The following is a 48,807-nucleotide window of genomic DNA, read 5'->3' on the forward strand; positions in this document are numbered from 1 at the left end:
GGCTCGTGTTCACCGCGCTGGTCTTCGGTCTGGGACGGATCCAGGGCGGCCTCATCCAAGAGCTGCGCGCGACGGCGTACGGCGCGCTGGGCGGCGCCGCGGTGGGGTTCCTGCACAGCCTGACCGGTGACAGCGTCTTCAGCTCGTCGGTGCTCGGACTCATCGTCGGTGGGGCGATCGGAGCGGCGGCGTTCTACGTCTTCCACACCCACGAGCCCTGATGCAGCGCGGGGCCTGACACACCCGCGAGCCCCGACGGCGGCTTGAAAGCCGTGAATCTCGCACGGTCGCCAGATCCGATCTGGCGACCGCGCGAGAGTGTCTAGCGCCTCCTGGGTGAAGGGAGGCATGGACATGGACGTCGAGGGCACGACGCCGCTGCGGGTGGCCGTCGTCATCGGAAGCACGCGGGACGAGCGCGTCGGCGCGAAGGTAGGCGACTGGTTCACCGAGCGGGCTCGTGCGCGCACGGATCTGGAGCTGTCGGTCATCGACCTGATCGACTTCGACTTCCCGGCGCACTACCCCCAGCGCGCCAACGCCCCGATGCGAGCGTTCACCGACCGGATCGCCAGCGCCGAGGCGTTCGTGATCGTCACCCCGGAGTACAACCGCTCCTATCCCGCCTCGCTCAAGCAGGCCATCGACTACGCGTACGACGAGTGGCACGCCAAGCCTGTCGCTTTCGTAAGCTATGGGCACGGTTCGTGCGGGATACATGCGGTTGAGCACCTGCGCTCGGTCTTCACGGAGCTGCACACCGTGACCCTGCGCAACGGTGTGGCGCTCAACCTCCTCGACGAGCCCTGGGGCGACCGTGACAGTTCGGTCAGCCTGATGCTCGACCAGCTCGGCTGGTGGGGCGTCGCCCTTCGTGAGGCCCGGGCCCGCCGCCCGTACGTCTCGTAGCACCCCGCGGACGCGCCCTTGTGCCCACCGATGAGTTTCGGCGCTTGGCCGAGTCCACCCCCCACCGCACTGCCGAAGATGTTTTCGATTTCTGAGTATCAGAAGGACTAAGGACTGACGAATGAGTACAGAGCTGGCAATCGAGACCCAAGGTCTGGTGAAGGTCTTCGGTGAGAACCGTGCCGTGGACGGCGTCGACCTCAGCGTGCCCGCCGGCACGGTCTACGGCGTCCTCGGACCGAACGGCGCCGGGAAGACGACCACGGTCAAGATGCTCGCCACCCTGCTGCGCCCCGACGGCGGCGAGGCCCGCATCTTCGGCAAGGACGTCCTCACCCAGGCGAACGAGGTCCGCAGCCGGGTGAGCCTCACCGGACAGTACGCGTCCGTCGACGAGGACCTCACCGGCACGGAGAACCTGATCCTGCTGGGCCGGCTCCTCGGCCACTCCAAGGCCGCCGCCCGCATCCGCGCCGAGCAGCTGCTCGACGCCTTCGGCCTCACCGAGGCCGGTGACCGGCAGATCAAGAACTACTCGGGCGGCATGCGACGCCGCATCGACATCGCCGCCTCCATCCTCAACACCCCCGACCTGCTCTTCCTGGACGAGCCCACCACCGGGCTCGACCCCCGTAGCCGCAGCCAGGTCTGGGACATCGTGCGCGCCGTCGTGGCCCAGGGCACCACCGTGCTGCTGACCACGCAGTACCTGGACGAGGCCGACCAGCTGGCGTCCCGGATCGCCGTGATCGACCACGGCAAGGTCATCGCCGAGGGCACCAAGGGCGAGCTGAAGGCGTCGGTCGGCTCCGGCGCGGTCCACGTACGGCTGCGCGACGCGGCCCAGCGGCCCGACGCGGAGCGACTGCTCAACGCCGTGCTGGGCGGCGAGGTCCAGCTCGACGCGGACCCGGTCGCCCTGACCGCCCGCGCCAGCGGTCCGGACTCCGGACAGGACTCCGCCGAGCAGGCCGGTCGGGCGCTCGCCGAGCTGGCCCGCGCCGGCATCACGGTCGACAACTTCTCCCTGGGCCAGCCCAGCCTGGACGAGGTCTTCCTCGCCCTGACCGACAAGGGCGCCCAGCGCGCCGCGACCGACACCACCACCGCTACGACCGTGACGAAGGGGGCGGCAGCATGAGCACCGCGACGACCACCACGAAGGCGACCAAGGAACTCGACGAACTCGCCCTCGAAGCACCGAAGGCCGAGGACCTGGCCTCGGTACTGGTGGGCCAGGAGCGACCACCGAAGCCCAGCGCGCTCTCGGCGTCGATCACCTTCGGCTGGCGGGCGATGCTCAAGATCAAGCACGTCCCGGAGCAGCTGTTCGACGTGACGGCGTTCCCGATCATGATGGTGCTGATGTACACCTACCTCTTCGGAGGTGCGCTGGCCGGCTCCACGCAGGAGTACATCCAGTTCCTGCTCCCCGGCATCCTGACGATGAGCATCGTCATGGTCACCATGTACACGGGCATCGCGGTCAACACCGACATCGAGAAGGGCGTCTTCGACCGCTTCCGCACGTTGCCGATCTGGCGCCCGGCCCCGATGGTGGGCTACCTCCTCGGCGACCTCGTCCGCTACGTCATCGCCTCGATCGTGATGCTGGGCGTCGGCATGATCATCGGCTACCGGCCGGACGGCGGGTTCGTCGGCGTGGTGCTCGGCATCCTGCTGCTGTTGGCCTTCGCCTTCGGCTTCTCCTGGCTCTGGACGATGTTCGGCCTGATGCTGCGCAACGAGAAGTCCGTGATGGGCGTCAGCATGATGGTCCTCTTCCCGCTGACCTTCATGAGCAACATCTTCGTCGACCCCAAGACGATGCCCGGCTGGCTCCAGGCGTTCGTCAACAACAGCCCGGTCACGCACGTCTCCACGGCGGTCCGCGAGCTGATGGCCGGCGAGTGGCCCGCGGCGGACATAGCGTGGTCGCTGGGGTGGGCCGGGGCGCTGACGGTCGTCTTCGGCACGATCACCATGCGGCTGTACAACCGCAAGTAGGGTCCCTGCCGCGCTCGTGGCAGGGCGCTCAGGAGCCCGTGCCCGATGTCGGTGGCGTCGTCGACTGGCTGGACGGCGCCGCTTGGACTGCCGGGGGCGGCTGGATCCCCGTCGGCAGGGCGAAACGGCCGCGGGGACGCGGGCGCCCGCGCAAGCCGTGGCGGCGGAGTGCCGGCCATGCCTTGCGCATGACGAAGGCCCCCTCCGGAGAGGGGGCCTTCGCGTATGGAGCGCCCGGCAGGCCTTGCACCTACATTTCCCATCGGCAGATGGGCGTCTTTCCTTGGACCACAGACGCGTGACGTCCAGTCGTCGAACCGGGGTTCGGTGAACCGGAGTTACAAGAAGATCATACATGCGATCGGGGGTGGTTGTCGCGGCGCGCAGAGGCGGGCCGAGGCGGCCCCGCGCGGGTCAGAGCCGCCAGTCCACCGACCGGGCCGGACGGTAGGAGCAGTACGCGCCGGTGGTCACCGATTCCTTGAGGTGGGCGGCCAGTTCGGGGTGGAGTCGGTGCATGCGGCGCAGGGCGTCGCGGATGCGGGCCGTGACCGTCTTGCGGGCGCGTTCGGCCTCGTCGCCCAGTCGACGCGTTCGGCCGCCGAGGCCGGCGGCGGCGCGCAGTTCGTCGAGCAGCGCGTCCCGTTCGCGGCCGTACTCGGCGGCGCGGCGCCCGTCGCCCGATTCGGCCGCGCGGTCGATCTCCTCGTCCAACCGTTCAAGATGGCGGCGATAGTTGGCCTTGGCCTCCTCGTCGAGGACGGGGTCGCCGCCTAGGCCGCGGGCGGCGATCACCTCCGCGCCGCCCTCGGGGGAGAGGAGTTGGACGGCGGACAGGTCGTCACCGGGGTGCGTCAGCAGGGCGTGCAGGTCCCGTAGGCCCTTGGCGTCCGGCATGTGCGCCACCCGGCCCTCGAAGACCAACGCCCATACGGCGCCCTCCCGATGGAACTGCGCCGCCGGCCCGTCCGCAGCCTCCGCAGCCGGCTGCTCCTCCGGTACCAGCGCCGGCGCGGGCTTCGGGGTCGGGGCGGGGGAGCGGCGGCGGGGTTGGAGGAGGTGCGTCATCCGTAGCTCTTCGGCGTCCCGCCGCACCGTTGCGACCAGGTCGGCGGGGGCATCCTCGCCGAGGACGTCGACGAGGGCGGCGCGGGAGCGCAGCGCCCAGGGCCGGGCCCGCATCCGGTCGGCGGACTCCGCGGCGGACGTCAGCGCGGCGACGGCCGCGGCCCGGTCGCCCCGGGCGGCCTCCAGCAGTCCCCGCCACAGGTCCACCGGCCCGCTCAGGTCGCAGCCGTAGAGGGAGACGATCCACTCGCCGGCGCGCGGCGCGAGGGCCGCCCGGACCTCCTCCAGCCGGGCCGGGTCCCCGGTGGCCGCCGCGACCTGGGCGCGCAGCCGCATCTGGAGCGGTGCGAAGAGCCGCGGCACCGGCTCGGTCAGCGCCGCCAGTTCGTCGCTCATCCGCAGCGCGAGGGCGGTGTCCCCGGTCTCGGCGGCGGTGATGCCGACGCTGAGCTGCGGGTAGGGGTGGCCCAGGTCGTTCATCTCCGCCAGCAGGATCCGGGCTTCGTCGTACCGCCCCTGGAGCAGGAAGAGCGACCACTGCATGTGGACGTTGACGTAGCCGAAGGCGGGGTGCTCCCGCCGGAGCGCGTCGGCTTCCGACAGCAGGTCCACGGCGTCGGTGAACCGGCCGGTGAAGGCGGAGATCAGGGAGTTGTCGATGGCGCGGGCCAGTTCGAAGCGGCGCTGCCCGAGGCGGCCCACCAGACCGTTGAAGAAGCGCAGTTGCTCGAAGTACCTCGGGTCGCCCAGCTCCAGCATGGTGACCCAGCGCATCGAGGTGGCGTGCATCTCCATCTCGCGGTGGTGCGTGCGCCGTGCGACGGCCGCCATCTCGTCGGTGAGGGCCAGCCGCTCCTGGGCGGTGCCCAGGCCCCAGATCGAGTCGTGGCGGGCCCAGAGGGAGAAGGCGAGGGTGTCGTCGTCCTCCGCGCTGCGGGCCAGGGCCGTGATCCGTACGGCCAGGTCCTGGGCGACCTCCTCGACGGAGAGGCGGGCGACCGGCTCCCCGCCGTCGCCGATCAGGGCCCGGTGCGCCTCGCGCAGCAGCTCGACGCTGCGCGAGCCCGCGCCGAACCCGCCGCCCGAGGTGAAGTCGTGCTGGTGGATCGTGATCGCGACCCGGGCCAGCAGCTCCGGATCGCGTTCGCGGCGGGCGTGCGCTATGGCTTCCTCGAAGACGTGCCACGCCTCCTCGTCGCCGTAGTGGCGCATTTCGGTGGCGATGCTGAGCCGGATCAGGGTGGCCCGGTGGACGTCGTCGACCGTCACCTCCAGGGCGCGCCGGTAGTGCGCCACGGCCTCCTCCGACGCCAGCCGGCCCGAGGCTTCCTCGCCGGCCTCCATCAGCAGGTCGATCCGGGCGTCCCGGGGCAGCTCGGGACCGGCGAGGTACGCGTGGCGCGCGACGTCGGCGGGGAGCAGCTTGGCCCGCAGCGCGGAGGAGCCTTCCACGGCCCGTACGACCGAGGCGTGGCGGGCGTGGCGCTGCGGCTCGTCCAACTCGTCGTAGAGCGTCTCCCGCACGAGGTCGTGGACGAAGGAGAACCGGCCGGCCTGGCCGACGGTGACCAGCCGGGCGGCGGTCGCCCGCTCCAGCAGCCGGTCCGCGTGGGCCGCGGGCACCCCGGACGCGGCGGCCAGCACCTGGCGATGGAACTCCCGCCCCAGCACGGCCGCGACGTCCAGCAGCTCGGCGACGGCCGCCGGCAGCAGCGCGAGCCGTCGCCGCACGGCTTCGCGCACACCGGGCGCGACGGTGCCGAAGGGGCTGCCGCCGGCCCAGTTCCGTACGGTCTGCTCGATGAAGAAGGGATTGCCCCCGGAACGGCGGTGGACCTCGTCCACCAGGGCGGCTGCCGGCTCGCTGCCGGCGAACAGCGCTATCAGCGCGCCGACATCCGCCCGGTCGAGACCGGAGAGCGTGACGGTGGCGGTGGCGCGGGCGACGAGCGGCAGGATCAGCGGACGCAGCGGGTGGTCGGCGGCCTCCACTTCGGCGTCCCGGTAGGTCCCGATGAGCAGGACCCGCTCGAACCAGGCGTGGCGCGCGATGAATTCGAGCAGCTTGAGCGTGGCCGGGTCGGCCCAGTGCAGATCGTCCAGGACGATCACCAGCGGGCGGCGCTGGGCTGCGGTGACCAGGGCGGTCGTCACGGCGTCGTACAGCGGGAAGGCGTCCACTGCCTCACCGGGCGGGACGCGGGCGACCTCCTCGCCGAGGAGCGCGGCCAGGCGTCCGTCCGCGGCCTTCTCGATGCGGGGCCAGTCCTCGCCGACGGCGCGCCGGAGTCCGCGCATGACCTGGACCCACGGCCAGTAGCCGGGGGCGCTGTCGGAGTCCCAGCAGGAGCCGCCGAGCACCAGCGCACCGCGCCGTCTCGCCTCGTCGGCGGCGTCCGTGACGAGGGACGTCTTGCCGATGCCCGCCTCGCCCGTGACCAGCACGAGGCCCCCGTGGCTGTCGGTGACCCGGCCGATTTCGGTTCGCAGGACGCGGATGGGGAGTGCGCGCCCGACCAGTGCAGGGGTCATGCCCCAAACGATAGGAGGACCCACTGACAATCGCCCCGGGAAAAATGCCCGGCCCGTTGCCCGGCCCGTGCCGACCGCTTGCTCCGGCGCGCTGTCGCGTGCGCCCTGTGCACGCCGCGTGCGCTGTGTGTAATGGGCACATGGGGTCAGGCGATCGGGGAGGGGCCGCGTGGACCGGAAAACGTGGATCGTCATCGGAGTCGCCGTCCTTGCGTTCGGCTGGCTGAACCCCGCGGACGGGGACGACGACGGCGATACCGGCGAGCCGGTGGCGAAGCAGTCCGGGGCGCCGGCGAAGCCCGGCAGCGGCGTGCCGACGCCGAGCGCCCAGCAGCGCAAGGACTTGCTCCGTGCGCTGAAGGCGGTGGACGCGGGCCTGGTCGCCAAGGAGGACCGGGCGGTGAGCCGGGCGCGCAAGGTGTGCAACGACATCAAGCACGGCAAGAGCAAGAAGGCGGTGCAGCCCAACACGAAGGCCCGGTTCGAGGGCAGCGCGGTGCCGAAGCTCACCGATGAGCAGGCCGCGGCGATCGTGGCGGCGGTGAAGAAGTCGTTCTGTCCCTGAGACGACGGCGCGCGCCACAGCGGTGCCGTTCGGACCGACCGGGCCCGCCCGCAGGGCATGCGGTGTACCCCATGGCTCTGACGGATGGCGGGCAGCCGGTCGCGGCCCGGGGCTTCACGCGACGGGCGCGGGCGTGTGCCGTCCGGTGGCGCCCCCGACGAGCGCCTGCCGTGTGCGGGCGAGTCCGCGCACCGCGCGCGTGAGTTGCTCCGCGGGGAGCGTGTACGGGAGACGTACGTGACGTTCGAAGGCGCCGCCGACGCCGAAGCGCGGGCCGGCCGCGATCGTCACCCCGTGGTCGGGTGCGAGGGCCGCCAGCCGTGAGCTGACGGGCTCGGGGAACGCGGCCCAGACCGTCAGCCCGCCGGGCGGTTCCGGCGCGTCGACGTCGGGCAGGTGCGCGGCGAGCGCCTGACGCAGCGCGTCCCGTTGCGCCCTCAACCGGTCGAGCGCGTCGGGCCGGCGGGTCTGCCGTTGGTTCAGCAGGACGGCGGTGGCGAGCTGTTCGACGACGGGGGTGCCGAGGTCCGTCGCGGAACGGGCCCGTTCGACGCGTTCCAAGACGGCGGGCGCGGCGCGGATCCAACCGATGCGCAGACCGCCCCAGATGCTCTTGGAGACCGAGCCGACGCTGATGGCGGCGGGTGCGTGCAGCGCGAAGGGCTCCGGCTCCGTCCCGTCCAGCGCCAGGTCGGTCATCGTCTCGTCGACGACGGTGGGGCACGCCAGTTTGAGGCTGCGGCGCATGCTCGCGGACATGCACAGCCCGGTCGGGTTGTGGAAGTCGGGGATCAGATACGCGAGGTGCGCGGCCCGCCCCGCGGCGCGCAGCTGTGCGGCGTCCCAGCCGGACGGCGTGACGGCGACCGGCAGGAGCCGGGCCCGTACGTCGGTGAACGTCGTGATGGCGTGCGGATAGGTCGGGTGGTCGATCAGGACCTTGTCGCGCGGCGCCAGGAGCGTGCGTGCCAGTAGGGCCAGCGCGTGTTGGGCACCGTTGGTGATCAGGACGTGGTCGGGCCGGGTGGGCAGCCCCCGGCGCCGGTACCAGTCGGCGACCGCTTCGCGCAGCTCGACGGTGCCGTACCGGTCGTAGCCGTGCCGTGCGAAGTGCCGGGGCAGCTGTTCGAGCGCCGTCGCGAACGCGGCGTGGAGGATTTCGTGCGGCGCGGGAGGTGCGGCGAAGGACAGGTCGATCGTGGACGGGTCCGCGCCGGTCCGGCGCTCCGGCGGTGCGTCGTCGGGCAGCCGTACGGTCGCCCTGGCCCGCGCCCGGGTAGCGAGGTAGCCGTGGTCGACCAGGGTGCGGTACGCGGCGCCGACGGTCGTCCTGCTGGTGCCGAGCGCCGCGGCCAGGTCGCGCTCGGCGGGGACGGCCGCGCCGAGGGGGAGGCGGCCGTCCAGGATCAGCAGCCGGAGCCGGTCGGAGAGGCGCTGGTGCGCCGGTCCGGGCCCTTCCTGCCAGCTCCCCAGCATGCGTGCCACCGCGTGCGAACCGATCTTCACCGGACCAGGGTAGGCGATCTGGCTATGGAATCAGTGACCAGATCGTCCGCAGGGTTGCCCCATGACACCTCCCGCGTCCCTTGGACGCCCTTGCTCCCCGTCTCCCGTCGACCGGCCCGTGCTGCTGCGCATGACCGCGTCGGCGCAGGTCCGGGCGGGGCGGAAGGCCCGCCGGGTCCCTCAGCTGCTGGTCGGTCTGGTGGGGTACGGGGCCGCGGTGATGACGCTCGTCCAGTCCGGGCTCGGAGCCGGGGGCTGGAACGTGCTCACGGAGGGGACCGCCCGCACCCTGGACATCTCGTTCGGCTGGGCGACGAACCTGATCTCCGTGCTGGTGCTCCTCGTGTGGATCCCGCTGCGGGAGTTGCCGGGGGTCGGCACGCTGCTCAACGTCGCCGTCGTCGGCTTCGCCGCGGACGCCGCCGCCGCCGTGCTCCCCGTCCCCCAGGGCGTGCCGGCGCAGCTCGGCTACCTGCTGTTCGGCCTCGTCGCCCTGGCGTTCTTCGATGCGCTCTACCTCGGCGCACAGTTCGGTTCGGGCCCGCGCGACGGCATCATGACCGGCCTCGTACGCCTCACCAGGCGCCCCGTCGCCGCGGTCCGCACGGCCGTCGAGGTGTCCGTCGCCGCCGCCGGCTGGCTGCTGGGCGGCACCGTCGGGTTCGGAACCGTGCTCGTCGTCCTGGGCACGGGGCCCCTCGTCGGGTTCTTCCTCCCGCGCGTGACGGTCCGCCTGCCGGCCCCCGGGCCGGTCCCGCAGGCCTTCGACACGGAACTCGACCGGTCCGACGGCTGACGGGCCCGCGACGGCTGATGGACCTGCGACGGCTGACGGGCCCGAGCCGAGCGGGTCCGCGGTGGCGCGTACGCGATCAGGACCGGGCCGCGTGCACTTCGTCCTTGGTGAGGGGCGGGACCGTCAGGAGGCTCTTCTTGCGGCCGAACAGCATGGGCCAGAGCATGTCCGGCGCGAACAGGCGGCTGGGTGGCTTCTCCAGGCTCATGACGTCCAGGAGGGCGCCGAGGGCGCGCGGGTTGACGGCGCTGGTGTTGACGCAGCGGTCGAGGTAGCGGGCGAGGAACCGGTCCAGCGGCTTGGGCGGGACGTCGGTCGCGCCGGGGTAGAGCGCGTCCTGTCCGATGGCCAGGTTCCACGCCGCGGCGACGGGGCGGGCCGCGGCGTGTTGGAGGCGTCGGGCGGTGCCCGGGGAGTGGAAGTTCGCGGAGCGCAGGGTGGAGCGGACCGCGAGGGCGCACTGTGCGGCGACGCTGAGGCCGTGTCCGTAGGTGGGGTTGTACCGGGCGACGGCGTCGCCCAGGACGACGAACCCCTGCGGCCACCGCCGGAGCTTCTCGTAGTGGCGGCGCCGGTTGGCGGTGCTGCGGCTGGTGCGCACGGGACCCTTCGGCGTCGCGGACCGGAGGAGTTCGCCGATGACGGGGTCGCTCAGACCGAGGGCGAACTCCACGAAGGCGTCGGGGTCGTCGGTGGGTTCGCCGCCGCGGGTTCCCGACAGCGTGACGATCCAGCGGCCGTCTTCTATCGGCAGGATGATGCCGCCCTGGCCCGGCGGTTTCGCCGGGTTCGCCTGCACGTTGACGACGGGGAACTCGATGTCCGCCGCCCGGCCGGGAGCCTCGAACAGACGGGTGGCGTAGCGCACTCCGGCGTTCACCACCGACTCCCCGACCTGGGGGAGCCCCAGGTCCCGGAGCCATCGGGGGGCTTGGGATCCACGACCGGAGGCGTCCACGACCAGGGCGGCGTGCAGCGTCTGCTCGGCACCGTCGGACTGGATGCGCACGCCCCGCACCGTGGTGGAGTTCCCCTCCAGGCCGAGGGCGACGGCGTTCTGGCGCAGCGTGATCCGCTCGTCCTTCAGTACGCGTCGACGCAGCACGTGGTCGAAGAGGTGACGGGAGCACACGAGATTGGCGTGGTGGGTGGAGGTGAAGCGCCTGAACCAGGTCTCGTTGGGCGCGCGGGAGACCATTCCGCCCATGATTTGCGTCAGTCGGGCACCTTCTGCGACGAGTTCTTCGACGAGGCCGGGGATGAGCTCGTCGAGGGCCGAGACGCCGCCGCTCCACACGAGGTGGGCGTGGTCGCCCTGCGGAAGTCCGCGGCGTCGCTCGGGTGCTTCGGGCAGCTCGTCGCGTTCGACGATGACGACGTCGAAGAATTCCACGAGCGCGGCTGCCGCGAAGAGTCCGGTGGCGCTCCCGCCGATGACGACCGCGGTCGGCTGTCTCACTCTGTTCCTATGGGGCATGTGGCGTCGCCTTTACTGAGTTGAACAGGCTCTGGCGGAAGTTCCTGAGCCTATGGGGGGTGTTCAACATGCGGGATATCGATTCCATGTGGTCGGTGACTTCCGACCCGATCTTGATCGACTGTTCGCTTCCGTTCCGATTGCCGTAGGACTCGATGGCTGAGCAGATCGCCAGGGCTCCTGCGAGGCCGCGGGCGGTGCTTTCCTTCTCCCGCGCGCGAGCGGCCTCGTACGCCTTTTGGTAAAGGGACCTGTCGTAGTGGGGTGCGAGTTGCAGCAGGCCGTCCAGTATCTGCGTCTGGCGTTGCAGGAGGCGCAGGTCCAGTGGGGCGAAGCGGCCGACGGGGGCCGTCGCCGCCGGCGGGGTCACCCGCCGGATGGCGCGGGCGAGCGGTTTGAGGGTCCAGTAGGTGAGCTGGTCCCGCGGCCACTGCTGGAGGAAGGGGCCGACGACGGGGAGGATGAAGCCGAGGGCCACCAGGGTGCCGCCGAGGATCGCGAACGGCGGTGCGACCAGGACGTTCAGATCGTCCCAGTCCGCATCGGCCCACCGGGCGCCGATGGCGAGGAATTTCGCGGTGACGAAGACGATTCCGCAGGCGTGGCCGAGTTGGAGGCAGACGAGTCCCGCTCTGAGCCAGCCCTCGCGCACTTTCGAGATCCACGTCCAGATCATCCAGGCGGAGACGACCGTGGATATCAGATAGCCGAGGAGGTAGAGGGCGATGTGTTCGCGCATCCAGGGCGTGTTGGCGTAGAAGGTGTCCAGGTCGCGGGTGCGGGTGTGGGGCACGTCGGCCATGAGGAACGTCCCCCACAGCCCGGCCACGACCGCGCCGTAGGTGATCCAGACCTTGCGGATTCTGGACTCCCGCCGCTTGGAGGGCTCCTCGCGCCAGGTGATGAGCATGGTGAGGCACGCGCCGCAGAACGCGTTGATCATGGTGTACGTCCAGGGCGCCGCGATGTTCGGCACCCCGGTGAACGCGTTGATCTTCTGGATGTTCGGGGGCGTCACGGAGACGAAGACGGCCGATGCGAACAGCAGGACGAGCCAGGTGGCCCTGGAGTTCGGATCCTTCCAAGAACGGATGATCGTCGGCGACTTGAGGGAGAGGCCGGCGACGAGGAGGATGGTCGGCAGGATGTACGGGTGGTAAATGGGTGCGCTACTCATGGCGCGCGAACGTCGCTGAGCGACGGGATTATTCGACCTTCGGCCGTGTGCCTATTCTTTGGATTCTTCGGCTTCTTCGGCGATTCGAGTAATAAGGATTGCCCGGCCGGGCCCTGCGCCACGTACCGCGGCAATGCCTTGGACCCGTAGAAGGCGCTGGTGGCGCCGTGGGGTTCGGGTCGTGCTGCGCGGTCGTACGCTGCCGGATTCATTGGTCGTGGGCCCCCCCGGAAAATTCATGAATCACATGTGCGAAGCACCTTACGGGGCCGCTTGTTGTGTCCGCAACGATCGATTCCGGTCCGGAATCGATCGTTGCGGCGGTATTTCGGTACGAAAGGCTCCCTCCGCGCTGCCCCCGCTCCCCGACCCGCTGCCGTCACGCGGACGGCAGCGGGTCCAGCGGTGCGCCGTCGGTGCCGGGCGCGCTGCGGGGGGACACCGAACTCAGGAGCGCGCTCAGGTCCGGTTCCGCGGATGCAGCCGCGGTAGGGGACTGCGCGGCGTCCAGCATCGCCCGCGCCAACTGGCGGCCGGCGCGGGTGATGCGGGTGGGGAGCGTGTCCGTCAGGGGGTCGCCGTTGCCGCCCCAGTCCTCCGACGCCGCGTACACGGCCGTCGGGACGACCTCCGCCCGCAGGTAGGCGAAGAGCGGTCGCAACGCGTGCTCCAGCACCAGCGAGTGGCGGGGCGTGCCACCCGTCGCTCCCACCAGCACGGGCTTGCCGGTGAGCGCGTCGGGGTCGATCAGGTCGAAGAAGGACTTGAAGAGACCGCTGTACGACGCGGAGAACACGGGCGTCACGGCGATCAGGCCGTCCGCCTCCGTGACCGCCTCGATCGCCTCCTCCAGGTCCGCCGACGGGAAGCCGGTGACCAGGTGGTTCGCGATCGCCACGGCCAGTTCGCGCAGTTCGACGACGCGGACCTCGACGTCCGATGCGTCCACGGCCCCGTCCACGGCCCCCGCAGGGCCCGTCGCGCCCGCGCCGCCCGGGAGCTCGCCCAGGAAGCCGCGTACGGACTCGGTCAACCGGTCGGCGAGCAGCCGCGTCGAGGACGGCACGCTCAGACCGGCCGATACGGCCACCAGCTTCAGGGTCATGACTCTCTACTCTCCTCGGTCCTTCTCGGGTCTTCTCGGTTGTTCTCGGTTCTTCTCGTACGGGACGGGGGCGCCGTCACGCCTTCGCGGGCTCGGCCGCGCCCCGCACCGCCGGGTGCAGCGGCGCCGTCTCCGGCACGCCTTCCGGCCGCAGGCTCGCGAACTCCTTGCGCAGCACCGGAACGACCTCCTCGCCGAGGATGTCCAACTGCTCCAGCACCGTCTTCAGCGGCAGTCCGGCGTGGTCCATCAGGAACAGCTGGCGCTGGTAGTCCCCGACGGCGTCACGGAAGGACAGCGTCCGCTCGATCACCTGCTGCGGGGAGCCGACGGTCAGCGGCGTCTGCTCGCTGAAGTCCTCCAGCGAGGGGCCGTGCCCGTACACCGGCGCGTTGTCGAAGTACGGACGGAACTCCTTCACCGCGTCCTGGGAGTTCTTCCGCATGAACACCTGCCCGCCGAGCCCGACGATCGCCTGCTCCGGCGTGCCGTGCCCGTAGTGGGCGTACCGCTTCCGGTACAGCTCCACCATCTTCTTGGTGTGGCTCATGGGCCAGAAGATGTTGTTGTGGAAGAAGCCGTCGCCGTAGTAGGCGGCCTGCTCGGCGATCTCCGGGGAGCGGATGGAGCCGTGCCAGACGAACGGCGGGACGCCGTCCAGCGGGCGCGGGGTCGACGTGAAGGACTGGAGCGGAGTGCGGAACTTGCCCTCCCAGTCGACCACGTCCTCCCTCCACAGCCTGTGGAGGAGCGCGTAGTTCTCGATGGCGAGCGGGATGCCCTGGCGGATGTCCTGGCCGAACCACGGGTAGACGGGGCCGGTGTTGCCGCGGCCCATCATCAGGTCCACGCGCCCGTCCGCCAGGTGCTGGAGGTACGCGTAGTCCTCGGCGATCTTCACCGGGTCGTTGGTGGTGATCAGGGTGGTCGAGGTGGACAGGATCAGGTTCTCGGTCCGGGCCGCGATGTAGCCGAGCAGGGTCGTGGGGGACGAGGGCACGAACGGCGGGTTGTGGTGCTCGCCGGTCGCGAAGACGTCCAGGCCGACCTCCTCGACCTTCTGCGCGATGGCGAGGGTCGCCTTGATCCGCTCGTGCTCGCTCGGCGTGTGGCCGTTGGTCGGGTCGGTCGTGACGTCGCCGACGGTGAAGATGCCGAACTGCATGGGGCTCACCTCTCGCGTGCGGCCTCCGGGCTGCCCCGGAACCGTTAGTTGAACTTTGAACTAACCCTACAACGGGGACCCCCTCGCGTCTATTCCAGGGTGTGCCCGGGGGCGTTCCGGCGCCTGTCGGCCGGCCCTCAAGGCCATCGTTTCCGCAGGTCAGGAGGGGGGCTGCGAGATCGAGGCGATACCGGGCCGGTACGTCACACAGCGCGACCGCCGTCAACCGACGGTGCCGGCGTCCGTGTTCCCTGCGTTCTCTGGGGTCTCTGCGCCCTCTGCGTTCTCTGTGGTGTCGGTGATCAGCAGCCGAGCAAGGTCCAGCAGCGCGCGCGCCGTCTCCGGCCGCAGCTCCGCGAGCGCGTATCCGGCGCGGTTCAGCGCCGGATCGGACGGCACCCGCACCACCGAGGTGACCGGGATCCCCGCTGCGCGCGCCAAGGGAGCCGATTTGTATGACCGCTCCCTGGGGTCCTCTCCGAGCGCCACGACCGCCCGGTCCGCCAGCCTCTCGTGGCCCGCCGTGCGCAGCTTGTCCAGCTTCTCCACGGCGTGCCGGTGCGAGTAGTGGCCGCTGCGGCACCACAGCACCAGCCGGTCCGTGTGGTTCAGCACCACGTCCGCCGTCTGGTCCAGGGCTGGTGGGGCCCAGTCCGTGAGGACGGACGCGTAGTGCGGTGCGACGAGCGTGAGGACGCGCATGTACTCCTGAGCGTGGCCCGGGTTCACGCCGAAGTAGCCGGAGCGGCGGTGGGCCACCACCTCCAGACCGGACGGCAGGACCGTGGCGTAGCCGCGGACGGCCTCGTACGGTGCGCTCGGCGGCAGCGCCGCCAGGTTCTTCCACGACGCCTCGTTGCGCCCGTGTAGGAAGCGCTCCAACGCGCCTTTGGTGGGGGAGCCGTCCAGCGCCAGCACGGGCTCGCCCCGCACTGCTGCGATCAGGGAGCCCAGCGCGACCGTCAGCGCCGCCCGGCCGGTGTCTGACGTGCTGACGAGCGTCACGCGCGGGCCGTACTCCAGGGGCGTGCGCAGCGCCGTCAGCCGCGCCCGGTCCTCCTCGCCGCGCCGGCCGCGCTGTTGGACCCCGCGCAGACCGAAGCGCCGCAGCGACAGGAGGTGCTCGCGCGGCTCGGCGTACGGCGGGGAGAACGGCGGCCGGCCCGCTGCGTCTCCTCGGCCCGCGCCCTTCGGCGGCGCCGTCGCGCCCACCCCGCCGACGCCCTGCACCCGCGCCGCCGTCAGGTACTGCGAGATCAGCCCTGCCACCTCGCCCGCCGTCGGCCGCTCGGCCGGGTCCGGGTCGAGACAGCGCAGCACCATCAGCCGCAGCCCGTCCCAGGTGGGGCCCTGCCACACGTGCATCCCCTCGGGCAGCCCCCGCACCTCGGCACCGGCCCGACTGCTGATCAGCCGCAGCAGGTCGCCCAGGGCGAGCATGTTGTCCTGCGGGGTGGGCACCGGGCCGCTGCCCGCGTACTCCCCGTCGATCACGCAGTCCGACAGGTCGCCGAGGACGATCGTGCGGCGCAGCACGAACACGCTCTCCGGGCCCAGCGCGGCCGGCACCAGACCGTTGACGTGGCACACGTCCAGCGCGGTGGCCAGCTGCCAGGCCGCGTACAGCCCGGCGAGCTTGTCGAAGGGCGCGGTGGCGGCGGGCGTCGCCCGGTCCACCAGGTCGCTGAGCCGGGTCAGTTGGCCGCCGCTCCCGGACTCGTCCTCGATGACGGTCGTCGCCAGCCACGGCGGGGAGTCGCCCGGGGAGGCGCCCTTCAGCTCCGGCGCGTACCGCCCGTCGAGCCGGTGCAGCGCCTCCGCCTCCGTCTCGATCAACCGGGCGGCGGCGGGCAGGTCGGGGCGGGGGGTGCGCACGACCACCGCCGTGCCGTCCTCGTCGAACCCCCGGTACACGATCGTGCGCCGACCGCGCCGCCGGCCGGTGAGGCGGAAGGTGCCCAACCGGGTCGGGTCGTCGGGCAGCAGAGGGTCCCACTCCGACGCGCCGCCGGCGTCCGGCGGGGCCGACCCGAGACGGGGCAGGGCCGGTCCCTCCCCGGAACGGTCCACCGCGACGCCGAAGCGACTCAGCAACCTCCGCTCCACATTCGTGAACGGCCGCTGGGCGCCGCCGACTTCGGCGCTGCCGGCGGGATGCGCCAGCCAAGCCGGGAAGTCCGGCGAGCGGCCCGCCAACTGCTCCAGCTGCCGGCCGATGGCGCGGCCCGTGCGCAACAGCTCCGCCTGCGGCACCGCGTCCAGCAGCGCGGACTTCGACTCGGCCGTGAAGTCGAACACCCGGTGCTTGGCGGGCACCGGCTCCGGCACCGGCGCCGGGTGCGGACGCAGCAGACCGCCGAGGAACACCTCCGCCAGGTGCGACGTCCGCGCCGGCCAGGGCACGGCGCCCTGCACCAGCCGCATCACCGGGACGGACAGCGGGGCGACCGCCGCCAGGTGCGCCGCGAGCCGGTACGCCTCCGGGGTCGCCGCGTCCCTGAAGTGCTGGGGGCCCTGCGCCGCCCGGTCGGGGGCGAGCGCGGCCCGTCGGCTGGGGCGGGCCAGCAGCGGCAGCTCGACCGTGGCGCCGGGGGAGACCAGCAGGCGCGTCCACCGGCCCAGCGCCTCCACCGTGGGCTCCAGCACCGGGACCGGCACGGCGTCGAAGTCGGCGAGGCCGAGCGGCAGGACCGGGTCGGCGATCCGCCAGGAGGTGTTGGCGCCGCCGGTGCGCAGGGTCGTCGCCTGCCAGCGGTCGGCGGTGATGCCCGACGACTCCCACATCTCCGGCGGCAGGGTGTGCAGCACCGACACCGGGCCGCGGGCCGCCCAAAGCTCCAGCAGCCGGTGCATGTCGCCGCGGCGCCAGGCCGCGCCCGTGCCGTCGCTGACGACCAGGACCAGGGTGCGGCCCGACGGGTCCTTGACGCTGCTCGTCGGCAGCTCGGGGCTGTCCTGCCGGAAGGGGCGGGCGCGCAGCCGGGGGCCGTCCGGGGCGCGGGTGTCCAGGCCGTGCACCCGGAGCGACGCGAAGGCGCCCAGCCGCTCCAGCAGGGTGCGCAGCTCCGCGCCGAGCCGGTGCCACAGCAGCATCGACAGGCCGTCGTCGACGAGCAGGACGAGATGCAGCCAGCGTTCCCGGACGGGGCGCTGCACCACGTCGGGCACCCGGGTCTCGGCGAGCGCGGTGACGGTGCGCTCCACGTCGATCTCCAGCCGGTCCCGGCTGGCCAGCCGCCGACGCAGCGGGCGCAGCGCCCGCCCCAGCTCCAACTGCCGTGACAGCGCCTTCCGCTCGGGAACCAGGACCGGGAGCGCGGGCCGGGGCCGGTCGCCGCCGCGCCACAGCTCCACGTCCGGTGCGGGCTTGGGCCGGGCCGCGGCGTACAGCGAGGGCGCCGTCAGATCGGGCAGGTCCTCGCCGTCGGGCACGGCCGGAGCGGTCTCCTCCGGAGCCTCGCCCCCGCCCGACACGGCGGGTGCGGGCGGGTCGACGGACGGCGGGCGTACGGGGACGAGCGGGGCGTGGGCATCGGACGCGGGCAGCAGACGGGCGAGCCACAAGACGTCGAGGACCTGGTCCGCGTCCAGGTCGTGACCGCTGGCGCGCAGCACCCGCAGGGCCGCGGACAGCCGCTCGCCGGCCGGGTCGGACGCGTCGGGAGGGTTGCCAAAGGACGCGTCGGGAGGGTTGCCAAAGGACACGCCGGGAGGGTTGCCGAAGGACGCGCCCGCCGGACCGGACGCGCCCGCCGGGCCGGACGCGCCCGCCGGGCCGGACGCGCGGCCAGGGTCGGACGCGTCGGCCGGGTCGCCGAAAGGTGCGCCCATGGACCCCTTGCCCCCACCCCCGCCCGACACGGCTACATCGCCCCGGTGAGCTGGTGCAGCACGGCGTCCAGCAGGCCGTCCGCGTCCAGGTCGACCCCGCCGCGGCGCAGGAACACCGCGTTCAGCAGTTGGTCCGTGGCGAGCTCCCCGGGCGCACGCCGCTGGAGGAACCTCTCGATCAGGTCGTCCGCCTCCCGCAGCGCCTCCGCGCCCAGGTGCGCCGCGACGATGGCGCGCAGCCGCTGCTCCCCGGGCACCTCCAGGTCCAGCCGGATGCAGCGGCGCAAGAAGGCGGGCGGGAAGTCGCGTTCGCCATTGCTGGTGATCACGACGACGGGGAACTCGGAGCACTGCACCACGCCGCGGTGCACCAGGACCGTGCCGCGCCGGTCCGCGGTCTGCACCTCCACGGCCGCCTGGTCCTCCGGCAGCCGGGCCAGCTCCGGAACGTCGAACACGCCCTCCTCGAAGACCGTCAACAGGTCGTTCGGCAGGTCGACGTCGCCTTTGTCCATCTCGTCGATCAGCAGGGCCCGCGGCGACGGCGCGGGCACCAGGGCCGTGCCGAGCGGACCGAGCCGTACGAACGTGCCGATCGACGGCTCCGCCTCGCCCCGGTCCCGGCTGAGGGTGGTCTCCCGCAACCGTCCGATCGCGTCGTACTGATAGAGGGCGTCCTGGACGGTGGAGCGGCTGTTCACCGGCCAGCGCAGCAGCTCGCCCAGGCTCAACTCGTGCGCCACCGCCCGCGCGAGGGACGACTTGCCCGTACCTGCGGGGCCGGTCACCAGCAGCGGCCGGCGCAGGTGCAGCGCCGCGTTCACCACGTCGGCGTGGCGGGGCTCGATCAGATACGGCAGCGCGGCGCGGGCGGCGCCGTCGGTGGCCTCGCGGGCTTCGGGCGTGAAGCGGCGCCACGGCGGGGCCTGCGGGAAGGCGACGGGCCGCGGCCTGCCGTCGCCGCGGAACAGCCGCCAGTCGGCGGCGCCGGGTGTGGTGCTCATGTGCTCCCCCTGCTATTCATCGGCCCTCTCCGCCCGCGGCTCCGCACCACGACGCGCTCCCTGCGCTTCCCGTATCCCCCGCGTGCCCCACGCGCTTCCCGTGGCGCCCGTGGTTCTCGCGCGTCTCGTGCTCGTCGCGCGTCCTGTGCTTGCCGTGCTCGTCGTGCTCGTCGTGCCTTCGTGCGTCGTCATACGACTCATGTGCCCGCATCCAGCCCCCGCGTAGCCTCGCCTGGACTCTTGTGGCGTCATGTCGCCTCATGCGCCCTCCGCCGGTTCGGACAGATGCAGCCTGGGTATGGTCCGGTCGGCGTCGGCCCAGGCGAGGACGGGCCGGCCGGTGTACTCCCGGGGGCGCTGCATCGTCTTCGCCCGGTACGACCGCACGCCGTCGGGCAGTTCGCGGGTGGCGACGTCGGCCATTTCGCCGACCGCGTGCGACGCGTCCCCGCGCTCGCGGTCCCACACCACCACCGGCACCCCCACCGCCAGGCACACCTGCACGATGTCGTCCCGCAACCCCGCGGGGACGTCCACCGAGACCCGCACCGCGTCCAACCGGTCCATCAGCGTGGCGTAAATGGCGCGGGTGTCGAGGCCGTCGTCGGAGAAGACCAGGGTCGTACCCGAGTCCAACTGCTGCCATCTGCGACGCCAGTCGGGAAGGAAACGCTCGTGCCGCCGCAGCAGTTCCGGGCAGTGCACGACCAGCGGGAACTCCGCCCCCAACACCCCGGGCACGATCTCCCCGGGGCCCATCCCCTCCCACTCGTCGATCGGCAGGTTCAGCCCCGCCCGGTCCACCAGCACCTCCACCAACGGCCGTTGCGCCGCGACCGCCGCCGGATCCAGGGACTCCAGGACGCGCAGCAGCTCCCGCGCCCCCTCCGGACCCGAGTACGAGCCGGTGGACGCGGCCGACACCTGCCGCGGCCCCGCGCCCTCGTCGCACCAGATCCGCAGCCCGTAGCGGTCCCGGCCGCTCGGCGTCACCTGCACCAACACCCGCACCCGGCCGGTGCGGTCCCGCAGCGACCTGCCCCAGTCCTGGGCGTCGCCGCGCCGCTCCGCCAGCGCCGAGTGGGGGATCCCGAGCCGGGACGCGACCCGGCCCGACCACATCCGCAGCCGCGCGTACTGCGGCGCCGTGCACAACACGCCCAGGTATTCGACGAACCGCAGCAGCGCCGGCACCCGCGGGCCGTCGTCGGAGCGGCCGTCGCCGTGCAGCCGCTCCAACCGGTCGATCAGCTCGTCCAGCGTCTGGACCCGGCCGACGGCCCCCATGCCACCCGCGGATCCCACGCCCCTCGCGGACCCGATGCCCCCCGCGGCACCGGGACCACCGCCCGCGGAGCCGTCGCCGTCGATCGGGGCGCCGCCGTCCCCGTCGCCCGGCGCCCTCCGCTCGTCGCCCACGACCGGGAACGACGCCGTCAGCGGCAGCGCGGCCCGCGCCGCCTCGGCGAACCGGACCCGTACGCTCCGATCGGTGTCGCGCAGCAGTCGGTGCAGTTGGTCGTACTCGCCGGGCGAGAGCAGCAGCGGCACCGGCGACAGCCGGCCGGCGGCCAGGAGCCGGTCCACCGCGGCGGGGTCCGAGCGCCGGATGGTCTCGGTGAAGTGGGCGAGCGCGCGCGGATGCGTCAGCAGGAAGTCCGCGAAGTCCTCCGCCGACGGCGGCGTGACCTCGCTGGCCCCCTTCGCCCCCAGGTCGCGGGCGAGCCGGTTCGCGTGGTCCGACAGGCTGGTGCCCCACGGCAGCACCTCCCGCAGCGTTTCGACGAGCAACTGCCGCGCCGGGTCGTCCGCGCCCGCGTCGTCATCCGCGGCCGGTACGCCGCCGGCGCCCTGCGCCAGGGCGCCCACGGCCCGCAACTCCGCCTCGACCTGCTGCCACGGCATGCCCCAACTGCGCCGGATCAGATGTTGCGGGCTGTGCGGCGCGGGGTCCGGGCCGTCGCCGTCCGGCGGCATGAAGTGCCCGATGAGGACGCCGACCACGGCCCGGTCGGAGGTCGACCAGACCGGACCGCCGCTGTAGCCGCGGCCGACGGCCATCCCGGTGGGCGATCCGTCGAAGTAGCCCACGGCGCCGTCGACGTGCTCCACCCGCATCGTGGCGAAGGTCGACGCGTTCCCGCTGCCGTGCCAGGACCGCACGGACCGTCCCGGCTCCATGGGCAGCCGCGGCGCGAAGCGCTGCGGCCCCTTGTCGGGGCCGGGCTCGACCTCGAAACGGAGGACGGCGAGGTCACCGAGCCACTCGCGGGCACCTTCGCGTACGGCGCCGGAGCCCGACACCGGCCGCGGCGGGATCCAATGCGCGACGCGGGCGGCGCACGCCACCCGGCCGTGCTTGCCCCACACCGACAGCCGGAGCTCGTCGGGGCCGGGCGTCCGCGGCTCGAACAGCGACCTGCCCAAGGCGTCGTTGACGACGTGGGCGCAGGTCAGCACGGAGCGCGCGTCCAGGAGCACCCCGCCGCCGGCGGCCTTTCCGCCCGCCGCGCGGTGTACGGTCGCCAGGCACGAGAGGGCGTCGCCGGTGGTCTCGGGCTCGGGCATCAGGAACCAGCCCACGCGTCACTCCGGCGGGGACGCGTCAAGGGCGCGTCGGGCAGCGCCCGCGACTCCGCCTTCGCCCGCGCCATCGGCTCCGGCCGCGCCATGGGCTCCGGCCGCGGGCGACCAGGTGGCGGTGACCGTGAGGTGGGCCTTCCCCGTGCCTCCGACGATCCCCAACTTCAGGTCCTGGCCCACCTGCACCCCCAGCGTCACGGTGATCTCGGACGGCGGCTGCGGGGCGGCGCTGACGGCGTCGTGGACCTCCTGGAGGAGCGGCCCGAGGGGGCGGAGGGTGCCGCGCAGCGCGGTGGTGGCGACGTCGGCGACGACTTCGCCGGCGGGGCGGCGGCGCCGCTGTGCCCTGCGGGGGTTGCCGCGGGCGACGGGCACGGAGGGGCCCATGCCGTCGGGCAGGTCCTCTTCGTCGGCGGCGACGTCCTCATCGACGTACTCGTACTCGTACTCGTACTCGTACTCGTGCCCGTGCTCGTCGGTTGCCTCGGGCGCGAGGAGGAAGCGGACGGGGGTGCCGTCCTGGAACTGGATCTCAGCGGAGTGGGCCACGCTTCATTGTGCGCGGCGAGGAGGGCGGGGGTACGTGGAACAGTGCGACAACGTGCGCTGGGCGACGGGACGTTGCGGGCGCCCCGCGCGTCTGAAGACCGCCCCGCCGTTCCTCTGCGGGAGCGCTGGTCTCTGCAGGTGCGTTGTGGTTGTTCGCGCAGTTCCCCGCGCCCCTAATTGCCCACGCCCTGCGGGCGTAGGGGGAAATCCGTACCCGTGCAGAGGAACGACGGGGCGAGCCCAATCAGGGGCGCTGGGGGTCTCCCCACGCCCCTGGGCGTAGGGGGGCGGAACTGCGCGACAAGCCCACCACTGGGCCGCAGAAACCGACGCACCCGCAGGGAGACGGCAAGTACGTCAGGGGCGCTGGGGTCACCCTCCAGGCCCTCTCGGGCCGAGGTGGGGGTCCCCTCGTGCCCGTAGGGCACAGGGGGAGGAGCTGCGCTAGGCACCCACCACCGGGCGCGGAGAGCGACGCAGGCCGCATGGGAGCCGCGGGTCAGTCGGTTCCAGGGGGTGACGCTGCGGGGAAGAGGGCGCGGAAGACGTTCGCCGAGTCCGTGCCCGAGCGGCCGAACGGGGCGTCGAAGTCCCAGACCAGGAACAGCAGGAACGCGATCAGCGCGCTGAAGAAGCCCGCCAGCAGCAGTTCCTGGTAGCTGCGGCCGATGTTCATCGTGAAGATCAGGCCCACCGTCACCAACGCGCCGGCGATCAAGCCGAACCACACCACCCCCGGCAGCGTCGCCCCCGCGCTCTCCACCCGTGCGTTCCGCGCCGCGTCCGCGACCGCGATCTGGTCCAGCATGGGTTGGTACGCGTGCGCCTCCAGCTCGTTCGCGGGGGTGTGCTGCGCGACGTCCGAGCGAACCTCCGCGAGCAGTTCCGCGCCCCGCCCGTTCACCTCCCGGCCCTCGACCATCCTCGGCCACTCCTGGCCCACGACGTGCGAGACGTACGCGTCGACGTCGTCGCGGAGCGCGGCGCGGAAGTCGGAGGGGAAGACCTCCGCGCGCTGCACCACCTCGTGCAGCGCCTGCGCCTCCCGCCGGGCGTCGTCCTGCGCGGCGCTGCGCGCCTCCCAGACGCCCGCGATGGCCAGGCCGAGGACGATCGCGTACACGACGCCGACCATCATCGTCATGTACTCCAGCACGTCCGGGGTCTCCACCCCGGCGCGGGCGCCGCCCCCGTCACCGCCGTCCACGTCGCCGTTGCCGGCGAGCGCGGTCTTGGTGCGGTGTCTGCGGTGGTTGAGCAGGGTGACGGCGAGCACGACGGCGCACGCCGCGGCCATCACGATGGCCAGGACCAGCCATTCGGACATGGGTGTCTCCGTACTTCCGGGTACTTCCGTGGTGGGGCGGGGCGGCCCGGTGACCGTCAGCGGCCCCGGCGGGGCTTGAGCAGCGCGGCGGCGAGCACGGCCGGCGTGGTGGTGACCAGCATCAGGACGACGAGGGGCAGCCCGTCGCGCTGCGGCTTCGCCGGGAGGGGGCGGTGGGCCCGTACGGGCTGCACGGTGCTCGTGATCGGCCGTACGCGCGGCGGTGCGGGCGTGGGGCGAGGCGTCGTGCGGGGCGGGGCCGCGACGGGCACGGGTACCGGCGCGGGTGCGACGCCGGGCTCCGGGGCCGCCGGCGGCGGCCCCGGCGCGGGCGGTGCGGCCGGCGGGCTCGACGAAACCGTCGGTGAGGGAGTGGGTGACGGCGTCGGCGTCGGCGAGGGCGTGGGAGAGGGCGTCGGGCTGGGGGTCGGTGACGGCGTGGGAGAAGGCGTGGGAGAAGGCGTAGGCGACGGCGTGGGCTTCGGCGGGCGGGTCGGACACCCGTGCAGCACCCGCACCGACACCTTCACGGACACCCGGACCGGACGCGGACCGGACGCGGAGACCGCGGCATGCGCGCACACGACGCCCGGCACGTCCACGCGCGTGTCGACGGACACGTGGAAGGACGGAACCGGCCACTGCCGGCTGTCCGCGTGCGTACCAACACGCCCCGTTGGCAGGGTCGTTGAGGCCGGCAGCGACGTCGAAGGAGCGGGCCGGGGCGCCGGCGACCGCGGCACCGCGGACACGCCCGCGGTTACGGATCCTCGCTCATGTCCCCCACCTCCCCCCGGGTCCCCACCCGTGGCGACGGCCACACCCACCCCCTGCGCACCGAGGAGGACCGTCGCGGCCACCAGTGCGCTCAACTGCTGCCATCGGGCCACATCAGCACGTTATGGGCGCAAGCCGGGACACAGGTAGCACTATCACTTGGACTGATGAATGGGACGTTTGTCCGATGGTTCACCCACGGGAGCATCAGTGCCGGACAGGGGTGCCATCGCCCCGTCAACCGCCCCGCGGCGCTCCCTGCGTACGCCGGGTGCGCACGTCGCGCGCCCGTCCCGTCCACCGGGACGGACTAAGCCGGCATGCGGGCCCCGACGGGGCGTGAGACGTTCGCCGGGTGAGGCAATCCTTGATCGCCGCGGTGCAGGCCGGCGCCGGTATGACCGTCGCCGGGCTCACCGTCGTGGCGTTGCTGCTGCTGGGGGTCGCCGCGCTCCGCCTGTCGAGCGCGGGCCGTACGGACCCGTCGGACGAGGCGCGGTCGCTGGCGCTCGCGCTGTACGGCTGCGGGGCGGCCGTGGTGTCGCTTGGCCTGTTCGTGACGGTGATATAGCGCCACCACGGTGCGAAGCGGCTACAGCCAGCCGTTGCGCCGGAAAGCCCGGTGGATGACGAGGCAGGCCGTTGCCATGACGCCGATGACCAGCGGATATCCATACGTCCAGCGCAGCTCCGGCATGTGGTCGAAGTTCATTCCGTAGACGCCGCACACCATCGTGGGCACCGCGATGATCGCCGCCCACGCAGTGATCTTGCGCATGTCCTCGTTCTGGGCGACGGTCACCTGCGCCAGGTGCGCCTGGAGGATGGAGTCCAACAGCCCTTCGTACGCGGCGATCTGCTCGCCCACCCGTGCGAGGTGGTCGACGACGTCCCGGAAGTACGGCTGGATGGCAGCGCCGATCGGCGGGGCGGGCGGCTGCTCCGTGGCGAGCGCGAGCAGGGGGCGCTCCAGCGGCCCCGACGCCCGCTTCAGCTCCAGGAGTTCCCGTTTGAGCTGGTAGATCCGGCCCGCGTCGGCGCGGCCGGCGGACGCGCTGAAGACGGCGTTCTCCACCGCGTCCACGTCCTGTTGGACGGCGTCCACGACGGCCAGGTAGTCGTCCACGACCTGGTCGGCGATGGCGTGCAGCACGGCCGCCGGCCCCTTGGCGAGCTGCGCGGGCTGGGTCTCCAGGGCCTCCCGCAGCGGCCCGAGCGAGCCGTGCCGCCCGTGCCGCACGGTGATCACGAAGTCCGGTCCGGCGAAGACCATGAGCTCGCCGGTGTCGACGACCTCGCTGGTCGCGGTGAGCTCGGCGTGCGCCACGTACACGCAGGGCTTGAGGACCGCGAAGAGGGTGTCCCCGTACCGCTCGACCTTGGGGCGCTGATGGGCGTGGACGGCGTCCTCGACGGCGAGCGGATGCAGTCCGAACACCTCGGTGAACACCGCGAACTCCACCTCGGTGGGCTCGTGCAACCCCACCCACACGAAGCCGCGGCCCTTCTTGCGGACCTGCCGCAGCGCCTCCCGCGCGTCCCCGTCGCACGGCTGCCGCACCCCGTCCGCGTACACGACGCAGTTCACCACGGCGCTGCCGAGCGGCGAGCGGGCGGGGTGGGAGAGGTCGACGGGACGGCGGCGGTGCGCTCGGCGCATCGCGCGCCGAAGCGTCCGGATCATCGGCACAGTGGGCTCCTTCGGGACGAGTCAGTGTCCCACTGACGGCCGACTGATGGAGGAGTTGTGCCATAGGGCCTGTCTTACGGATCTCGCTGGGTTCGCGTGGCCTGGCACCGCTCCCCCCGGGCCTTCGGCCCGGGAGGTGCCGGCCTCCGCGAGGACGGCGAGCGCGGTGGGCAGGGCGATCGGCTGCCCGCTCGGCCCTCGGACGTCGGGTTCGAGCCCGAAGGCGTACCCGCCGTCCGCGCTGCGGTACGCCTCCAGGGCGGCGAGGACGCCGTCCGGATCCGGGGCGGCGCCGAAGTGCAACAGGAAGCGCCGCTGTTCCAGCACGCGCCCGGAGGTCCACAGGAAGCGCTCGGCGCGCGATGACGTCGTTCAGTGAGCCCATACCCGGACCGTAGGTCGCCGGCCACGGCGCGCATTGAACGATTCGGACGCTCCTGGTGCCTTGGCGGCGCCGGCCAACGACCGTACGGTGACGCCGTGGACAGCCGCGACCCGGACCTCCCAGACCCCTTGGACGCCGACGAGCACCCGGGGAACTGGATCGACGAGGCGTTGGGCGACGAAGGCGCCGACGGAGAGTTCGTCGCCGGGCTGGACGCCCTCGACCGGCTCGACATCGTCATCAGCACCACGTGGGACCTGACCGTGCAGATGGAGGCGGCCTTCCACAAGGCGGTGCAGGACGCCGTCCACGCCGACCACGCCTGGGCGGAGATCGGCGAACGCCTCGGCCTCACCGAGCAACAGGCGCGCCACGAGTACGGCCGCGGCGAGGTCTTCCTCCAGGACCCCGCGCCCGGCGTGACCCGAAGCGCGGAGCTGACGTCCGCCCTGGTAGCGGCGCACCGGGCGACGGTCGAGGGCCGCGGCCCCGACGTGGACACCGACCACTTGCTGGAGGGCCTGCTGAGGGGCGACGGCACCGCGTCCGCGGTCCTGAACGCACTGGGCGTGACGCGCGAACGGGTGCGTACGGCATGGCTGCGCATGGCCGACCCCAGGCCCCGGAAGATGGTGCTCCAGGGCTACTCGGCGCCCGCCAGGACCGCGGTCGCGGCGGCGGAGCTGCACGCCGTGGAGACCACCCCGGAGGGCACCCCGGTGGTCGCCGCCACCCACCACCTGCTCGCGGTCCTCCTCGCGGACCCGTCGTCCCGCGCCTGCGTGGCCCTCGCCGAACTGGACGTGTCGCCCCGGGTTGTACGCCACGTCCTGTCCGCGCACACCCCACCCCCGCGCAACTTGATGGGCCGCCGCTTCCGCTACGGGCCGCGACCGGGGCCCGCGGCGCCCTGACCCGCAGCCCGGCCAGGTGACCCCTGATCCGCGCTCCCGCCCCGGGGCGCACTGACCCGTACCCCGCTGACAACTCGCCGCTCCGAGGGGAGGATTGCGGGCATGGCACCCGTCGCCGACCGCCCCCGCGCCCTGTCCTTCGACTCCGTCGCCCCGCAGTACGCCGCCACCCGCCCCGGCTATCCGCCCGCCCTCTTCAACGCCCTCGCCGAACTCGTCGGACGCCCGCTCGCCGGCGCGGACGTCCTGGACTGCGGCGCCGGCACCGGGATCGCCACCCGGTTGCTGCGCGCCCGCGGCGCGCGCGTCGTCGCGCTGGAGCCCGGTGCGGGCATGGCGGGCGAGCTGCGCCGGGCCGCGCCGGACGTGCCGTTGGTGCGGGGCGAGGGCGACCGGCTCCCGTTCACGGGCGGCAGCTTCGACCTGGTCACGTACGCACAAGCCTGGCACTGGACGGAGCCGGCCCGTTCCGTGCCCGAAGCGCTGCGGGTGCTGCGTCCGCACGGCGCGCTGGCGCTGTGGTGGAACCAGGCCGACGTCCGCGTCCCGTGGGTGGCGGCGGAGGACGCCCGGCTCGCGCCCTTCTCCCGCGACTTCCCCACCACCGTGGCCGAGCAGTTCGGGCCGTTCCCGGTCCGGGTGTCCACCCGCGAGGTCACCTGGTCCCGCCGCGTCACCCTCGACGAGCACGTTCACAACCTCGCCACCCACTCCCACTTCGCGGTCATGGACCCGGCCGAACGAGCCGAACTCCTCACCGCGAACCGGGCCGCGCTCGCCCGGCTCTTTCCCGTCGGCGAAGTGGAGGAGCCGTACCGGTGCGGGCTGACTGTCGTCCGTCGGATCGACGGCTGAGGGCCCGACCACCCGCGTTCGAGGAGGCCGTGTGCGTGCGATCGTGTTCGAGGAGTTCGGCGGGCCGCTGGCGGTGCGGGACGTGGCCGATCCCGTGCCGGACCGGGGTGGGGCGGTGGTCCGGGTCGAGGCCACCGGGCTGTGCCGCAGTGATTGGCACGGCTGGCGCGGCCACGACCCCTCGATCGCGCTGCCGCACGTCCCCGGCCACGAACTCGCCGGGACGGTCGAGGCCGTGGGCGCCGACGTGACGCGGATACGGCCGGGGCAGCGGGTCACCACCCCGTTCGTCTGCGCCTGCGGCCGTTGCCCGGCCTGTGCGCGCGGCGCCCAGCAGGTGTGCGAGCGGCAGGAGCAACCCGGATTCACGCACTGGGGGTCCTTCGCGCAGTACGTGGCGCTGCGGCACGCCGACGTGAACCTCGTGCCGCTGCCCGACGACGTCACCGCCACCACCGCGGCGAGCCTCGGCTGCCGTTTCGCGACCGCGTTCCGGGCCGTGGTGGACCAGGGCGGGGTGCGGCCGGGGGAGTGGACGGCGGTGTACGGCTGCGGCGGCGTCGGGCTCTCCGCGGTGATGGTCGCTGCGGCGGCCGGCGCCCGGGTGATCGCCGTCGACGTCGCGCCCGGCGCACTGGAGTTGGCGCGCCGCTTCGGCGCGGAGGTCTGCGTGGACGCCTCCGCCGCCGGACCGGACGTCGCCGCGTCGGTGCGGGAGGCGTCCGGCGGCGGCGTCGACCTCTCCCTCGACGCGCTCGGCTCTCCCGAGACCTGCACCCGCTCGGTGGCGAGCCTGCGCGCCCACGGTCGCCACGTCCAGATCGGCCTGCTCCCGGACGGCGTCCGGCTCCCCATGGACCGGGTGATCGCCCTGGAGCTGTCGATCCTCGGCAGCCACGGCATGCCGGCCCACGCCTATCCGGCCCTGATGTCCCTGGTCGCCTCCGGCGGCCTCCGCCCCGATCTGCTGATCACCCGCCGGCTGTCCCTCGCCGAAGCGCCCGCGGCCCTGGCGGGTCTCGACGGGCCGGGCGTCCCCGGGGTCACCGTGATCGGGCCGTACGACGACTGAACGCAGGGGACGCCGGCGATGGCGTCAGCTTGTGGCGCCCGGGGCGCCGCCGAGGCTGATTTCGTTGCCGTCCGGGTCCCGGTAGACGACCTTGGTCACACCGCCTTCGTACGTCTCGCGCCGCGCCGGCACGATGCCGCGGTCGGCGGCCCCGGCGACCCGGTCGTCGAGGTCGTCGACGAACGACAGCACCAGGGCGTTTCCCGCTCGTTCGGGGTCCTGCACGATGTAGACGTAGCGGTGCTCGGCGAGCTCCCACACGGCCTCGACGTCGTTCGGCAGGAACGACGGCTGCGTGCCGAAGAACTTCTCGTACCAGGGGAGCGCGGCGCGGTGGTCGGTGACGGGGATGCCGGCGAAGAGGTCGAGGGCCATGCCGTCCTCCAGGTGCGGTCGAGGTGTCGACGGTAGCGGCCGTCGGCCGGTCACATCAGCTTGGACCACCACGAGCCGATCAGACGCTCCCACGCCCCGCGCGGGCCGCCGCCGTTGCCGTCCGTGCCGTCCTTGCTGCCGTTGCCGGTCTTGCCGCCCTGGGCCGCCCGCTCGTACATCTTCTTCGCCGTGGCGCCGAGGACCTCTCCGTACATCTTGGTCGGGGTCATGGAGTCCAGCGACCCGTTGACGGAGACGAGGACGCCCTTGCCGGTGGCGGCGTCGAAGTCGGCGAGCCACGGGCCGCCGCTGGAGCCGCCGGTCATGTCGCAGGGGATGACCTGCGTGCCGTGCTCCTTCTTCGTCTTGCCGGTGCACTGGAGGAGCTGTTCGCCGCGCTGCGGGCGGGTGGCGGAGTAGCCGAAGGAGGTGACGGTGCCGCCGACGGGGCGGTTGAAGGCGACGGGCAGGCCGCCGGCCGCGTCGGTGAGCTTGCGGCCGTCCTTGTTGGCGTCGACGGTGAGCGCGGCGACGTCGTTGTTGGAGTCCTCCTCCCAGGTGCGCGGGGAGGCGACGGTGCGGACCGCGAACGCGCCGTGCGGCGCCTTGCCCTTGGCGTAGCCGGGCACGAACACCATCGTGGTGTTGGTGTTGACGGGGGAGGAGCCCCGGCGCACGCAGTGCGCGGCCGTCATGACGGCCGATTTGTTGGCGCTCTTGACCGCCGTGGCCGTGCACCAGGTGTCGGCGCCCCGCGCGTTGACGAAGAAGAGCCGTCCCACGGAGTTCAGCGCGGGGCCCTGCCACGGCTTCGCCATCGGGCCGGTCTCGCCGAGGTCGACGGACTTGCCGACGGCCTTCATGCGGGCCGGCGTCCAGTAGGCGAGGGCGTCGCGGCGCTCCTTCGCGGTGTACGTCAGGACGGAGACCGGGTCGGCCGCGGTCGCGCCGGCCTGCGCGGTCGCGGCCATCGCGGGGACGGGGGCGGCGAGGACCAGGGCCGTACCTGCCACGACGAGTCCGGTGGCCCGGCCACGAAGACGCCGGGTCGCGGAGGTCGATGTCTCGGTCATGGCGGCTGTCTCCTCAGCTGGTGCGGGCGGCGAACTGATCGTCAGTCTGCACCGGCGGAGGGGGGATCTCGCCTGCTCAGCGCGGGCTGTCGACGTCCCGTGACACACGTGTGCGGATTCGGGCACACACGTGACGCGATCACGGTCGGCCCCCGGGGATCTTCAAAGAAGCTTCAAGGGAGCTTCAGCGGCCTGCCTGTTCGAAGATCAGGGCCGTGACACGTTCCCGCCCGCGTTGTGGATCATCCGCTGGAGCACCTTCAGCGTGATCAGGTACTCCTCGTCAGTGATGCCCGCGTGCACCCGGTCGCGGTTGGCGCGTTGGGTCTCGGCGGCGTGCCGGTGCAGTGCGCGGCCCTCGTCGGTGAGGCGCAGCCGGGCGTCCGCGTCCTGGACGAGCAGCTTCCGTTCCACCAGGAGGTCGATGTCGGGGGCGAGGCCGCCGGCGCCGACGTCGAGGTTGGCCTGCTGGGCGGTGATCACCTCGTCCCGGGTGGCGCCGTCCTCGCCGTGCAGCACCTGGTTCAGCACCCACCACTGCGGCTGGGTGACCCCGATCGCCGCGAGCCGTCCCCTGGCGTACGCGAGCAGCGTCTTGTTCGCGGCCCACGTCCAGTACCCGGCCGGCTGCCTGACCAGGTCCGCGTCCTCGTGCGAGTACTCCATCACGCCACCTCTTCCGCTTGCCCCGCGCCGTACTCGCCCGCCGGATCGGCGGGCTCGTCCCGCACCGTAGGACCTCAACTGCGGCTGAGGTCAAGTGTGTTGGCGATCACCGGATGCGGGGGTTATCCCCACTCGAAGGACGCCAGACCGCCGGATGGGCCGGGTGGCCCGGGGTGATCACCCTTGGATCATGGCTAGTTACTACAAGGCAGCAGCTCTGACCCTGTCCGTCGTCACCGGCGTCACGACCCTCACGGGCACTTCCGGGGTGGCCGGAGCCTCCGGTGCGAGTACGTCGCGGGCGCCGACCGGGACTTTCGCGCCGGCGCTCGATTGGAAGGCGTGTGCCAAGCCCGGTGGGCCGGCCACGCAGGAGTGCGCCACGTTAGAAGTGCCCCTCGACTACCGCGACCCGGGCGGTGCGAAGGCGTCCATCGCCGTGTCGCGGGTACGCAGCGAGGACCCGGGCGAGCGGCGCGGCACGCTCCTGATCGTCCCCGGCGGGCCCGGCTCCTCCGGGGTGCAGCGGCTGACGCAGAAGGCGGCGGCGCTGCGGCAGCAGGTGGGCGATGCGTACGACCTGGTGAGCCTGGATCCGCGCGGCGTCGGCGGCAGCACCAGGGCGGAGTGCGGGCTCCCCGAGGCGGACCGGTATCTGACGTCCATGCGGACCTGGCCCGACGCGGACGGCTCCATCGCGGAGGGCACGGAGCGCTCCCGGCGCGTGGCCGAGCTGTGCGCGCGCAACGGCGGTGCCGTGCTGCGCAGTTTCAGCAGTGTGAACGAGGCGCGTGACATCGACCGGCTGCGGCAGGCGCTCGGCGAGCGCAAGCTGTCGATCTGGAGCACCTCGTACGGGGCGTACGTCACGGCGGTGTACGCGCAGAAGTTCCCGCACCGCACCGACCGCTTGGTGCTGGACAGCAACGGCGACCCCGACCACCGCAGGGTGGCCCGCGGTTGGCTGGCGAACAACGCCCGCGGGGTGGAGGACCGGTTCCCCGACTTCGCCGCCTGGGCGTCGGACCCGGCGCGGGGGGCCGCGCTGCGGCTCGGCGAGAGCCCCGAAGAGGTGCGGGAGCTGGTCATCGACCTGATGGCGCGGCTGGACCGGCAGCCGAAGCCGACGGCCCATCCGAAGCTGAAGCTGACGGGTGCCGCGCTGCGTCAGTCGTTGCTGGACGCGCTCTATGACGACGCGCGGTTCGAGGGCCTCGCGAAGCTGATCAAGGCCGCGCACGAACCGGCCGGTGTGCCGGTGCTCGATCCGGTCCAGACGGTGGCGCTGCCGGACTCCGACGTGGCCATGACGTTCGCCGTCATCTGCAACGACGTGCGCTGGCCGGGCGCGGTGGCCGAGTACGAGCGGGCCGTGGCCGCCGACCGGGCGCGCTACCCGCTCACCGGTGGCATGCCCCAGAACATCACGCCGTGCGCCTTCTGGAAGAACGACCAGCAGGAGGAGCCCACCCGAATAACGCCGGACGGGCCCTCCAACATCCTGATGATCCAGAACCGTCGCGACCCCGCGGTACCGCACTCCGGCGCGTTGGAGATGCGCCGGGCCCTGGGAGACCGGGCCCGGATGGTCACCGTCGAGCGGGGCGGGCACTCGGTGTACCTGGGGACGGGGAACGCCTGCGGGGACCGGACGGTGACCGAGTTCCTGACGACGGGGAAGCGGCCCGGGCGGGACGTCTCCTGCCCGGGCTGACCCCCACCCCGTAGGCCATGCGGTCGCGCGGCGGGCCCGGTCACGCGGCGGGGCGGTCCGCCTTCAGTACCTCCAGCAGGCTGGAGAAGCTGTCCGCCCCGTGACCGGCGTCCATGCCGCGGCGGAAGACCTCCACGACGGTCGCCGGCAGGGCGGTGTCCACGCCGGCGTCGGCCATCGTGTGCAGCACGTGCTCGGCGCTGGCGACCCCCATCGCCAGCCGGTCCACGTCGCCCTCGTGGTTTCCGGCGTCGATCCGCTCCGCGTAGAAGGCGGTGAAGGTCTCCAGGCTGGCGAGGGTGGCCCTGGCGTGGTCGAGGATGTCGGCGACCTTGAGGCCGTGGGCGTCCGCGAGGGCGACTGACTGGAGCATGCTGAGCATCGACGTCCAGAACATGCCCATGCCGAGCTGGTACATCAGCGCGGCGAGGCCGGGCTCCTCGCCCAGGTAGTCGGGGCGGGTGAGCACGCCCAGGGTGTCCCGGTGCCGCTCGAAGGCGTCGGCCGGCCCGCTGTAGAAGGTGTTCATGTTCTCGGTGTCGCCGATGCCGGACGGCGGGCTGGCGACCCCGCCGGTGAGCATCGTCGCGCCGTGGCCGGCGATCCAGCGGGCGCCCTCGCGGGTCTTCTCGGGGGTGTCGGAGCTGAGGTTGACGACGACCCGGCCGGCGAGCGCGTCGGCGGCCGGGTCGAGGATCGCGTACATCGCGTCGTAGTCGGTCAGGCTGAGCACCACCAACTCGTTGGCGCGCAGCGCTTCCGAGACGTCGGCGGCGAGCACGGCGCCCTGCTCGACGAGGGGTTCGGCCCGCGACGGGGTCCTGTTCCAGACGGTCACCTCGTGTCCCCGGTCGAGGAAGGTGCGGACCATGGCCTGACCCATGGGGCCGAGTCCGATGACGGTGACGGGGCGGGCGGCGGCGGGGGTGGTGGCGGCAGGCATGGCTGTCTCCCTCAGCTCTAGAATGAGCGCTCTATTTAGAGCACTGACGCGACTGTAGCACGGCACTAGAGCGAGCGTTCTATCTAGAGGGGGCCGCTACCGGCGTCAGTCGGTGAGCGGTCGGTCCGGGGTGACCTCCCGGACGTGGACGACCGCGTCGAACCAGTCGCCGAGCGCGCCGCCCGCCATGTGGTGCTCGGCGTGCTCGGCGGCGTCGAAGCCGGGGCCCACGACCCGCGTCCTGGTGGCGGCGTCGAGCCAGGACGCCACGGGCTCGGGCCGTTCGCCGCGCAGGTCAAGCAGGTACGCGGCCGGGGCGGCGCTCCCCAACACGGCCTCGGCGAACTCCGCCGGCGGCGCCGGCACCCGGGCGCCGCCGGACCCGGGACCGGCGATGGTGCCGTGGTGGAAGGTGAGGCCGATCGAGACGTAGTCGGACCCGTAGTGCCGGCGCAGGTGGCCGCCCGCGTTGCGGTGCGTCAGCGGCGGGGAGGAGGGCGAGACCGTCCGCGGGTCGCCGATCGCGGTGTGTCCGAGCCCGCCCCAGTAGACGATCCTGTCGCCCTCGTTCCCGGGGTGCTCGTGCCACTCGATCACGTGCCGGGCCAGGTCGCGTTCGATGCCGGCCAGGCCGTCTTGTGGCACGGCGGGCCGGTGGCCGGGCACCGGCCCGGTGAACCGGACCGGGTCGTCGGGGTGTTGCAGGTTGTACGAGCGCATCCACTCGACGGCGCCGAGGACCTCCGCCGACTGCCAGAAAGACCGGGCCCCCGCCAACAGGGCCCGCGGGTCGTCCGGTCCGCCGCTGACGTACGCGTCGAGCCCGACCCTCGCCGCGTCGTCCCCCTCCAGCACGACGGCGCGGAACCCGGCCTCCTCCACGAGCAGCCGCAGGGCCCGGTGCGCGAGCGCGGACAGCTCGTGCGTCTGGCGGGACGAGACGCCGAGCGCCACCACTCGGGCGTCGCCGACCAACGGCACCAGCGGCCGGAGGTCGGTCAGCGGCGCCAACGGGTCGAAGGCGGTGAGGGGGTGGGCGCGGTCCTCGATCCACGGGACGACGTGACGGGCGACGTGAGCGGCGACGTGACGGGCGGACTGGGCAGGCCGAGTGGACACGGCGGACTCCTCCGATGAGCGTGAGCGCGAGCGCGGGTGTGCTCGTGCGTGGTGCCGGGCCGCGCCCGGCTGCGGCCGACGCCGCACCAGGAGCCTCGAACATCAACCAAACCTGAGGTCAAGCCCCGGGGTCCCGCAGCACCGGCACCGAACGCTCCGTCGCCCGTACGATCGCCGCCTCCACCGCCGCGATCCGCTCCGCCAGCTCCCCGAACGGATCCCGCTCCCGCGCCCTCGTCCGCCCGTACGCCTCCTTCACCGCCGCCCAGCGCGCCGCGTCCGGCCCGTCCAACGCGCCCCGCAGCTCCGCCAGCTTCAACACGTTCGCCTCGGTGTCACCGGGCAGGGCCCGCGCCTCCGCCGTGTAGTGGTCGGTGACCACCGCCGCCAGCTCCGCCGCGTCCATCGCCGGGCTGAGCCGCTGCACGATCCGGTTCATGTCGCGGTACGACCCCTGGAGCCGGAACGGCGGCTCGGTGCGGGCCTCCTGCGAAACGCCCGCAGACGCGATGTACGCCGCGTTCACCGCGAGGACCGTGCGCCGCGCCGCCAGCACGTGCCGCAGCAGATCCACGACCTGCGCCAACTCGCCCGGCTCGTACGGGTGCACCAGCCCGCCGCGGTCGGCACCCGCGTCGCCCGCGGCCAGCCGCACCAGCAGCTCCACGTCGCCGCGCTCCCGCCCGGCGAGCGGCGCCAGCAGCGGGTGCGAGGTCAGCGCGTTCTCGACGAAGCTCAGCTCGAACGCCTCCTCCCGGCCCGTCAGCACGTCGCCCAGGTCCCACACGTCCGCCCGGTTCGCCAGCATGTCCGGCAGCCGGAACCGCTCCCCGGACTCGGTGTACGGGTTGCCCGCCATGCACACCGCGAACCGCTTCCCCCGCAGGTCCCGCCCGCCCAGCCGCCGGCTCGCGTCGCACAGCGGGATGAAGCGCTGCAACAGCTCCGGCGAGGTGTGCTGGATGTCGTCCAGGTACAGCAGCACGTTGTTCCCCGCCGCCAGCGCGAACTCGACCTTCGCCAACTCGGCGCGGGCCGCGGCGTCCGGCGCCTGCGCCGGATCGAGCGAGACCGTGTCCCGGCCGAGCGCCGGACCGTCCACCTTCACCAGCAGCAGCCCCAGCCGCTGCGCCACGTACTCCACCAGCGTCGTCTTGCCGTAGCCCGGCGGCGACAGCAGGAGCAGCAGCCCGCCGCTGTCGGTGCGCTTGTCGTCGCCTGCCGCGCCGATCTGCCGGGCGAGGCTGTCGCCGACCAGCGGCAGGTACACCTCGTCCACCAGCCGGTTGCGGACGAACGCGGTCATCACCCGCGGCCGGTGCTCGGCCAGCCGCAGCCGCTCCCGCTCGGCCGCCACCAGCGCCGTGCGCAGCTTCTGGTACGCCCGGAAGCCCGGCACCTCCCGCGCGGCGAAGTCGGCGGTACGGGTCAGGAACTCGTCCAGCCGGACGGTCAAGGAGCCCCGGCGCACCCGGGGGTGGTCGCCGAGCAGCCCGGTCACCGTCACCACCTGCCCCGCGGCCACGTCGTACCGCTCCAGCTTCGGACACAGCTCCAGCGCCACCGCCTCCGCGACCACGTCCGGCTCGGCCGCGACCACGTCGGAGTCTGCGTCGGTCGCCGCGTACGCGCCGAGCCAGCCCTCCACCAGCCGCCGCGCCTCCGCCGGGCCCAGGGCGTCCAGCACGTCCCGTACGTCGTACGACTCGTCCACCGCCTCGTGGAAGCCGGCCAGCAGCGCCCGCGCCGCGCCGCTCGTCGCGAAGGACCCGCCCGTCGCCAACTCCTCCACCAGGTACTCCGCGGCCACCGACGAGCCGACCGCGTCCGTGAGTTCGGCGTGCAGCGCGGCCAGCGCCGGCGACGGGCCGAACCGCTCCCGCGCCGCCACCAGCGACCGCGCCTGCCGCGCCCACCTCTCCCGTACGGCCCCGTCGGCGAGCCCGGACCAGAACAGCTGCGCCCGCGCCCGCTCCCCGCCCGGGAAGCGCAGCAGCCCCGCGGTGCGCCACAGCCCCAGCACGGCCCGCAGCAGCTCCTGCGCGTCGTGGTCGTGCACCCCGCGCTCGTAGCCCTCGTCGTACGCATCGGCCACCGCCCGCGCCACCAGCTCGGCCGGATCGCCGCCCGCGACCGCCGCCGGCAGCAGCCGCGCCGCCAAGTACTCGGCCCGGTAGACGTCCGGCGACTCCGACGGCAGCGACCGCGTCCAGTACGGTCGGGCAGCCGCGAACTCCGCGCCCTCCACCGGCGCCCGGAAGTCCGTGCCGGTCAGCGCGAACACCATGCCGTCGCCGCGCGGCACGAGGGTGAGTTCCGGCTCCTGCGCGGTCACCGCGAACCGGTGCCGGCCCAGCCGGATGGTGTCCCCGCCGTCCGCGAACAGCTCACGCCGGTCCCGCAGCGCCCGCCCCGCCTCCTGCCGGGCCGCCTTCAGCCGCCCCGCCAACTCCTCGGCGCGCACCGAGTCCCCGAGCGCCCGCAACTCGTCCGCGGTGCGCAGGATGCGGGCCACCATCGGATCGGAGCCGAAGTACGTGTGGACGGCGTCCGCGTCCGGCAGCGCCGCCGCCCGCCGCGCCACCGCCTCCAGCGCCCGCCCGGCCGACTGCGCCAGCCGCTCCGCGCGCCGCGCCCGGTCGTCCTGGAGCGCCTGCCGGCGCGCCGAGAACGCCTCGTACACCTCCGAACGCCGCTCGGCGATCTGGGCGAGGAAGCCGTCGTGGTCGGCGAACCGGGACTCCAGGTCCTCCAGGTGCAGCAGCAGCCGGGCCAGCTGCGCGTCGCACTCCTCAGGCGTCGCCGCCGCGGCCAGCGCACCCGTCACCGACTGCGCCAACAGCGCGAACTCGGCGGCGAACTCCGCCCGCCCCTCCTGCTCCGCCAGCTCCCGGCGGCGGCCCACGAGCGTGGCGCGGGCCCGGTTCACCGCGCCGACGACACCGGCGACGCGCTCCAGGATGCCGGTGCGCACGGTCGCGTCCGCGACCTCAAGACCGGTCACGACCTCCGTCAACGTAGCCAGCCCCGCGGCCCGTTCGTCCAACCGCGCCACGATCTCGTCCGCCTCGGCCGCGGTCGTCAGCGCGGCGGCCCGGTCCGCGAGCGCCGCGACCTCGGCGGCGTAGCCGGCGAACGCCTCCGCCCGCTGGAGGAACGCCACCGCACGGCGCGCGGCGGACGCGGTGTCCGCCTCCACGTCCTCGGCGAGCGCGTCGATCGCCGCGACGTCCGCGTACCGCAGCTCCTTCAGCGTCACCAGCCGGCCGCGCGCCGCCCTCAGTTCGGCGATCCGCGCGATCCACTCCTCCGCGGACGCCGGCGCCTCGCCCCGCACGCGGCGCACCAGCCGCGCCACGGTCGCCGCGGCCTCGGCGAGGGCCTCCGCCGCCGAGCGGGTCAGCGCCCGCACGGTCGCGAACTCCTCCAACGCCCGCTCCGCGGTCTCCCGGACCTCGGTCAGCGGGGCGCGCAGATCGCCCACTTCGGCGTCGCCCAGCCACGGATGGCGGTCCGCGGTCCGCTCGCAGTCCGCGACCAGCGCCTCGTACAGCTCGACCGTCGCGGTCCCCTCCGCGTCCCCGACGGCGGCGGCGCGGCGCGCCAGCGCGAACGCGTCCGCGACGCCCCGCACCAGGTCCGCGTTGCCGATCCGGGCGAGCGGGCCGCCGCCGTCGGGCGCGGGGTGCGCGTCGGAGACGTACGGGCTGCGCCACAGCCGCACCCGGTGGACCCGGGACGGCTCCTCGGCGCCGTGCAGGGCGAGGAGCAGCCCGTCGTCGAAGAGGGCGTACGCGTCGCAGGTCAGCGGCGCCGCGACGGTCTCGCGGATGGTGTCGTACGGCAGTAGCCGACACCCGGCGCCGTTGCGGAACGCGTACAGCACGTTCTCGCCGCCGGGCGACTGCACGGTGCGCTCGAACTCCATCGGTCCGCCGGTCGCGTCCGAGGTCTCGAAGGTCCGCACCGTGCCGTTGGTCAGGCAGTAGCCGCCGGGGAAGACGATGCCCTGGTCGTCGGGGAGGCGACGGCAGGACTCCCCGATGCCGTCGAGGCGCACCACGGTCGCGGTGAGGGTGTCGACGACGAGGTGCCGTACGACGTCCTCGTTGTACGGGCGCACCCGCAGCAGCACCAGCGTGCCCACCCGGGCCCATGCGACCTCCGCGTCCGCGAGGGCCTGCGACGGGTCGTCCACGGGCTCGCTGTGCACGCCGCCTGGCGATTCGGTGTCGTCGACGGTCTTCACGGTCAGCGCGCCGCCGGTCGCCGCGACGAACACCCCGTCCGTGACGCGCACGTGCGGATGGCGCCCCGGCGCGTGGTCGTCGCGGGTGGTCTCCGTCCACGTCACGTCCTGCGCCGGCGGCGCCTCGGCGAGGTCGCGCTCGCCGCGCGCGTCCAGGAACGCGCGGGGCGCGAGCGACCAGCGCAGTACGCGCACGTCCTTCTCGCCGGTCCGGAACACGGCGAGCAGCCGGCCACCGGTGACGCGCAGCCGCTCCAGGCGTGCGCCGCGGAAGTAGCGGCAGAGCGCGGCGAACTCCGCGAGGAACGCGGGGTCGTCGAGGAGGCCCGGGACGGCATCCGGGGCCAACGGGTTCAACTCGCGGTCGTACAGCGCGAACACGTCGCCGACGGCGGTGTCCGGGGAGAGCGCGGCGGGCGGGTCGCAGGCGAGGAGCAGTGCGCCGCCGATGGCGACGGCGTCGCGGGGGAGGGCGGGGGCGGTGGTGCGGAGCTGGACGGTACGGGCGAGCTGGAGCTCGGCGGCGCCGAACGCGGTGGTGCGGCTGGAGTTGAGGGCGTCGGCCCGGCGCTGCAACTCGCGCGCGCCCCGCCGCAGCCGCGCGCGCAACACGCCGTACTCCCCGTGCTCCCCGAGCCCCCCGCTGCCGCTGCCGGTGTCCGTCTCCATGCGACCTCCTCGTCTGTACGTGTACGTCTACGCGCCGAGTCGCGGCGCACTGCCGTTGGCTTCGCGCGCCTGAGGACCTCGCCGTGCCCCTGCGGCCTGATGGTGGGCTTGTCGCGCAGTTCCGCCCCTTGTGCCCTGCGGGCACGGGGGGACCCCAGCGCCCTGACGTACTCGCCGTCTCCCTGCGGGTGCGTCGGTCTCTGCGGCCCGGTGGTGGGCTTGTCGCGCAGTTCCGCCCCCTACGCCCAGAGGGCGTGGTGGTACCCCCAGCGCCCCTGTTTCGCTGCCCTTGTCGTTTCTCTGCGGGGCACGAGTATGGCTTTCCCCTACGCCCGCAGGGCGTGGGCAATTAGGGGCGCGGGGAACTGCGCGGTCAACCACAGTGCACCCGCAGAGACCAGTGCTCCCGCAGGGGAACGGCGAGGCTGTCAGGGCGCTGGGGGTCCCCCCGTGCCCGCAGGGCACAGGGGGCGGAACTGCGCGACAAGCCCACCACCGGGCCGCAGAGACCAACGCTTCCGCAGGGAGACGGCGAGTACGTCCCAGCGCGCCAGGCACGCGCAAGCACCCGCAGCAACCGGAGGCGTCCCCGGCGGGGCGCACATCACGCGCGCCCCGCCAAGAGCCCGCCGCTGCCGCCCCCCGCGCGGCAGCGACGGAGTCGTGGGTCGGGTCACCCCGAACCGTTGCCGTTGCCCCGCGCAGCGTTCAGCAGCTCGCCCAGCTGCGCCTCCACGCCCGCCCCCGCCGCACCCGCCACCGCACCCGACCGCATCAGCTTCGTCAGCAGCGCCGACACCGTCAGGTTCTGGACGTCCGACGTGGACATCGAGCCCAGCACGGACGTCGCGTCCTCCGCGAAGGAGCGGGAGCCGTCGAGCCAGGGCTCCGCCAGGGTCCGCGCCGTCGCGGAGCCGTCGACGAACGCGTCCACGCCCTTGCCCAGCGACACCGCTCCGACCAGCCGGTCGAAGAAGACGGACTCCCCGCCGACGATGTCGATGTCCGCGTTCTCCAGCCCCGTCGCGAGCACCTGCGCCTGCGCCTGCGCGACTTCGCGCTGGACTTCGAGGCCCGCGAGGCGTACGTCCTTCTCCGCCTCCAGGCGCAGTCGGTACTCCTCGTGCGCCCGGGACGCCTCGTCGAGCGCCGCCATCGCCGCGGCCTTCTCGGTGATGCCGGTGGCCTCCGCCTTCAGGCGCTCGGCGAGCGCCGTCGCCTCCGCGCGGCCCGCCTTCTCGATCGCGTCGGCCTCCTTCTCGCGCACGGACACCGCCGCGAGCCCGGCCGCCGCCGCTTCCGCGCGCACGCCCTCCGCGAGGCGGATCTTGGCGCGGGCGTCGAGGTCCGCCGCCTTGGTGCGGGCCTCGGCGAGGGTCATCTCCTCCGCCGCCCGGTGCACCGCGGCCTGCTCCGCCGCCTCCGCCGCCTTGATGTCCTTGACCAGCCGCTCCTGCGCCTCGGCCTCCGCCGCGATGACCACGGCCTGCCGCTGCCGCTCGGCCTCCTCGACCGCGCGCAGCCGCTTGATGGACTCCTCCTGCTCGGCGACCGTGCGGTCCACCGCGACCCGCTCCCGGATCACCTCGGCGATCTCGCGGCGCTCGGCCTCGACCTCCTTGTCCGCGGAGATCCGGGTCAGTTCGGTCTCCCGGTCCCGGGCGATGACTTCGAGGAGCCGGTCCTTCTCGATCCGCTCGCTCTCGATCGCGATGACCCGCTCGCGGTTCTTCGCGGCGACGGCGACCTCCCTGGCCTGGTTCTCCCGCTGGACGCCCAGCACCTCCTCGGTCTTGAGGTACGCCGCCTGCGCCCGCAGCCGCTCCTCCTCGACGACCTTCGCCGTCTCGGCCTCCTCCCGGGCCCGTACGGTCTCGATCTCCCGGCGCTGCTTGATCTCCGCGTCGGCCTGCCGGCGCTCCAGCTCCAGGATCGCCTCCCGGGCGTCCACGTTCTGGCGGGTGATCTCCTTCTCCTCGTGCCGCTGGAACTCGTTGGTGCGCACGTGCTCCACGGCCGTCAGCTCGGTGATCTTCCGGATGCCCTGTGCGTCCAGGATGTTGTCCTTGTCGAGCTGTGCGAGCGGCGTCTGCTCCAGGTAGTCGATCGCCGCGTCCTCCAGGCTGTAGCCGTTCAGATCGGTGCCGATGACCTGGATGATCCGGTCCCGGAACTCGTCGCGCTTGGTGTAAAGGTCCGTGAAGTCGAGCTGCTTGCCGACGGTCTTCAGCGCCTCGGAGAACTTGGCGTTGAAGAGGTCCTGGAGGGTGCCCTGGTCGCTGGCCCGGGCGGTGCCGATGGCCTGGGCGACCTTCACGACGTCCTCGACGGTCTTGTTGACCCGGACGAAGAACGAGATGCGGATGTCGGCGCGGATGTTGTCCCGGCAGATCAGCCCGTCCCGCCCGGTGCGGGAGATGTCGATGGTCTTCACCGAGATGTCCATGACCTCGGCTTTGTGCAGCACCGGCAGCACGACCTGCCCGGTGAAGGTGACGTTGACGGTCCGCATCTTGGAGACGATGAGCGCCTTGCCCTGCTCGACCTTGCGGAAGAGCCGGCTGACGACGAGGACGACGGCGATGACGATGACGAGGACGACGGCGATCAGCACGCCGACGCCCAGGGTGATGGCGTCCATGTTGGGGTACCTCACGTGTGGATTCAGCAGAAGGCGGGGCGCGGCGCGGCGGCCGTCCGCAGGAGCTGACGGGCCCGGGGCCTCAAGGGAGGGAGGTCCTAGTAGGGCGCGACCCAGAAGAACTCGCCGGCTTCGTCGTACGCGTACAGCAGCCCGGTGCTGCCGCTCACGAGCGCGTACGCATCGGTCTGCCGGACCTGGACGAGCGCCGTGGAGCCGTCCCGCGCGGTGACCTCCGCCTGGCCGAAGTCCCCGTCCACCCGTCCCGTACGGATGGTGCAGGTCAGCCCGATGAAGTCGTGCCGGGACGGCCCGGGTTCATCGGGGAATAGCTTCGCCAGCGGTCGGACGAGCAGCCGCACCAGCACCCACGCGCCGGCCAGCGACCAGCCGAGGGCGGCGAGCCCCAGCGGCAGGACGACCGTCGCGCCGTCGCCGCCCTCGTCGCCGGCGTCGAAGAGCAGCACGCCGCTCGCCAGGCTCAGGAACCAGGCGATCGCGATCAGCAGGGACGCCGACAGGGCGACCGGCACGCCGCCGAGGTGGAGGGCGTGCGCGTCGACGTCGACGTCGAAGCCGTCGTGCTCGACGGCGCCGACCAGGACCAGCAGCCAGAAGCCGATGACGACGACGAGGGCGGCGGTCAGGAAGAGCGTGGGGAACCCGATGGCGGCTGCCACGAAAGCGTCCATGCCGGTCCCCCTCCCGTTTTCCCCCGCCGCCGGTTTCCCGGCGGTCCCTCCGTCGACTCCCGGTCGGCTCTCGGTCGCTTCCTGTCCCCGGCCAACGGAGGCCATCTTGTCCCGGTGCGCCGCCCTCCTGCACTGCCGCTGCCCGGCAGTCTTTACGCTTTCTTAATGCCGGATGCGCACAGAGCGGGGGAAACGATCATGCAGCTGCCGGAAGAACACCTCGACGGATACACCGGGATCCTGACCGACGCCTGCGCGACCGGGCGCCGGCTGAGCCGGGACGAACGGGCCTTGCTGAGGGCCCGCGGCGAAGGCGCAGCGGAAGCCGGCCTCGGGCTGCGCGCCGTGGTCCGCGCGCAACTCGCGCTCGCCCGTACCGTCGTCCCCGAACTGCCCAGGGCCGCCGTCGGCGACCTCCTCGCCACCGTCGAGGAGGCCGTCGACGCCTTCGCCGAGGGCCACGAGCGCGCCCAGCGCCTCGCCGTGCGCCAGGAGGAGGCGGCCCGCCGCGAGTTCATCGACGACCTGCTGTACGGCCGCAGCAACCTCGGCCACGTCGCCGAGCGCGCCGAACGCTTCGGCCTGCTGCTCTCCCAGGCGCACGCGGTAGCCGTGGCGCAGGGTGCCGAGCCGTACGACGACGGCTACCCCGTGACCCGCGGCATCGAGACGTCCCTGCTGGCCCGGTTCGGGGACCGCCACATCCTGCTCACCACCAAGGACGGCCGGGTCATCTGCATCGCCCCCGGCGACCAGGGCGAGGTGCTGCGGTACTTCGCCAAGCAGGCGTACGCGGCGATGGACGGCGGCCAGGTGGCCATCGGCCGCGCCCACCCCGGCGCCGGCGGCGTCGTCCACTCGTACGAGGAGGCTTTGAACGCCCTGGACCTGGCCGCCCGCATGGACCTCGACGACCCCGTGCTGCACGCCGCTGACCTGCTGGTCTATCCCGTGCTCACCCGCGACCGACAGGCCATGGCGGACCTGGTGCGCTCCGTGCTCGGCCCGCTGAAGTCGGCCCGCGGCGGCGCCCGTCCGCTGCTCGACACCCTCACCGCGTACTTCGACACCGGCTGTGTGTCGGCGGAGGCCGCGCGCCGGCTGTCGCTGAGCGTACGGGCCATGACGTACCGGCTCGACCGGATCCGCAAACTGACGGGCGCGGACCCGAGCGACCCCGTGCACCGCTACACCCTCCAGACCGCGGTCATCGGGGCGCGACTGCTGGACTGGCCGGAACAGGACCTGTGAACTACCCGTCCAACAAATGCCGGTAGTGGTCCTCGGCGGGTCCGTCGTCAGCGGCGGCGGCCCGTACGAAGGCGCGCACCGCCGCCGGGTCCGCGCGCTGCCAGGCGGGGACCGTGGCGAGCCAGCCGAGCGCGTCGTCGACGGGCTGCCCCGCCGCCATCAGCCGCACCGCGGCGTGCGCCGGGTCGACCCACGCCGGCCCGGTGGCGGCCCGCGCCCAGTCGACGACGTACGCGTGCCCGCCGGCCCGCCCGATGAGGACGTTGTGCGGCGCCATGTCGGTGTGCAGCAGCGTTTCCCCGGCCAACAGTTCGGCGTCCCCGGGCGCGAGGCGCCCCGAGTACCGCTCGACGAGCGCCGGTACGGCGACCCCGCGCGGCGCCTTCAACCGCGCCATCCGCTTGACCACCGAGTGCACCGCGGCCAGGTCGCCCGTCCCTGGGCGGAAGTCGGCGTGCCGCCCGTCGACGTGGATGAACGCCAGCACCAGCCACCCGTCGCCCCGCACCACGTGCCGCACCGCCGGCCCGACGCCTGCGACGGCCCTGTTGAGGCTCTGCTCGTAGCCGAGGGCCGCGGCGCGCTCGACGTCGTCGTCCCGTACGCCTTTGAGGAAGAGCCGCCCTTGACGTGCGGTGCGGACGACGGCCGCGAGTGAGCCGCCGCGCTCTTCGCCGCGCTCTTCGCCGACGGCGGTCGCCTCCACCACCGGTCCGGTCCGCTCCTCGACCTGCTCCCGTAAGCCGGCGGGAAGCCCTTCCCACCCGACGCGCTCAGGCATGCGCTCTTCCTCTCGTGTCGGCCCCGGTGCGGTCCGTGGGGGGCCACCGGAGCCCGTGCGCCTTCCGTCCCATTCTCCTTCCTGAAGTACGGAGATGGTGCGCTCGTCGCTCGGTTGCGGATTCGCACACCCGGCTGCCGGCGGCAACCCGCGGACGCGTCGTCGTGGACGCGCCACCGTGGATGCGTCATCACGCGGGGAAAAGGACTTCGGGCCGCGTTCCCCACCGTGCGACGATCCCGGCAGGAACGGGCCAGACGACCGGCGACATGACCGGCGACATGAGGAGCGACATGACGGGAAGCGGCGGGCGCGACCGGACGGAGCTCCCCGACGCGGACGTCGTGGCAGCACACCGCTCCCTGCTGAGCAGTCTCCTCCCGCACGACGAACCCGATCAACTCGCGGTCCACGAAGGCCAGTTCCACCGGGTCGTCGTCGGCTCGGAGCGGGTGGTGTGCTTCGCGCGGACCGACGCCGCCGCGGGGCGGCTGCCCGAGCGGGCCGCGGTGCTGCGCGTGCTCGACGGGGTGGACCTCGGCTTCCGCACCCCGCGGCTGCTGGGGGAGGGGGCGTCGTACGTGCTGATGAGCCGGGTGCCCGGGGCGCCGTTGGAGGCGCGGGAGCTGGAGGACCCCGCGGTCGCGGAGGCCGTGGCGCGGCAGTACGCCGCCCTGCTGACGGGCCTCGCGGCGGCCGGCGCCGACGAGGGCGTACGGGCCGCGCTGCGCCCGCCGCCCGAAGGGGAGTGGCGGCGGTTCGCGGCCGAGGTGCGCGCCGAGCTGTTCCCGCTGATGACCGGGGCCGGCCGGGACCGCGCCGAACGCGAACTCGCGGCGCTCGACGCCCTGCCCCGTACCGCATCCGCCGTCGTCCACGGAGACCTCGGCGGAGAGAACGTGCTGTGGGAGACGGCGGCCGGCGTGCCGCGGCTGAGCGGCGTCATCGACTGGGACGACGTCGGACTGGGCGATCCGGCCGAAGACCTCGCCGCGGTCGGAGCGAGCTACGGCGAGGGCCTGCTGGACCGCGTGCTGACGCTCGGTGGCTGGGTGGGGGACGCCACGGTCGTCGACCGGATCGCGGCGATCCGCGGTACGTTCGCCCTCCAACAGGCCCTGTACGCACGGCGCGACGGCGACGAAACGGAGCTCGCCGACGGGCTGGCCGGCTACCGATGACCGGCTACCGCTGACCAGCCCGTCCGCGCGCAGCGCTCAGCCCTTCGGATCGATCAGGTAGTTCTCGATCGCGGGCCGCGTGGCCAAGTCGCCGTAGAGCACGTGGCTCACGGTGTCCACGGTCAGCAGGGACGCCTTCGGGAAGGCGCCCGCGGTGCGCCGGGCGCCCGGCAGCGGGGTCGCCGGGTCGTGGGTCGCGTTCACGACGAACACGGGCGGGAGCGCGCCCTTCGCCTGGGTGGGCTGGGGCTTCGGGGCCATGGGCCAGCCCTGGCAGCCGAGGACGAAGTCGAGGGCCTGGGCGTCGTGGCGGACGTGCGGTGCGGCCTTCGCGACGCGCTCGCTGATCGCGCGGTACTCGGCGTAGTCCCGGATCCGGAAGTCGTTGTCGCGGCAGAGCACGAGCTGCTTGACCGGGTCGTGGTAGTCCGTGGGGAAGTACACCTCGCCCTTTCCGGACTGGAGCGCGGCCAGTTCCTGGGCCGTCCCCTCCGGGGCGTAGTCGCTCAGGACACGGGTGAGGAAGGCGGCGAACTGATCGGAGCTGACCTCGGTCCGCGTCGGGCCGTCGGGCCCGGGGACGCGGAGGGTCCCGGCGTCGGCGCGGGCGTACAGCTCGTCGATGACGGCCGTCACGTCCTGCCCCTTCAGCGCGCACGACGCGTCCGTCTCGCACCAGGCCGCGAGCTTCTTCGCGATGTCGTTGAGGGTGACGGCGCCGTCCGTCAGGAGCCGCTCGGCCGTCGGCCGGACCGTGTCCACGGCGCTGTCGAGCGCCAGCGCCCGCAGCCGCTCCGGGAACAGCCGCGCGTACCGCTCCCCGAGGACCGTGCCGTACGAATGCCCCAGGAAGCTGATCTTCCGCTCCCCGAGCGCGGCCCGGATCGCGTCCATGTCCCGCGCGACGCTCTCCCCTTCCATGTGCGCGGCGAGCGCCCCGCCCTTCTTGAGACAGCTCTTCGCGAGCTTCGCGTTGAGGGTGCGCAACTTCTCGAACTCGGCGGCGTTGCGGGGCCGCTTCGGCATCTTGTCGGCGATGGCCTCGTCGCACTGCACGCGGTTGCTGCGGTCGATTCCGCGCGGGTCGAACCCGATCAGATCGAAGCGCTTGAGCAACTTGGGCGAGTAGGTGCCGAACACCGTCCCCGAGTACATGACGCTCTCGACCCCGGACGCCCCCGGCCCGCCCGGGTTGACGAGCAGCGCCCCGATCCGCTTCTTCGGATCGGTGGCCCGGTGCCGTACGAGGTGGACCTCGGTCGTCGCCCCCTTCGGCTTGGCCCAGTCCACCGGCACCTTCACGGTCCCGCACTCTGCCCTGGGACTCGGATCGGGAAACTCGGGCGCGGCCTTGACGCAGGCCCCCCACGTGATGGCCGGGCCCCCCGTGGTCACTTCCTGCGCAACGGCGAACCCGGGCGCGACGAGCCCGCCGGAAGCGGCGGCGGCCAGAGCGAGGAGCACGGGGAGTCCCCGCCGCCCGGCCCGGGGGCCGGAGTGTGCACGCATGGTCGTCTTCATGCGCGCCACTGTGTCGGGCGGACGTGGTGGCGCGACGATGGGCTGATGACGGGAACGTAACCGGACCCTCAGGACGCGTCGATGACGGCCCGTACCTCGGGTGGGTCCGCGTACGCGGCGAGCCTGGCCAGAACCACCCGCACCCGCTCCGCGGTCCGTTCGCTGGCCACGTCGGCGGAGAGCGTGAGCACCCGTTGCGCGGTGGCCGCGGCCTCCTCGGGTTCGTTCGCGTCGGCTCGTACACGCTGTGGCTGCGGGACACCGCCGTCACGTCGTGGGCGACCGTCGACTTCGTACCCGACCGCGAGGAGTTCGAGGTCCATCGGTCGGGCCCCGCGATCTGTGGAACGAGGTGGCCGATGCGCATCTCTGGTGGATCGGTCAGGGACGGCCGGGTTTCGAACGGTTCGGGCTCACCGTGGACGTCGACGGCGAACGGGTGTGGCTGGACCGGCCGGACCACCCCGCACCCGTGGGTGTCCGCGGCGACGGCAAAGGGGGCGCCATCCGTACGTGACGGTGGCGCCCCCTGCTGCCCGAGTGGTTCAGCCCTTGTGGGTGTTGATTTCGTCGGTGAGTTGGGGGACGACGGTGTGGAGGTCGCCCACGACGCCGTAGTCCGCGAGGTCGAAGATCGG

40 protein-coding genes (1 of these 40 running past the window's edge) are annotated in these 48,807 nt (G+C 73.1%); 14 read left to right on the forward strand and 26 right to left on the reverse strand.

Translation table 11 applies throughout. The annotated features are described in order from the left end of the window. The 4 genes from ABZ842_RS26235 to ABZ842_RS26250 form a co-directional block, all read left to right on the forward strand. Window positions 1-221: the 3' portion of a hypothetical protein gene (locus ABZ842_RS26235; protein WP_361541387.1), read on the forward strand. Its footprint begins 157 nt before the window's first position; the window shows 221 of its 378 coding nt (coding positions 158-378); its start codon lies off the left edge, out of view; the stop codon is at window positions 219-221. Between the two features lie 127 nt (window positions 222-348). Continuing rightward, window positions 349-909 carry an NAD(P)H-dependent oxidoreductase gene (locus tag ABZ842_RS26240; protein WP_361541390.1) on the forward strand — a complete coding sequence of 187 codons (561 nt, stop codon included), beginning with the start codon at window positions 349-351 and terminating at the stop codon, window positions 907-909. A 121-nt stretch (window positions 910-1,030) separates the two neighbouring features. Continuing rightward, window positions 1,031-2,050 carry an ATP-binding cassette domain-containing protein gene (locus tag ABZ842_RS26245; protein WP_361541393.1) on the forward strand — a complete coding sequence of 340 codons (1,020 nt, stop codon included), beginning with the start codon at window positions 1,031-1,033 and terminating at the stop codon, window positions 2,048-2,050. Further along, the gene (locus ABZ842_RS26250; RefSeq protein ID WP_361541396.1) at window positions 2,047-2,916 is read left to right on the forward strand and encodes an ABC transporter permease; all 870 of its coding nucleotides are present in this window, start codon (window positions 2,047-2,049) and stop codon (window positions 2,914-2,916) included. Before ABZ842_RS26245 ends, ABZ842_RS26250 begins: the two co-directional genes overlap by 4 nt. A gap of 414 nt (window positions 2,917-3,330) precedes the next feature. On the opposite strand, the gene ABZ842_RS26255 is transcribed toward ABZ842_RS26250, so the two are convergent. Further along, complete coding sequence (locus ABZ842_RS26255) at window positions 3,331-6,516, reverse strand: AAA family ATPase (protein ID WP_361541399.1); 3,186 nt, start codon at window positions 6,514-6,516, stop codon at window positions 3,331-3,333. Window positions 6,517-6,685: 169 nt separating this feature from the next. Here ABZ842_RS26255 and ABZ842_RS26260 point away from each other — a divergent pair, with 169 nt between their 5' ends. Next, on the forward strand, window positions 6,686-7,081 hold the full coding sequence (locus ABZ842_RS26260) for a DUF732 domain-containing protein (RefSeq protein WP_361541402.1): 396 nt from the start codon (window positions 6,686-6,688) through the stop codon (window positions 7,079-7,081). Between the two features lie 114 nt (window positions 7,082-7,195). Here the strand turns inward: ABZ842_RS26260 and ABZ842_RS26265 are convergent, their stop codons facing one another. Continuing rightward, window positions 7,196-8,587: a PLP-dependent aminotransferase family protein gene (locus ABZ842_RS26265; RefSeq protein WP_361541405.1), complete on the reverse strand. Its 1,392-nt coding sequence runs from the start codon at window positions 8,585-8,587 to the stop codon at window positions 7,196-7,198. Window positions 8,588-8,717: 130 nt separating this feature from the next. Here ABZ842_RS26265 and ABZ842_RS26270 point away from each other — a divergent pair, with 130 nt between their 5' ends. Continuing rightward, complete coding sequence (locus tag ABZ842_RS26270) at window positions 8,718-9,383, forward strand: hypothetical protein (RefSeq protein ID WP_361541407.1); 666 nt, start codon at window positions 8,718-8,720, stop codon at window positions 9,381-9,383. Between the two features lie 76 nt (window positions 9,384-9,459). Here ABZ842_RS26270 and ABZ842_RS26275 read toward each other — a convergent pair whose 3' ends face one another. The 10 genes from ABZ842_RS26275 to ABZ842_RS26320 all read right to left on the reverse strand — a co-directional run bounded on the left by ABZ842_RS26275 (window position 9,460) and on the right by ABZ842_RS26320 (window position 23,795). Next, complete coding sequence (locus ABZ842_RS26275) at window positions 9,460-10,860, reverse strand: FAD-dependent monooxygenase (RefSeq protein ID WP_361541410.1); 1,401 nt, start codon at window positions 10,858-10,860, stop codon at window positions 9,460-9,462. Then, window positions 10,850-12,037, reverse strand: coding sequence for an MAB_1171c family putative transporter (locus ABZ842_RS26280; protein WP_361541413.1), 1,188 nt, complete (start codon window positions 12,035-12,037; stop codon window positions 10,850-10,852). Before ABZ842_RS26280 ends, ABZ842_RS26275 begins: the two co-directional genes overlap by 11 nt. Before the next feature lie 379 nt (window positions 12,038-12,416). Then, complete coding sequence (locus ABZ842_RS26285; RefSeq protein WP_361541416.1) at window positions 12,417-13,142, reverse strand: FMN reductase; 726 nt, start codon at window positions 13,140-13,142, stop codon at window positions 12,417-12,419. A gap of 76 nt (window positions 13,143-13,218) precedes the next feature. Further along, window positions 13,219-14,307, reverse strand: coding sequence for an LLM class flavin-dependent oxidoreductase (locus ABZ842_RS26290; protein ID WP_361541419.1), 1,089 nt, complete (start codon window positions 14,305-14,307; stop codon window positions 13,219-13,221). Between the two features lie 222 nt (window positions 14,308-14,529). Next, window positions 14,530-18,138: an SAV_2336 N-terminal domain-related protein gene (locus tag ABZ842_RS26295; protein WP_361541422.1), complete on the reverse strand. Its 3,609-nt coding sequence runs from the start codon at window positions 18,136-18,138 to the stop codon at window positions 14,530-14,532. A 32-nt stretch (window positions 18,139-18,170) separates the two neighbouring features. Next, entirely contained in the window at window positions 18,171-19,142 is a 972-nt protein-coding gene (locus ABZ842_RS26300; protein WP_361541425.1) for a MoxR family ATPase, read from the reverse strand. 258 nt (window positions 19,143-19,400) lie between these two features. After that, entirely contained in the window at window positions 19,401-21,725 is a 2,325-nt protein-coding gene (locus ABZ842_RS26305; protein WP_361541428.1) for a trypsin-like peptidase domain-containing protein, read from the reverse strand. A gap of 3 nt (window positions 21,726-21,728) precedes the next feature. Beyond that, window positions 21,729-22,274 carry a CU044_2847 family protein gene (locus tag ABZ842_RS26310; RefSeq protein WP_361541431.1) on the reverse strand — a complete coding sequence of 182 codons (546 nt, stop codon included), beginning with the start codon at window positions 22,272-22,274 and terminating at the stop codon, window positions 21,729-21,731. A gap of 499 nt (window positions 22,275-22,773) precedes the next feature. Next, a complete protein-coding gene (locus ABZ842_RS26315; protein WP_361541434.1) occupies window positions 22,774-23,601 on the reverse strand; it encodes a hypothetical protein in 828 nt (275 codons plus the stop codon). A 56-nt stretch (window positions 23,602-23,657) separates the two neighbouring features. Continuing rightward, window positions 23,658-23,795, reverse strand: coding sequence for a hypothetical protein (locus tag ABZ842_RS26320; RefSeq protein ID WP_361541437.1), 138 nt, complete (start codon window positions 23,793-23,795; stop codon window positions 23,658-23,660). 938 nt (window positions 23,796-24,733) lie between these two features. On the opposite strand from ABZ842_RS26320, the gene ABZ842_RS26325 reads away from it, so the two are divergent. After that, window positions 24,734-24,949, forward strand: a complete 216-nt coding sequence (locus ABZ842_RS26325) for a hypothetical protein (RefSeq protein ID WP_361541440.1) — start codon at window positions 24,734-24,736, stop codon at window positions 24,947-24,949. A 21-nt stretch (window positions 24,950-24,970) separates the two neighbouring features. Here the strand turns inward: ABZ842_RS26325 and ABZ842_RS26330 are convergent, their stop codons facing one another. Next, complete coding sequence (locus ABZ842_RS26330; RefSeq protein ID WP_361541443.1) at window positions 24,971-26,062, reverse strand: magnesium and cobalt transport protein CorA; 1,092 nt, start codon at window positions 26,060-26,062, stop codon at window positions 24,971-24,973. A gap of 27 nt (window positions 26,063-26,089) precedes the next feature. Further along, window positions 26,090-26,395 carry a hypothetical protein gene (locus ABZ842_RS26335; RefSeq protein ID WP_361541446.1) on the reverse strand — a complete coding sequence of 102 codons (306 nt, stop codon included), beginning with the start codon at window positions 26,393-26,395 and terminating at the stop codon, window positions 26,090-26,092. A 153-nt stretch (window positions 26,396-26,548) separates the two neighbouring features. Here ABZ842_RS26335 and ABZ842_RS26340 point away from each other — a divergent pair, with 153 nt between their 5' ends. From ABZ842_RS26340 to ABZ842_RS26350, 3 genes are all read left to right on the forward strand, one after another. Continuing rightward, complete coding sequence (locus tag ABZ842_RS26340) at window positions 26,549-27,367, forward strand: Clp protease N-terminal domain-containing protein (protein ID WP_361541449.1); 819 nt, start codon at window positions 26,549-26,551, stop codon at window positions 27,365-27,367. A gap of 102 nt (window positions 27,368-27,469) precedes the next feature. Then, the gene (locus ABZ842_RS26345; protein WP_361541452.1) at window positions 27,470-28,222 is read left to right on the forward strand and encodes a class I SAM-dependent methyltransferase; all 753 of its coding nucleotides are present in this window, start codon (window positions 27,470-27,472) and stop codon (window positions 28,220-28,222) included. Between the two features lie 31 nt (window positions 28,223-28,253). Further along, window positions 28,254-29,294: a zinc-dependent alcohol dehydrogenase family protein gene (locus tag ABZ842_RS26350; protein ID WP_361541455.1), complete on the forward strand. Its 1,041-nt coding sequence runs from the start codon at window positions 28,254-28,256 to the stop codon at window positions 29,292-29,294. Between the two features lie 24 nt (window positions 29,295-29,318). Here the strand turns inward: ABZ842_RS26350 and ABZ842_RS26355 are convergent, their stop codons facing one another. The 3 genes from ABZ842_RS26355 to ABZ842_RS26365 all read right to left on the reverse strand — a co-directional run bounded on the left by ABZ842_RS26355 (window position 29,319) and on the right by ABZ842_RS26365 (window position 31,408). Further along, window positions 29,319-29,669 carry a VOC family protein gene (locus tag ABZ842_RS26355; RefSeq protein WP_361541458.1) on the reverse strand — a complete coding sequence of 117 codons (351 nt, stop codon included), beginning with the start codon at window positions 29,667-29,669 and terminating at the stop codon, window positions 29,319-29,321. Between the two features lie 50 nt (window positions 29,670-29,719). Then, window positions 29,720-30,742 (reverse strand): trypsin-like peptidase domain-containing protein, encoded by a 1,023-nt coding sequence (locus tag ABZ842_RS26360; protein WP_361541461.1) that lies wholly within the window; start codon window positions 30,740-30,742, stop codon window positions 29,720-29,722. 207 nt (window positions 30,743-30,949) lie between these two features. Beyond that, window positions 30,950-31,408: a MarR family transcriptional regulator gene (locus tag ABZ842_RS26365; RefSeq protein ID WP_361541464.1), complete on the reverse strand. Its 459-nt coding sequence runs from the start codon at window positions 31,406-31,408 to the stop codon at window positions 30,950-30,952. Window positions 31,409-31,598: 190 nt separating this feature from the next. Here ABZ842_RS26365 and ABZ842_RS26370 point away from each other — a divergent pair, with 190 nt between their 5' ends. Next, window positions 31,599-33,122 (forward strand): alpha/beta hydrolase, encoded by a 1,524-nt coding sequence (locus tag ABZ842_RS26370; protein ID WP_361541467.1) that lies wholly within the window; start codon window positions 31,599-31,601, stop codon window positions 33,120-33,122. Window positions 33,123-33,162: 40 nt separating this feature from the next. Here the strand turns inward: ABZ842_RS26370 and ABZ842_RS26375 are convergent, their stop codons facing one another. The 5 genes from ABZ842_RS26375 to ABZ842_RS26395 form a co-directional block, all read right to left on the reverse strand. Continuing rightward, a complete protein-coding gene (locus ABZ842_RS26375; protein WP_361541470.1) occupies window positions 33,163-34,065 on the reverse strand; it encodes an NAD(P)-binding domain-containing protein in 903 nt (300 codons plus the stop codon). Between the two features lie 105 nt (window positions 34,066-34,170). Then, a complete protein-coding gene (locus ABZ842_RS26380) occupies window positions 34,171-35,184 on the reverse strand; it encodes an erythromycin esterase family protein (RefSeq protein WP_361541473.1) in 1,014 nt (337 codons plus the stop codon). Window positions 35,185-35,302: 118 nt separating this feature from the next. After that, a complete protein-coding gene (locus ABZ842_RS26385; RefSeq protein ID WP_361541476.1) occupies window positions 35,303-40,102 on the reverse strand; it encodes a DNA repair ATPase in 4,800 nt (1,599 codons plus the stop codon). A gap of 673 nt (window positions 40,103-40,775) precedes the next feature. Beyond that, window positions 40,776-42,743, reverse strand: a complete 1,968-nt coding sequence (locus ABZ842_RS26390) for a flotillin family protein (RefSeq protein ID WP_361541479.1) — start codon at window positions 42,741-42,743, stop codon at window positions 40,776-40,778. Between the two features lie 98 nt (window positions 42,744-42,841). Further along, entirely contained in the window at window positions 42,842-43,435 is a 594-nt protein-coding gene (locus ABZ842_RS26395; RefSeq protein ID WP_361541481.1) for a hypothetical protein, read from the reverse strand. 198 nt (window positions 43,436-43,633) lie between these two features. Between ABZ842_RS26395 and ABZ842_RS26400 the strand changes: the two genes are divergently transcribed. Then, entirely contained in the window at window positions 43,634-44,686 is a 1,053-nt protein-coding gene (locus tag ABZ842_RS26400) for a helix-turn-helix domain-containing protein (RefSeq protein ID WP_361541484.1), read from the forward strand. A 1-nt stretch (window position 44,687) separates the two neighbouring features. On the opposite strand, the gene ABZ842_RS26405 is transcribed toward ABZ842_RS26400, so the two are convergent. After that, window positions 44,688-45,467, reverse strand: a complete 780-nt coding sequence (locus ABZ842_RS26405) for a phosphotransferase (RefSeq protein ID WP_361541487.1) — start codon at window positions 45,465-45,467, stop codon at window positions 44,688-44,690. 293 nt (window positions 45,468-45,760) lie between these two features. Between ABZ842_RS26405 and vph the strand changes: the two genes are divergently transcribed. Further along, complete coding sequence (gene vph / locus ABZ842_RS26410; RefSeq protein WP_361541490.1) at window positions 45,761-46,648, forward strand: viomycin phosphotransferase; 888 nt, start codon at window positions 45,761-45,763, stop codon at window positions 46,646-46,648. 36 nt (window positions 46,649-46,684) lie between these two features. Here vph and ABZ842_RS26415 read toward each other — a convergent pair whose 3' ends face one another. Continuing rightward, window positions 46,685-47,950 carry an alpha/beta fold hydrolase gene (locus ABZ842_RS26415; RefSeq protein WP_361541493.1) on the reverse strand — a complete coding sequence of 422 codons (1,266 nt, stop codon included), beginning with the start codon at window positions 47,948-47,950 and terminating at the stop codon, window positions 46,685-46,687. Between the two features lie 287 nt (window positions 47,951-48,237). Continuing rightward, entirely contained in the window at window positions 48,238-48,492 is a 255-nt protein-coding gene (locus ABZ842_RS26420) for a hypothetical protein (RefSeq protein ID WP_361541496.1), read from the reverse strand. A 29-nt stretch (window positions 48,493-48,521) separates the two neighbouring features. Here ABZ842_RS26420 and ABZ842_RS26425 point away from each other — a divergent pair, with 29 nt between their 5' ends. After that, a complete protein-coding gene (locus tag ABZ842_RS26425) occupies window positions 48,522-48,686 on the forward strand; it encodes a hypothetical protein (RefSeq protein WP_361541499.1) in 165 nt (54 codons plus the stop codon). A 28-nt stretch (window positions 48,687-48,714) separates the two neighbouring features. Here ABZ842_RS26425 and ABZ842_RS26430 read toward each other — a convergent pair. Next, a partial coding sequence (locus ABZ842_RS26430; protein WP_361538296.1) for an electron transfer flavoprotein subunit alpha occupies window positions 48,715-48,807 on the reverse strand: 93 nt, incomplete at its 5' end.

Origin of the sequence: Streptomyces sp. NPDC047315, assembly GCF_040643215.1 — a bacterium.
Classification (GTDB): Bacteria; Actinomycetota; Actinomycetes; order Streptomycetales; family Streptomycetaceae; genus Streptomyces.

What these genes read in the sequence shown, in the direction of transcription:
- ABZ842_RS26370 (WP_361541467.1), top strand. Translation starts at nt 31,599, where the DNA reads ATGGCTAGTTACTACAAGGCAGCAGCTCTGACCCTGTCCGTCGTCACC.
- ABZ842_RS26385 (WP_361541476.1), bottom strand. Translation starts at nt 40,102, where the DNA reads ATGGAGACGGACACCGGCAGCGGCAGCGGGGGGCTCGGGGAGCACGGG.
- ABZ842_RS26285 (WP_361541416.1), bottom strand. Translation starts at nt 13,142, where the DNA reads ATGACCCTGAAGCTGGTGGCCGTATCGGCCGGTCTGAGCGTGCCGTCC.
- ABZ842_RS26355 (WP_361541458.1), bottom strand. Translation starts at nt 29,669, where the DNA reads ATGGCCCTCGACCTCTTCGCCGGCATCCCCGTCACCGACCACCGCGCC.
- ABZ842_RS26420 (WP_361541496.1), bottom strand. Translation starts at nt 48,492, where the DNA reads ATGGACCTCGAACTCCTCGCGGTCGGGTACGAAGTCGACGGTCGCCCA.
- ABZ842_RS26330 (WP_361541443.1), bottom strand. Translation starts at nt 26,062, where the DNA reads ATGATCCGGACGCTTCGGCGCGCGATGCGCCGAGCGCACCGCCGCCGT.
- ABZ842_RS26345 (WP_361541452.1), top strand. Translation starts at nt 27,470, where the DNA reads ATGGCACCCGTCGCCGACCGCCCCCGCGCCCTGTCCTTCGACTCCGTC.
- ABZ842_RS26275 (WP_361541410.1), bottom strand. Translation starts at nt 10,860, where the DNA reads ATGCCCCATAGGAACAGAGTGAGACAGCCGACCGCGGTCGTCATCGGC.
- ABZ842_RS26280 (WP_361541413.1), bottom strand. Translation starts at nt 12,037, where the DNA reads ATGAGTAGCGCACCCATTTACCACCCGTACATCCTGCCGACCATCCTC.
- ABZ842_RS26250 (WP_361541396.1), top strand. Translation starts at nt 2,047, where the DNA reads ATGAGCACCGCGACGACCACCACGAAGGCGACCAAGGAACTCGACGAA.
- ABZ842_RS26400 (WP_361541484.1), top strand. Translation starts at nt 43,634, where the DNA reads ATGCAGCTGCCGGAAGAACACCTCGACGGATACACCGGGATCCTGACC.
- ABZ842_RS26245 (WP_361541393.1), top strand. Translation starts at nt 1,031, where the DNA reads ATGAGTACAGAGCTGGCAATCGAGACCCAAGGTCTGGTGAAGGTCTTC.
- ABZ842_RS26390 (WP_361541479.1), bottom strand. Translation starts at nt 42,743, where the DNA reads ATGGACGCCATCACCCTGGGCGTCGGCGTGCTGATCGCCGTCGTCCTC.
- ABZ842_RS26315 (WP_361541434.1), bottom strand. Translation starts at nt 23,601, where the DNA reads ATGTCCGAATGGCTGGTCCTGGCCATCGTGATGGCCGCGGCGTGCGCC.
- vph (WP_361541490.1), top strand. Translation starts at nt 45,761, where the DNA reads ATGACGGGAAGCGGCGGGCGCGACCGGACGGAGCTCCCCGACGCGGAC.
- ABZ842_RS26295 (WP_361541422.1), bottom strand. Translation starts at nt 18,138, where the DNA reads ATGGGCGCACCTTTCGGCGACCCGGCCGACGCGTCCGACCCTGGCCGC.
- ABZ842_RS26270 (WP_361541407.1), top strand. Translation starts at nt 8,718, where the DNA reads ATGACCGCGTCGGCGCAGGTCCGGGCGGGGCGGAAGGCCCGCCGGGTC.
- ABZ842_RS26375 (WP_361541470.1), bottom strand. Translation starts at nt 34,065, where the DNA reads ATGCCTGCCGCCACCACCCCCGCCGCCGCCCGCCCCGTCACCGTCATC.
- ABZ842_RS26255 (WP_361541399.1), bottom strand. Translation starts at nt 6,516, where the DNA reads ATGACCCCTGCACTGGTCGGGCGCGCACTCCCCATCCGCGTCCTGCGA.
- ABZ842_RS26290 (WP_361541419.1), bottom strand. Translation starts at nt 14,307, where the DNA reads ATGCAGTTCGGCATCTTCACCGTCGGCGACGTCACGACCGACCCGACC.
- ABZ842_RS26405 (WP_361541487.1), bottom strand. Translation starts at nt 45,467, where the DNA reads ATGCCTGAGCGCGTCGGGTGGGAAGGGCTTCCCGCCGGCTTACGGGAG.
- ABZ842_RS26240 (WP_361541390.1), top strand. Translation starts at nt 349, where the DNA reads ATGGACATGGACGTCGAGGGCACGACGCCGCTGCGGGTGGCCGTCGTC.
- ABZ842_RS26365 (WP_361541464.1), bottom strand. Translation starts at nt 31,408, where the DNA reads ATGGAGTACTCGCACGAGGACGCGGACCTGGTCAGGCAGCCGGCCGGG.
- ABZ842_RS26395 (WP_361541481.1), bottom strand. Translation starts at nt 43,435, where the DNA reads ATGGACGCTTTCGTGGCAGCCGCCATCGGGTTCCCCACGCTCTTCCTG.
- ABZ842_RS26300 (WP_361541425.1), bottom strand. Translation starts at nt 19,142, where the DNA reads ATGAGCACCACACCCGGCGCCGCCGACTGGCGGCTGTTCCGCGGCGAC.
- ABZ842_RS26360 (WP_361541461.1), bottom strand. Translation starts at nt 30,742, where the DNA reads ATGACCGAGACATCGACCTCCGCGACCCGGCGTCTTCGTGGCCGGGCC.